General features: G+C 42.8%; 49 protein-coding genes and 1 tRNA gene (1 of these 50 running past the window's edge). 12 read left to right on the top strand and 38 right to left on the bottom strand.

Translation table 11 applies throughout. The features are described 5' to 3' along the window. Positions 1–205: 205 nt before the first annotated feature. From ODU39_RS01080 to dhaS, 4 genes are all read right to left on the bottom strand, one after another. The gene (locus ODU39_RS01080) at positions 206–670 is read right to left on the bottom strand and encodes a hypothetical protein (RefSeq protein ID WP_398579666.1); all 465 of its coding nucleotides are present in this window, start codon (positions 668–670) and stop codon (positions 206–208) included. 90 nt (positions 671–760) lie between these two features. Continuing rightward, the gene (locus ODU39_RS01075) at positions 761–961 is read right to left on the bottom strand and encodes a hypothetical protein (protein ID WP_136670669.1); all 201 of its coding nucleotides are present in this window, start codon (positions 959–961) and stop codon (positions 761–763) included. A 164-nt stretch (positions 962–1,125) separates the two neighbouring features. Continuing rightward, positions 1,126–2,115, bottom strand: a complete 990-nt coding sequence (gene dhaQ / locus ODU39_RS01070; RefSeq protein ID WP_398579665.1) for a DhaKLM operon coactivator DhaQ — start codon at positions 2,113–2,115, stop codon at positions 1,126–1,128. 10 nt (positions 2,116–2,125) lie between these two features. Beyond that, a complete protein-coding gene (gene dhaS, locus ODU39_RS01065) occupies positions 2,126–2,671 on the bottom strand; it encodes a dihydroxyacetone kinase transcriptional activator DhaS (protein ID WP_024378834.1) in 546 nt (181 codons plus the stop codon). Between the two features lie 145 nt (positions 2,672–2,816). On the opposite strand from dhaS, the gene dhaK reads away from it, so the two are divergent. The 4 genes from dhaK to ODU39_RS01045 are packed head-to-tail and all read left to right on the top strand — an operon-like array spanning position 2,817 to position 5,483. Then, entirely contained in the window at positions 2,817–3,806 is a 990-nt protein-coding gene (dhaK, locus tag ODU39_RS01060) for a dihydroxyacetone kinase subunit DhaK (RefSeq protein ID WP_105142570.1), read from the top strand. A gap of 10 nt (positions 3,807–3,816) precedes the next feature. Further along, on the top strand, positions 3,817–4,392 hold the full coding sequence (gene dhaL / locus ODU39_RS01055; RefSeq protein ID WP_105257344.1) for a dihydroxyacetone kinase subunit DhaL: 576 nt from the start codon (positions 3,817–3,819) through the stop codon (positions 4,390–4,392). Next, positions 4,389–4,763 (top strand): dihydroxyacetone kinase phosphoryl donor subunit DhaM, encoded by a 375-nt coding sequence (dhaM, locus tag ODU39_RS01050; RefSeq protein WP_044680584.1) that lies wholly within the window; start codon positions 4,389–4,391, stop codon positions 4,761–4,763. Before dhaL ends, dhaM begins: the two co-directional genes overlap by 4 nt. A 9-nt stretch (positions 4,764–4,772) precedes the next feature. Continuing rightward, positions 4,773–5,483, top strand: coding sequence for an MIP/aquaporin family protein (locus ODU39_RS01045; RefSeq protein ID WP_136647322.1), 711 nt, complete (start codon positions 4,773–4,775; stop codon positions 5,481–5,483). A 223-nt stretch (positions 5,484–5,706) separates the two neighbouring features. On the opposite strand, the gene ODU39_RS01040 is transcribed toward ODU39_RS01045, so the two are convergent. From ODU39_RS01040 to ODU39_RS01015, 6 genes are all read right to left on the bottom strand, one after another. Beyond that, the gene (locus ODU39_RS01040; protein WP_398579664.1) at positions 5,707–7,569 is read right to left on the bottom strand and encodes a proline--tRNA ligase; all 1,863 of its coding nucleotides are present in this window, start codon (positions 7,567–7,569) and stop codon (positions 5,707–5,709) included. A gap of 418 nt (positions 7,570–7,987) precedes the next feature. Next, entirely contained in the window at positions 7,988–9,247 is a 1,260-nt protein-coding gene (gene rseP, locus ODU39_RS01035) for an RIP metalloprotease RseP (RefSeq protein ID WP_398579663.1), read from the bottom strand. Between the two features lie 9 nt (positions 9,248–9,256). After that, entirely contained in the window at positions 9,257–10,063 is an 807-nt protein-coding gene (locus ODU39_RS01030; RefSeq protein WP_398579662.1) for a phosphatidate cytidylyltransferase, read from the bottom strand. Positions 10,064–10,072: 9 nt separating this feature from the next. Next, positions 10,073–10,828 carry an isoprenyl transferase gene (locus ODU39_RS01025; protein ID WP_013730586.1) on the bottom strand — a complete coding sequence of 252 codons (756 nt, stop codon included), beginning with the start codon at positions 10,826–10,828 and terminating at the stop codon, positions 10,073–10,075. A gap of 113 nt (positions 10,829–10,941) precedes the next feature. Then, entirely contained in the window at positions 10,942–11,265 is a 324-nt protein-coding gene (gene yajC, locus ODU39_RS01020; RefSeq protein WP_398579661.1) for a preprotein translocase subunit YajC, read from the bottom strand. 109 nt (positions 11,266–11,374) lie between these two features. Continuing rightward, entirely contained in the window at positions 11,375–12,667 is a 1,293-nt protein-coding gene (locus tag ODU39_RS01015) for an adenylosuccinate synthase (protein ID WP_002940128.1), read from the bottom strand. 363 nt (positions 12,668–13,030) lie between these two features. Between ODU39_RS01015 and gshAB the strand changes: the two genes are divergently transcribed. The 4 genes from gshAB to dusB all read left to right on the top strand — a co-directional run bounded on the left by gshAB (position 13,031) and on the right by dusB (position 21,156). Next, a complete protein-coding gene (gene gshAB, locus ODU39_RS01010) occupies positions 13,031–15,262 on the top strand; it encodes a bifunctional glutamate--cysteine ligase GshA/glutathione synthetase GshB (RefSeq protein WP_398579660.1) in 2,232 nt (743 codons plus the stop codon). A gap of 831 nt (positions 15,263–16,093) precedes the next feature. Then, entirely contained in the window at positions 16,094–19,213 is a 3,120-nt protein-coding gene (locus ODU39_RS01005; protein ID WP_398579659.1) for a DUF6359 domain-containing protein, read from the top strand. 79 nt (positions 19,214–19,292) lie between these two features. Continuing rightward, the gene (gene hslO / locus ODU39_RS01000; protein ID WP_024397774.1) at positions 19,293–20,159 is read left to right on the top strand and encodes an Hsp33 family molecular chaperone HslO; all 867 of its coding nucleotides are present in this window, start codon (positions 19,293–19,295) and stop codon (positions 20,157–20,159) included. Further along, positions 20,152–21,156, top strand: a complete 1,005-nt coding sequence (dusB, locus tag ODU39_RS00995) for a tRNA dihydrouridine synthase DusB (RefSeq protein WP_172048447.1) — start codon at positions 20,152–20,154, stop codon at positions 21,154–21,156. Before hslO ends, dusB begins: the two co-directional genes overlap by 8 nt. A 312-nt stretch (positions 21,157–21,468) precedes the next feature. On the opposite strand, the gene ODU39_RS00990 is transcribed toward dusB, so the two are convergent. The 3 genes from ODU39_RS00990 to ODU39_RS00980 form a co-directional block, all read right to left on the bottom strand. Further along, a complete protein-coding gene (locus ODU39_RS00990; protein ID WP_398579658.1) occupies positions 21,469–21,957 on the bottom strand; it encodes an adenylyltransferase/cytidyltransferase family protein in 489 nt (162 codons plus the stop codon). 425 nt (positions 21,958–22,382) lie between these two features. After that, positions 22,383–24,836, bottom strand: a complete 2,454-nt coding sequence (locus ODU39_RS00985) for an ATP-dependent Clp protease ATP-binding subunit (RefSeq protein ID WP_398579657.1) — start codon at positions 24,834–24,836, stop codon at positions 22,383–22,385. Between the two features lie 3 nt (positions 24,837–24,839). Continuing rightward, on the bottom strand, positions 24,840–25,298 hold the full coding sequence (locus ODU39_RS00980; RefSeq protein ID WP_002937810.1) for a CtsR family transcriptional regulator: 459 nt from the start codon (positions 25,296–25,298) through the stop codon (positions 24,840–24,842). A 268-nt stretch (positions 25,299–25,566) separates the two neighbouring features. On the opposite strand from ODU39_RS00980, the gene ODU39_RS00975 reads away from it, so the two are divergent. Further along, entirely contained in the window at positions 25,567–25,905 is a 339-nt protein-coding gene (locus ODU39_RS00975; RefSeq protein WP_398579656.1) for a thioredoxin domain-containing protein, read from the top strand. 247 nt (positions 25,906–26,152) lie between these two features. Here ODU39_RS00975 and ODU39_RS00970 read toward each other — a convergent pair whose 3' ends face one another. The 7 genes from ODU39_RS00970 to rpsB all read right to left on the bottom strand — a co-directional run bounded on the left by ODU39_RS00970 (position 26,153) and on the right by rpsB (position 32,858). Continuing rightward, positions 26,153–26,773 carry a Spy0128 family protein gene (locus ODU39_RS00970; protein WP_398579655.1) on the bottom strand — a complete coding sequence of 207 codons (621 nt, stop codon included), beginning with the start codon at positions 26,771–26,773 and terminating at the stop codon, positions 26,153–26,155. Positions 26,774–26,809: 36 nt separating this feature from the next. Beyond that, positions 26,810–27,517, bottom strand: a complete 708-nt coding sequence (gene srtB, locus ODU39_RS00965) for a class B sortase (RefSeq protein WP_029752678.1) — start codon at positions 27,515–27,517, stop codon at positions 26,810–26,812. A 16-nt stretch (positions 27,518–27,533) separates the two neighbouring features. Then, entirely contained in the window at positions 27,534–28,562 is a 1,029-nt protein-coding gene (locus tag ODU39_RS00960) for a QVPTGV class sortase B protein-sorting domain-containing protein (RefSeq protein ID WP_398579654.1), read from the bottom strand. Between the two features lie 20 nt (positions 28,563–28,582). Beyond that, the gene (lepB, locus tag ODU39_RS00955; RefSeq protein WP_079268952.1) at positions 28,583–29,125 is read right to left on the bottom strand and encodes a signal peptidase I; all 543 of its coding nucleotides are present in this window, start codon (positions 29,123–29,125) and stop codon (positions 28,583–28,585) included. A gap of 6 nt (positions 29,126–29,131) precedes the next feature. After that, positions 29,132–30,664 carry a Cys-Gln thioester bond-forming surface protein gene (locus ODU39_RS00950; RefSeq protein ID WP_398579653.1) on the bottom strand — a complete coding sequence of 511 codons (1,533 nt, stop codon included), beginning with the start codon at positions 30,662–30,664 and terminating at the stop codon, positions 29,132–29,134. A gap of 109 nt (positions 30,665–30,773) precedes the next feature. Then, positions 30,774–31,814: a translation elongation factor Ts gene (tsf, locus tag ODU39_RS00945; RefSeq protein ID WP_043025357.1), complete on the bottom strand. Its 1,041-nt coding sequence runs from the start codon at positions 31,812–31,814 to the stop codon at positions 30,774–30,776. A gap of 267 nt (positions 31,815–32,081) precedes the next feature. After that, positions 32,082–32,858 carry a 30S ribosomal protein S2 gene (gene rpsB, locus ODU39_RS00940; RefSeq protein WP_174853583.1) on the bottom strand — a complete coding sequence of 259 codons (777 nt, stop codon included), beginning with the start codon at positions 32,856–32,858 and terminating at the stop codon, positions 32,082–32,084. Between the two features lie 291 nt (positions 32,859–33,149). Between rpsB and ODU39_RS00935 the strand changes: the two genes are divergently transcribed. After that, positions 33,150–33,220: transfer RNA gene (locus tag ODU39_RS00935), tRNA-Cys, on the top strand. Between the two features lie 42 nt (positions 33,221–33,262). Here ODU39_RS00935 and ODU39_RS00930 read toward each other — a convergent pair. The 5 genes from ODU39_RS00930 to pbp2a all read right to left on the bottom strand — a co-directional run bounded on the left by ODU39_RS00930 (position 33,263) and on the right by pbp2a (position 41,709). Next, complete coding sequence (locus ODU39_RS00930; protein WP_398579652.1) at positions 33,263–38,332, bottom strand: S8 family serine peptidase; 5,070 nt, start codon at positions 38,330–38,332, stop codon at positions 33,263–33,265. A gap of 142 nt (positions 38,333–38,474) precedes the next feature. Next, positions 38,475–39,014 carry a transcription termination/antitermination protein NusG gene (gene nusG / locus ODU39_RS00925; protein ID WP_002940254.1) on the bottom strand — a complete coding sequence of 180 codons (540 nt, stop codon included), beginning with the start codon at positions 39,012–39,014 and terminating at the stop codon, positions 38,475–38,477. 109 nt (positions 39,015–39,123) lie between these two features. Next, positions 39,124–39,300 carry a preprotein translocase subunit SecE gene (gene secE / locus ODU39_RS00920; RefSeq protein ID WP_002940255.1) on the bottom strand — a complete coding sequence of 59 codons (177 nt, stop codon included), beginning with the start codon at positions 39,298–39,300 and terminating at the stop codon, positions 39,124–39,126. 9 nt (positions 39,301–39,309) lie between these two features. Further along, complete coding sequence (gene rpmG / locus ODU39_RS00915) at positions 39,310–39,462, bottom strand: 50S ribosomal protein L33 (RefSeq protein WP_002940258.1); 153 nt, start codon at positions 39,460–39,462, stop codon at positions 39,310–39,312. Between the two features lie 33 nt (positions 39,463–39,495). Beyond that, positions 39,496–41,709, bottom strand: a complete 2,214-nt coding sequence (pbp2a, locus tag ODU39_RS00910) for a penicillin-binding protein PBP2A (protein WP_398579651.1) — start codon at positions 41,707–41,709, stop codon at positions 39,496–39,498. A gap of 152 nt (positions 41,710–41,861) precedes the next feature. Between pbp2a and ODU39_RS00905 the strand changes: the two genes are divergently transcribed. Both ODU39_RS00905 and ODU39_RS00900 read left to right on the top strand, forming a co-directional pair. Beyond that, positions 41,862–42,830, top strand: a complete 969-nt coding sequence (locus tag ODU39_RS00905; protein ID WP_398579650.1) for an NAD(P)/FAD-dependent oxidoreductase — start codon at positions 41,862–41,864, stop codon at positions 42,828–42,830. Between the two features lies 1 nt (position 42,831). Continuing rightward, positions 42,832–43,701 (top strand): RluA family pseudouridine synthase, encoded by an 870-nt coding sequence (locus ODU39_RS00900; RefSeq protein WP_105178683.1) that lies wholly within the window; start codon positions 42,832–42,834, stop codon positions 43,699–43,701. Positions 43,702–44,357: 656 nt separating this feature from the next. Here ODU39_RS00900 and ODU39_RS00895 read toward each other — a convergent pair. The 13 genes from ODU39_RS00895 to essB form a co-directional block, all read right to left on the bottom strand. Continuing rightward, positions 44,358–45,002, bottom strand: a complete 645-nt coding sequence (locus tag ODU39_RS00895) for an Imm59 family immunity protein (RefSeq protein ID WP_398579649.1) — start codon at positions 45,000–45,002, stop codon at positions 44,358–44,360. Positions 45,003–45,103: 101 nt separating this feature from the next. Next, positions 45,104–45,475, bottom strand: coding sequence for a glycohydrolase toxin TNT-related protein (locus tag ODU39_RS00890; RefSeq protein WP_398579648.1), 372 nt, complete (start codon positions 45,473–45,475; stop codon positions 45,104–45,106). 134 nt (positions 45,476–45,609) lie between these two features. Next, positions 45,610–45,909 (bottom strand): ABC transporter, encoded by a 300-nt coding sequence (locus ODU39_RS00885; RefSeq protein ID WP_105249243.1) that lies wholly within the window; start codon positions 45,907–45,909, stop codon positions 45,610–45,612. Positions 45,910–45,947: 38 nt separating this feature from the next. After that, positions 45,948–46,769, bottom strand: a complete 822-nt coding sequence (locus tag ODU39_RS00880) for a hypothetical protein (RefSeq protein ID WP_398579647.1) — start codon at positions 46,767–46,769, stop codon at positions 45,948–45,950. 225 nt (positions 46,770–46,994) lie between these two features. Next, the gene (locus ODU39_RS00875; RefSeq protein WP_398579646.1) at positions 46,995–47,663 is read right to left on the bottom strand and encodes a DUF6572 domain-containing protein; all 669 of its coding nucleotides are present in this window, start codon (positions 47,661–47,663) and stop codon (positions 46,995–46,997) included. A gap of 3 nt (positions 47,664–47,666) precedes the next feature. Beyond that, positions 47,667–49,733 (bottom strand): hypothetical protein, encoded by a 2,067-nt coding sequence (locus ODU39_RS00870; RefSeq protein ID WP_398579645.1) that lies wholly within the window; start codon positions 49,731–49,733, stop codon positions 47,667–47,669. After that, positions 49,730–50,164 carry a hypothetical protein gene (locus ODU39_RS00865; protein ID WP_105256971.1) on the bottom strand — a complete coding sequence of 145 codons (435 nt, stop codon included), beginning with the start codon at positions 50,162–50,164 and terminating at the stop codon, positions 49,730–49,732. Before ODU39_RS00865 ends, ODU39_RS00870 begins: the two co-directional genes overlap by 4 nt. A 2-nt stretch (positions 50,165–50,166) precedes the next feature. Further along, positions 50,167–50,823 carry a hypothetical protein gene (locus tag ODU39_RS00860; protein WP_024407299.1) on the bottom strand — a complete coding sequence of 219 codons (657 nt, stop codon included), beginning with the start codon at positions 50,821–50,823 and terminating at the stop codon, positions 50,167–50,169. Then, on the bottom strand, positions 50,820–51,152 hold the full coding sequence (locus ODU39_RS00855; RefSeq protein WP_022540706.1) for a hypothetical protein: 333 nt from the start codon (positions 51,150–51,152) through the stop codon (positions 50,820–50,822). Before ODU39_RS00855 ends, ODU39_RS00860 begins: the two co-directional genes overlap by 4 nt. 8 nt (positions 51,153–51,160) lie before the next feature. Then, complete coding sequence (locus tag ODU39_RS00850) at positions 51,161–51,466, bottom strand: hypothetical protein (protein ID WP_398579644.1); 306 nt, start codon at positions 51,464–51,466, stop codon at positions 51,161–51,163. 73 nt (positions 51,467–51,539) lie between these two features. Then, positions 51,540–51,995 (bottom strand): hypothetical protein, encoded by a 456-nt coding sequence (locus ODU39_RS00845; protein WP_105178680.1) that lies wholly within the window; start codon positions 51,993–51,995, stop codon positions 51,540–51,542. A gap of 9 nt (positions 51,996–52,004) precedes the next feature. After that, complete coding sequence (gene essC, locus ODU39_RS00840) at positions 52,005–56,426, bottom strand: type VII secretion protein EssC (RefSeq protein ID WP_398579643.1); 4,422 nt, start codon at positions 56,424–56,426, stop codon at positions 52,005–52,007. 3 nt (positions 56,427–56,429) lie between these two features. Then, a protein-coding gene (essB, locus tag ODU39_RS00835; protein WP_105142422.1) for a type VII secretion protein EssB crosses the window boundary here: on the bottom strand, positions 56,430–57,671 show its 3' portion. It continues 21 nt past the right edge of the window; 1,242 of the gene's 1,263 nt are visible here — the last part of the coding sequence; its start codon lies off the right edge, out of view — the gene reads right to left on this strand; it ends in the stop codon at positions 56,430–56,432.

The following is a 57,671-nucleotide window of genomic DNA, read 5'->3' as shown; positions in this document are numbered from 1 at the left end:
GCCTTTCTGTTAGTTTTTGATGAATTGCCCATAGGCATCCCCTCACTTTCAGAAAATCGAAAGCCACCGTCTTCACTTTTCTACTAAATAATTATACCATAAACTTGATAAAAATATGAACACAGAACAAAATCCTCAGAGTGCTTTCCGAGGATTTTGTTTATTTATATTGTGAATTTTTCAATACCTAGTTATTCCAGCGTACTTACTGAACATAAATACGACAAGATTGACCTGATAAACTAACCGTAAGTGGTTTACTTGTGTTCACATTTTTGAATTGTGCCAAGTCTGAAGTAGTAAGCCATTTAAGATCATTTAGTTCAAACCAAGTATAATTTGACTGACTTTCTTGGTTCGTATTAAATTGTGACGGATTTCGGTAGCTAGAGTTTGGCATTCTGTTCTGAAACTCATCAAAATCAACTATAACCGCCTCAAATCCTCTTGAAAAATCGCCTGGTGTCAAGATGATTTTTCCTGGCTGTTTTCCACTACCAATCTTCGTAACATTTTGAGTCTCTACTGTAAAAAAAACTCTACCGCCGTTATTTATTGCGTGATTATAGTGTGCATCTAAAACATCTTTAGCAGACATACCGTTCAATCTGTCTCCCAATTTATAGGCTATAATATCTATAGTTTGGTTAGTTACTACGTGATTACTCATCCCTACTCTCCTTTCCGTCTCACTCCTACTGCCAATCCGAGCATGCCCAGTCCTGCTCCGTTGTCGCCACTGCCGTATCAATGGCTTGCGCTACTTGACTGGCTTCATCAACCACTGCCTGAGCATCTGCACATCCCGAGCAGTGACCGGTTGGCTACTGGTTGTCGAACTGACAGCTTCCGCCTCTGCTGGACTAGCGGCTGTGACGATTTCGTCTGCTTGGACTTCGCTTCCAAAAACAGACAAACCTGTCGCAAGGACGAGTCCGGTCAATTGTTTTTTCTTTGTCATCTTATCATCCTTCTGAATCGTTTTATGACAAAGTTTTTGTTTATCAGTGCCATTCTCCTCCCTGACCATTTTTGTTAAGGTATTTTGTCTAAAAAATAGAAAGAGTGCACGAAAAACCTCTATGGGAAAAAACCTAGAGGTGGATGTTCTATGAAAAGAGGAACCTACCAAGCCGCAGCTTCTGTCGGTGCTTCTAAAAAGTCCAGCCATTTTTGATCCTTGACACGACAGAGGGTGACAGAAATTCCTCCCATATCTAGACTAGTCATAAACTTACCTTTTTTTATATAGGAAAGCTTCAGACCTTCTAGTTCTAGAAATTGGCAAATGTCGTTCAAAAAGATTCCTTGCTCAACCTCGGACATAGATCCAAGATTATTGACCAAAAGAATATAGTCTTCCCCCTCTTTCCAGCGAAATTTTAATTTTAATTTGTTCACAATTTCATTGGCTAACTGCTCGGAGGATTCAAAACGAACGGTCCGATAGCCTTCTTCTCCATGGATACCGATGCCGTAAGATATTTGTCCCTCCTCCAAATCAAACAAAGGCAGGGCAGCATTGGGCAAATAGGCCGACTTGGTTGCAAAACCGATGGTCGCAATTTCTGTTGCTATGGACAACCCCAATTGTTCCAAGGCATTCAAATCATACCCAGAAAGAGCTGCTGCCCCTAGGATTTTATGCAGTAGAATTGTCCCAGCTAGCCCCCTATGTCGCATACGGAAGTTGTTTTTCGTGTCAACAGAAATATCGTCATGGGATACGATGTACTTGACTGCAATTCCCTCCTGCCGAGCCAATTCGATGGCTTTTCTAAAAGAGACAAGGTCTGCCTCAAAGTTTTTTACAATCAGAAAAACTCCCTTGCCCTTATCTACTGCACGAATGGCTGCCAAGACTTCTTCAGCAGTTGGTGGAGTAAAAATCTCTCCATAGACTGCTGCAGTCAGCATTCCTTTACCGACGAAGCCAACATGGGCTGGCTCATGACCAGAACCACCGCCAGAAACAATTGGAATCAGTTCTCCATTTTGTCTTCTTTGCAGAACAATCGGAAGTCCCTTCACTTTCTTCACTTTAGGGTTGGTTCGACAGAAACCATCCAAATAATCTTCAATAATTGTTGCCTGTCTATTTCTAATAAACACCATATATTAACTCCTACAAAATCAAAAACGACTCGCGAACAAGAGCCACCATTTGCTTCCAATAACTGTGAATTTGACAAGGCGACTGCGTCAGTCCTTCCTTTATCAGTCCAATCCAAGCATTAGCATGATAGAGAATCAAAAAATGCTTATCCTGTTGGGAAATCATTTTACCCTCCTGAAGCTGGTATTCGTTGATAATTTTCTCCATCAAAACCATAAAGTAGCCTTCTAAATAGCTGACAAAATCATTTTGCCCCTTAATCTCAAAGAGTTGCCTATAGAAAGATTGGTTACTCTCGATGTAGTACAAAAGCTCATCCAGAAGCTTGATTCCACTAATATAGGTCAGATTGTCAGTTACCTGCTCCTGCAATTCTGTTTCAAATATCCAGTCCAGCAACTCATACTTGTCTAAAAAATGGTTGTAAAAGGTTTGACGACGAATCCCTGCTTCCTGCATGATGTCGACAACTGAGATTTTATCAAAGGATTTTTGGGATAGCTGTTTTTTAAAAGCCTTTGCAATCCTTTTCTTTGTAATCAACGAGGTTGGCATATGTCACTTCCTTTCGCTTCCTCTTTATTATACCCTATCATGCTTTTCTTTGGAACAAAAGGGACACATTGGATAATCTGTCCCTTCCTTTTTTCTTTCGGACAATGTAAAATGAAAGCGCAAACAAAAACAAAGGAGTTTTCTCATGAAAAAAATTATCAATCAACCCGAACATGTCGTTGATGAAATGTTAAAAGGACTTGTCTTTATGCACCAAGATCTTGTCGATCGAATCGATGGATTTGATGTGATTATCCGCAAGGCCGAAAAATCTGGTAAAGTCGGCATCATCTCAGGAGGTGGCTCTGGTCATGAACCTTCTCATGCAGGCTTTGTCGGCAAGGGCATGTTGTCTGCCGCTGTATGTGGCGCAGTATTTACCTCACCAACACCAGACCAAATCTTGGAAGCCATCAAGGCTGCTGACGAGGGTGCAGGCGTCTTTATGGTCATCAAAAACTACTCTGGCGACATCATGAACTTTGAGATGGCGCAAGAATTGGCGGAAATGGAGGGCATCGAAGTAGCCAGTGTCGTTGTGGACGATGATATCGCTGTGGAAAATAGCCTCTATACCCAAGGCCGTCGTGGGGTAGCAGGTACCATCCTTGTCCACAAGATTCTCGGTCACGCTGCAACAACTGGCAAATCCCTAGCAGAAATCAAGGAACTGGCCGACCGTCTCGTCCCACAAATCAAGACTATCGGCTTAGCCCTATCAGGCGCTACTGTACCAGAAGTGGGCAAACCAGGCTTCGTCCTTGAAGAAGATGAATTTGAATATGGTGTCGGTATCCATGGCGAACCTGGCTATAAGAAAGAAAAACTCCAACCATCTGCTAAATTGGCTGAAGAATTGGTTGAGAAATTGGCAGAAGGCTTCGATATTCAAGATGGCGAGCACTATGGTGTCCTTATCAACGGTCTCGGCGCTACCCCCCTGATGGAGCAATATGTCTTTGCCAACGACGTTGCTCAATTGCTGGCTAAAAAAGGCGTGGTCGTTGACTACAAGAAAATCGGTAACTACATGACATCGATTGATATGGCTGGACTGTCATTGACCTTAATCAAACTAGAAGACCCAAGCTGGATTGACGCTTTGCAGGCACCTGTTGAAGTGGTAGCTTGGTAGGAGAAAGACTATGGATGCAAAACAAGCATTACTCTGGATGGAGATATTCAACAAGAAAATTCAAGAAAACAAAGATTATTTGAGTGAGCTTGACTCTCCTATCGGAGATGGAGATCACGGGGGCAACATGGCGCGAGGAATGGCTGCCGTCATGCAGGAGCTATCTGAAAAAGACTATGAGACTGCGGACCAAGTCTTTAAGGTGGTTGCCATGCAACTTCTCAGCAAGGTTGGCGGTGCTTCCGGTCCTCTCTACGGCTCTGCCTTTATGGGGATTACTAAAGCCAGTCAAGCCGGCACTGATTTGGCAGACATGCTTCAAGCAGGTTTGGACATGATCCAAAAACGTGGCAAGGCTGAATTAGGCGAGAAAACCATGGTAGACGTTTGGATTCCCGTCATTGCTGCCCTAAGAGAAAGCCAGCTGACAACGGAAATTATCCATAAAGCCGTTCAAGGGACAAAGGATATTGCTGCGACCAAGGGACGTGCTTCCTATGTTGGGGAAAGGTCTATTGGACACATTGATCCAGGCTCTTTCTCATCTGGACTTCTCTTTGAAGCCATGTTGGAGGCAGGACTATGACAAAGGTTGGTATCTTACTCGTATCCCATTCAAAAAATTTGGCCCAAGGAATCATCGACCTAGTATCTGAAGTCGCAAAAGATATTCCCATCACCTACTGTGGCGGACTAGAAGATGGTAGCATCGGTACCAGCTTTGAAATCGTACAAGAGCGAGTTGATGCAAACCCTGCTGATACCCTCCTTGCCTTTTTCGACCTAGGTAGCGCCCGAATGAACATGGAACTTGCTGCCGATTTTACAGACAAACAAATTCTTATCCAGACCGTACCAGTCGTCGAAGGTTGCTACACTGCCGCAGCTCTCTTACAGGCTGGAGCTGACTTGGAGACTATTCTTGAACAATTAAAAGAACTGACAATCAATAAATAGGAGGTCATTATGAATCTGATTGGAGAATTACTTGGAACTTTCATACTAGTATTACTTGGAAACGGTGTGGTTGCATCCTGCATCCTCTCTAAAACCAAGGCTGAAAATAGCGGCTGGCTGACCATCGTACTAGGATGGGGCATCGCTGTAACAATTGCCGTCTACTTATCAGGAATTTTTGGACCTGCCCACCTGAATCCAGCTGTCACTATCGCAATGGCATCTATCGGCTCCCTACCGTGGGCTCAAGTCCCAGGCTTCCTACTTGCCCAATTTGCTGGAGCAATGTTGGCATCCATCGTCCTCTATCTCCATTTCTATCCACATTGGCAGGAAACAAAAGATAGCGGAACAATCCTTGCTACCTTCTCTACTGGACCAGCTCTTCGTCACACAGCTTCAAACTTGCTCGGCGAGGCTCTTGGCACAGCTGTCTTAGTCATGGGAATCCTTGCAATTGGCCCTAACAATGTCAGCGCTGGCCTCGGCCCAATCATCGTGGGACTTATCGTATTTGCAATCGGCTTCTCACTAGGATCTACAACAGGCTACGCAGTCAATCCTGCTCGTGACCTTGCTCCTCGTATCATGCATGCCATCCTTCCAATTCCTAACAAGGGAGATTCTGACTGGTCTTATAGCTGGATCCCAGTTGCTGGCCCAATTCTTGGAGGAGTCGCAGGAGCTATCCTCTATAACCTCCTACTAAATATGTTATAAAAAAAATAGGCTTTTGGAAAAAGACCCGCGCAACTTATCAGAGTTCGTGTCAACATCTCAGCGCAGCGGTTGTTTGGCAGATTTATTCGTGTTTCACACTCCAAATCTGACCTAATCAACTGTGCGGGGGTGGAAAGACGAACTCTTTTTGACCTAGTCGAGTTCTTTCCCACTCCCATTTTATCAACAAAGACTTGGCTATCATCAACCAAGTCTTTTTCTGTTATTCATTTTCTTTTGTAAGGATTTGAAGGGTTTCAAGGAGTTGGTCCACATGGACTTCCACAGTATCACCTGTGCCCTTGATCTTCACTTCGACGATGCCATCAGCTGCTTTCTTACCAACGGTCACACGGATTGGCAAGCCAATCAAGTCACTGTCAGAGAACTTAACGCCGACACGCTCATTACGGTCGTCTGTCAAGACTTCATAACCTGCACCAACCAAGCTCGCTTCGATAGACTGAGTCAATTCCATTGCCGCTTCATCTTTGACATTGACTGGAATCAAATGCACATCAAACGGTGCCAATTCTTTAGGGAAGTTGATTCCCCAGGCGTAACGGTATTCGCCTTTTGGTGTCTTGTTAACAAAGAGGCGAGCGTGTTGTTCAAGAACGGCTGACAAGAGGCGGCTAACACCGATTCCGTAGCATCCCATGATAATCGGCATAGAACGACCATTCTCATCCAAGATGTTGGCATTCATGCTGTCAGAATAGCGTGTACCGAGTTTGAAGATGTGACCAATCTCGATACCACGGGCAAAGTTGAGAACCCCGTGTCCATCTGGAGAAGGTTCGCCTTCCTTGACTTCACGAATGTCCACATACTCAGTCACTTGGAAATCACGCCCTGCATTGGCACCTGTGTAGTGGAAACCGTCTTCGTTAGCACCGACAACAGCATTTTTCACATCTTGCACCTTGCGGTCTGCAATAATCTTGATGTTTTCTGGCAAGCCGACTGGTCCAAGGGAACCAAAACCTGCACCGAAGATTTTTTCAGCATCCGCTGGGCCTGCTACATCAAAGAAATCTGCTCCGAGGTGGTTTTTCAACTTGACATCGTTCACTTGATCATTGCCAACAAGGAGGGCAACAACTGGCTCGCCATCTGCCATAAAGAGCATGGTTTTGATAGTTTGCTCTTCCGCAACATTCAAGAAGGCAGCAACTTCGTCGATCGTTTTAGCATCTGGCGTCGCTACTTTAACCAAGTCTTCTTCAACTACAACTGCTGTACTTGGTTTATATTCGCTAGTTGCCATTTCAAGGTTGGCAGCGTAGCCTGATTCGCTAGAGTAGGCGATGGTGTCTTCACCAGACACAGACCATGCCAAGAGTTCTGCCTTGATCGCTTCTAGAACATCCTCTGGGATTTCCTCAAAAGAAGCAACCGACTTGTCCAAGACAACCCAACGGTCCAGGTCAGTACGATCTGGAGTTATAGCCATAAACTCCTGACTATCCTTACCACCCATGGCACCACCGTCACCGATGATAGCTTTGAACTCCAAGCCTGCACGAGTGAAAATCGCCTCATAGGCACGCTTATAATCATCGTAGGTCTGGTCCAAGCTCTCGTAGCTAGCATGGAAGCTGTAGCCATCTTTCATGATGAACTCGCGACCACGGAGAAGACCGTTACGCGGGCGTTTTTCATCGCGGTATTTTGGCTGGATTTGGTAGATGTTGAGCGGCAACTGTTTGTAAGACTGGACCGCATCACGCGCCAAAAGAGTCACCGTTTCTTCGTGAGTTGGTCCCAAGATAAAGTCAGAACCTTCGCGGTTTTTGAGCTTGTAAAGGTCATCGCCATATGTTTCATAACGACCTGACTCACGCCAAATGTCCGCTGACAAGAGAGCTGGAGCCAAAAATTCAATAGCATCAATCTTATCAAACTCCTCACGCATGATGTTTTTTGCTTTTTCAATCACACGGTTAGCCAATGGCAAGTAGCTGTAAATACCAGCCGAAATCTGACGGACATAACCCGCACGTAACATCAAAGCGTGGCTAATCACCGACGCATCCGAAGGCATCTCCCGCAAAGTCGGGATAATCATTTTAGACTGTTTCATAATTTAAGATACAAAAGCGTCAAGAAAACCGTATAAAAATAGGCAATCAACGCAGTGCCTATCGGCACAAGGCGATTGGTCTTTTTTACTAGGTTTCTAGCTTTTGTTCAATTCCTTTCGTAGTTTACTTGATTAGGAATCACAGAAGTCATTTATCTGAGCCCTCGCTGACGCTCGAGTTCAAATATGAAAACTCTCTGTTCCTTTCTTTTTCGTAGTTTTCAGAACATCCTGCATTTAGCACGCATTCAGTTCCTTTCGTAGTTTACTTGATTAGAAATCACAGAAGTCACTTATCAAAACCCTCGCTGACGCTCGAGTTCAAATATGAAAACTCTCTGTTCCTTTCTTTTTCGTAGTTTTCAGAACATCCTGCATTTAGCACGCATTCAATTCCTTTCATAAATTTCAAATTATCTTAGAAGAAGACTCTTATAATATCATTCCAAGTGACTACTATCATAAGAACCACCATAACGGCTACACCTGCTAGAGTGATATAAGATTCCGTCTCTGGTTTGAGTGGTTTTCTGCGAATGGCTTCCAGAATATTCATAACAATCTTACCACCATCCAAGGCTGGAATTGGAATCAAATTGAAGATTCCAAGGTTAATGGAGAGCGCAGCCATTAGCCCCAATACAGAAACCAAACCAAATTCAGCCGCTTGAGAACTTACTTTATAAATAGCAACCGGTCCCCCCAACTGCTTAACATCAAAGTTTGCAATTAGATTCTTCAAAGCTGTCACAACCCTAAGAGCTGTCGCTCCCGCTTCTTGGAAACCACCGACAATTTTATCAACGAAACCAGTTTTCAAAATCGGTGAAATACCAATTCGATAGGTCCCATCTACTTGTTCAGCAGTAACGGAGACATGACGGTTTTTCCCATCATGCTCAACAACCAAATCAAAGCTTGGGGCTGTTGTTGCATCTGTCGCTGCTTTGCTAATAATCGTTGCAACTTCTGTGTAGCTGTCTGTCGTGTTCCCATTGACCGAAAGAATCTTGTCCCCTGTAACAACACCTGCAGCCTGCAAAGCACCACCTTCAGTAATACTTACTGCATTGCTTGATGGGTTGGCAACCCCGCCTTGCATGAAGAACAAAATAATAAATACTAGAATCCCTAAAATAAAGTTATTCATGGGACCCGCAAAGTTGGTCATCAACCGTCCCCAGACTGTCGCATTTTGATACTGAACATCAAGTGGAGCAATCCGAACTTCTGTCCCATCTTCCTCTACAATCGTGGCATCGTGATCAACCTTATAGGTCTTGCTTTCTTCCAAGACCAAGCCTGTGATTTCCAATTTTTCTTCAAAGTCAAAACTGGTTACATTCATTGGCAAACTGAGACTATCCAGTTGCTTACCAGACAAATTAATCCGCGTCACAACACCAGCTTCATTCAGACTGAGGCTGGCAGGACTACCTGTCTTAATCTCTGTCTTATCTTCACCCCATCCAGCCATTCGAACATAGCCACCTAGAGGAAGAATACGGATGGTGTAAAGTGTCCCATCCTTACCCGTATGAGCGAAAATTTTGGGACCCATCCCAATCGCAAATTCCCTCACAAGGATACCAGCTTTCTTGGCGAAGTAGAAATGACCAAATTCATGGACAACCACAATCACACCAAATATAAATATAAATGCTAAAATTCCCTTCATAGTACCTCCTTAAAATAATCCAAAGAAGTGCATGATTGGAAAGACAAAAATCATACCGTCAAAACGATCCAGGATACCACCGTGTCCTGGAATAATTTTTCCAGAATCCTTCACACCAAAATGGCGTTTAATAGCACTTTCTACTAAGTCTCCGAATTGTGAGAATATCGAGAAAATCACAACCAACAACATCATCATGCCAAATGAATAGCCCGCCAACAAGGACTTATCGACAATCAAGAAAATGATAGCAACTACCACCGCAGAAAGAATACCGCCTACAAAGCCTTCAACCGTTTTATTCGGTGAAACCTTCGGCAATAATTTTCTCCGACCAATCTGACGACCGATTAAGTAAGCACCAATGTCTGTGGCCCAGACTAAACAGAGGGCAAAGAAGACTTTATTGAGCCCATCCATACGAGCCAGTATCAAACTATGAAAGCCGATACCAACATAGAAACTTGATGCAATTGGAAAGACCACATCGGAATAGTTGTAATGGCCGATATTAAAAACCGTCGAACCAAGCAGTAAAAATACTACAATGGCGTAGGCTGTGTAATTTCCATCCGTCGGTAAAAATGTCAGATAATTCTTGAGTGGAAGAGCCAAGACTAAACTGGCCAACATAGCTAGGACACCCTCGATAGAATTTGGGGCTAGGCGATGCATTTTAATCAATTCAGCCGTAGCAATGATAGCTAACAGGCCTACAAAAAATTGAAATGCCATCCCACCAGCCAACAAAAAGGGAATGAAAATAGCTAGAGCAATGCCGCCAAATATCACTCGTTTCTGTAAATCGTTTGTCATACCTTCTCCTTATACACCGCCAAAACGTCTGTGGCGACGGTTGTATTCTTTAATCGCTAATTTAAGTGCTTCTCCATCAAAATCAGGCCAAGCAATATCTGTAAAGTACAGCTCGCTGTAGGCTGTTTGCCACGGCAGGAAGTTGCTAAGACGAAGTTCACCACTTGTACGGATAACTAGATCAGGATCGCGTAACGTTGGTGATAAGGTTCCTGTATAGAGGTAATCCGCTATTAATTTCTCATCAATATCACCAGGATTGAACTTGGCATCCAAGACATCTTGCGCAATAGCCTTGACTGCGCGAGTCACCTCATCACGACCGCCATAGTTCAGAGCGAAATTGAGAATCAAACCAGTGTTACTCTTTGTCTTTTGTTCAGCTTTATAAAGCGCATTGAGAGTCGGAACAGGAAGTTTGGAATGGTCACCAATCATCTGAATTTTGACATTATTGGCATGGAGTTCAGGAACATACTTATCATAAAACTCCACAGGTAAATTCATGATAAACTTCACTTCTTTTTCCGGTCGAGACCAGTTTTCTGTAGAAAAGGCATAGACAGTTAGCACCTTTACTCCCAGATCAGAAGCCGTCTTGGTAACCTTTTGAAGTGCATCCATACCAGCCTTATGCCCCATAATACGTGGCTGCATCCGCTTTTTCGCCCAACGGCCATTGCCATCCATAATCACAGCGATATGCTTAGGGACTTCAATTGCTGTTTCAATGCTTTCTTTCTTTTTAAAATTAAATTTAAACATGGTATTTTCCTTATTGTATAATCGTTTCATTATACCATATTTTTACCTAGGATAGCAAAAATCAGGCAGGGCTAAAACAAGAGAAAACCAAGGTTTCCCTCGGTTTTTCATCCTTATTCTTCAATTACAGATTCTGGAGTCGCTTCTGTCGTTTCAACTGCCGCTTCTTCAACAACTGCAGATGTAGTACCTGAACTTGCTACACGATTACGAATAGCACCACGTTCAAATGTCAAATAAACACCATCAACATCGAGAACAACCTTTTTATCATCGATTTCATCGACAATACCAAATAGCCCACCAATGGTCACAATTTCATCACCTTTTTTGATTTGATTTAGCGCTTCTTGACGTTGTTTTTGTTGTTTACGTTGCGAATAGAACATAAAACCAATCATGGCAACCATGACAAGCGGCAAAAATAAACCTTCCATTTGTTTACCTCTTTTATTGTTTGATAAGCATGATTATATCAAATTCTGGACAAGAAAGCAAAGTTCGACCAAACAGAAAAAGACCGAACTTTCGTTCAGTCTTCGCACACTATTTTGCGCTCCATACACTCTCAAGGATGTTGGTCTGTTCACGACCAGGACCTACTGAGAAGGTTGAGATACGAACGCCTACCAATTCGCTGATACGACGAACATAGTTGCGAGCCGCTTCTGGCAATTCATCCAGGCTACGCACACCTGTGATGTCTTCAGACCAACCTGGCATTTCTTCATAGATTGGTTTGCAACGTTTGAGTTGCTCCAAACTTGCAGGGTAGTGGTCAATACGCTCACCATCCAAGTCATAAGCCACGCAGATTTTCAACGTTTCAAGACCTGACAAGACGTCAATCGAGTTGAGGGACAAGTTGGTAATACCTGACACACGGCGGCTATGGCGCATCACCACTGAGTCAAACCAACCGACACGGCGTGGACGGCCAGTTGTCGTACCGTATTCCTTACCGATTTCGCGGATACGGTCTCCGATTTCATCGTGCAATTCAGTTGGGAATGGTCCGTCACCAACACGGCTGGTGTATGCCTTACATACACCAACAACCTTGTCAATCTTGCTTGGGCCGACACCGCTACCGATGGTCACACCACCAGCAACTGGGTTTGAAGAAGTAACGAATGGATAGGTACCTTGGTCAATATCCAACATAACCCCTTGCGCACCTTCAAACAAGACACGTTTACCTTGATCGAGAGCATCATTCAAGATAACAGAGGTATCTGTTACATACTTTTTGATTTCTTGACCATAAGCGTAGTATTCTTCAAAGATTTCATCAAACTCAATCGGAGTTGACTCATACATTTTCTCAAACAAACGGTTTTTCTCAGCCAAGTTTGTTTTCAAACGCTCGGCAAAAATCTCCTTGTCCAAGAGGTCTGCAATACGGATACCAACACGGGCTGCCTTGTCCATGTAAGCAGGACCGATACCCTTGTTGGTTGTACCAATCTTGTTCTCACCTTTAGACTCTTCTTGCAACTGGTCCAATTTGATGTGGTAAGGCAAGATGACATGTGCGCGGTCTGAAATCCTCAAATTATCTGTTGTTACACCTGAATCATGGAGATAGTTGATTTCCTTCACCAAAGATTTTGGATTGACAACCACACCATTACCGATTACAGAAATCTTTTCTGGGAAGAAGATTCCTGACGGAATCAAGTGCAATTTATACTTAGTGCCATCGATAACGATAGTGTGTCCAGCGTTATCACCACCTTGATAACGTGCGATTACTTCAGCATTAGCAGACAAGAAGTCTGTAATTTTACCCTTACCTTCGTCGCCCCACTGGGTTCCTACAACAACTACTGATGTCATATTCACTCTTTCTCTGAACTGGCTAACCAGCCCAGCCTTTCTTCTACTTCTGGCAGGAATCTCACCTGCAAGTTTCGTTTTACACACTATTCTATCAAAAAACGAACATTTTTTCAAGAAATTCCAATAATTTCATATATAGCGAATGTTTTTATTTTTTAAAAAGCATATTTCAAAAAAATCCGATTAAACACACGAGATAGACATGTGTAAATATGCTTTTAACAGAGAAATCCGAAGTCTTTGTTTGCTTTCCGTGATTTTCAGTACATTTTTCACGAAAAACGTAGCAGAAATTTGTATTTGCCCTCCAATCTAGATAAAATTGGAATAAGACTTTGACAGAAATATAAAGGACTTAGTATGTTACAAAAATTATTACCAAACAGCCCCATTCTTCAGGCTACTTTTGGAATTGAGCGCGAATCACTTCGCATCAATTCAAACCACAGAGTTGCACAAACTCCCCATCCTCATAAACTGGGTTCTCGTAGCTTCCACCCCTATATCCAGACAGACTACAGCGAGCCACAGTTAGAGTTGATTACACCAATCGCTCAGTCGACTAAGGAAGCTCGTCGCCTACTGGGAGCCATTACAGATGCTGCCGCACGTTCTATGGATAAGCAAGAATACCTCTGGCCCCTATCCATGCCACCTATGATTTCAGAAGAGGAAATCCAAATTGCCCAACTGGAGAGCGACTATGAGTACCAATATCGTGTCGGTTTGGGGGAACGCTATGGCAAGCTCGTCCAGTCTATGTCCGGCATCCATTATAATTTTGAATTAGGAAAAGACCTAACCCAACAACTTTTTGAATTAAGCGAGGAAACAGACTTTATCGCATTCAAAAATACCCTCTACCTCAAATTAGCACAAAACTTCCTCAACTATCGTTGGCTCTTAACCTACCTATATGGGGCAAGTAGCCTAGCCGAAAAAGGATTCCTAACTACGGAAGTCGGTTGCGTCCGTTCCATTCGTAATTCCAAGTACGGCTATGTCAACTCCGATGATGTTCATATTTCCTTTTCTTCTCTCGAACAGTACGTGGATGACATCGAACAAGCTGTCCAGTCTGGTCAACTATCCGCTGAGAAGGAATTTTACTCAGCTGTCCGCCTCCGTGGTGCCAAGACTAGCCGTGACTACCTCAGCAAGGGGATTTCTTATTTAGAATTCCGTTCCTTCGACCTTAACCCCTATGACCCGCTTGCTATTAGTCAGGAAACCCTTGATACAGTCCACCTCTTTATCTTATCTCTTCTTTGGCTAGACCAACTGACAGATGTTGATAACACCCTAGCAAAAGCAGATAAACTTAACAACCTCATCGCCCTTAGCCACCCACACACACCTCTACCTAGCGATGCCGATGCCACGCCAATCTTGACGGCCATGAAAGCCATAGTTGCCCACTTTGGACTGGATGACTACTATGGCCAGCTCATTGCACATGTGGAAGCCGCTCTTCAAGACCCACATCTGACCCTTTCCGGAAAAATAGCAGAGCAGGTTGAAGATGGGTCTCTAGAAAAGTTTGGTCAGCAGCAAGGACAAGTATTCCATGATTATGCTTGGACAGCCCCTTACGCCCTCAAGGGCTATGAAAACATGGAACTCTCCACCCAGATGATTCTCTTCGACGCCATTCAACTGGGCTTGAACGTGGAGATTTTGGATGAAGAAGACCAGTTTCTCAAACTCTGGCATGGCGACCATGTCGAGTACATCAAAAATGGTAACATGACCTCCAAGGACAACTACGTTATTCCTCTCGCCATGGCCAACAAGGTCGTGACTAAGAAAATCTTGGACCAGGCTGGTTTTCCAGTACCTGCGGGAGCTGAATTTGCAAACAAGACAGACGCCCTGCGGTATTACGGACAGGTAGCCAGCTCTGCTATTGTTGTCAAACCAAAATCCACCAACTTCGGCCTAGGCATCTCTATCTTCCAGGAGCCAGCCAGCCTTGCGGACTATGAAAAAGCCCTGGACATCGCCTTTTCAGAAGATAGCCATGTACTAGTAGAGGAATTCGTGGCGGGGACCGAGTACCGTTTCTTCATCTTGGACGGCAAGTGCGAGGCTGTCCTGCTCCGCGTCGCAGCCAATGTCGTGGGGGACGGTAGCTCAACTATCCGTGAATTGGTGGACCAAAAAAACCAAGATCCACTGCGTGGGCGTGACCACCGTTCACCGCTGGAAATCATTAACTTGGGCGACATCGAACTGCTTATGTTGGAGCAACAAGGCTACACGCCCGATACAGTTTTGCCAGAGGGCGTTCAAGCCTTTCTGCGTGGCAATTCCAATATCTCAACGGGTGGCGACTCCATCGATATGACCGACCAGATGGACGAGTCCTACAAGCAACTGGCTGCCGATATGGCGACTGCTATGGGAGCTTGGGCCTGTGGTGTGGACTTGATTATCCCCGACCGCACCAAGCCAGCCAGTAAGGACGAGCCCAACTGCACCTGTATCGAGCTCAACTTCAACCCTGCCATGTACCTGCACACCTACACCTACGCAGGACCTGGGCAGAGCATCACACCGAAGATTTTAAAAAAATTGTTTCCAGAGCTATAGTTTTCCATTTTCCTTACTTTGTTAGTACTTACTTCAAAGATTCGTGGAACTTTTGAAGGCTGGAGATAGGGCAAAGCACGTTCGCCTCAATAGCGGCAGGTTGCTGGGAGTGGGAAAGAACTCGACCAAGATAAAAAGAGTTCGTCAACAATTTTTCGTTTTAAGTTGTTGAGCTGAAACAGTCTATCCCCAGACTGTTTCACTCCCACCCCCGCATAGCTCCAAAGGTTCGGGGAACCTTTGGAGGTTGGAGATGAAGCGAACTTTGTTCGCAACAGTCGTAATGGCCAGATTTGGAGTGCAAAACACGAACAAATCTGTCAATCAACCACTGCGCTGAGATGTTGACACGAACTCTGAGTAGTGGTCCTGGGCTTTTTGCCCAGCCTCAGTTGGAAATAAGACTTGCCTCTCTATAAAGTACGGCAAAGCGAGTTCAAACAAACCAGTGGATTGTTTGAAGCGGGAAATCCAGAAACGGAGTTCCTCTTGCGTCGAAGTAAAAAAAGTCAACTAAAGGACTATATATCTGCTTTGCCCCTTTGTTCCTTCACAAAAACTCCCAACTAATGTTAAACAAAACGAATAAGACACCGAGATAATCATTTATATCTCGGTGCTTTTTTGTGAACCAATTCCCATCACTTAATCATTTTGTTCGTCTTTTGTTTCGTTTTCCAATTTATTTTTACTATTTCATTTGAATTTTTAAAAATATCCGTATTATATCTAAAAAAAGTATTCCAAACGACTCATTTTCTGTTAAACTATATGTATATAACAACTGCAGACGTTTTTATGACGTCCATATATAACAAAAAGGAGTTTTATATGAAGATTAGAAACCGTTCTCTCTTCTATACCGTAGGTTCTGTAGCGGTAACAGCCGGACTCTTGTTTAGTCTTGCTACGTCGCCCATACCATCTGTGCACGCTACTGAAGTGGCGATAGAGAATTATCCGTCACTTGCAATAACTAAGTCGGAAGTCACGATACAAGGCTATCTTATTGCACCACTTAATAGTAGCGGAACTGCTTTTGACGCTACTAACAAAACAAATCTAGCCCTTGGTGCAAGCATGGATACTGCGGCTGCCGACACTATCCCTATTCAACTAAAGGAACCACTTCGCAGCCAATTCAACCTCGTTGATCATCCCGAACTAGTCGGAAAATTGGTTCGCATCACAGGAACTAGCGATACATACATGAAGCGAGCTGGGATCAAACCAGCTACAGCGATTGAAATCGTAGATTCATCTTCTACTAATGTTCAGCCACCAACAAGTGAAAATACAGCTACCAAACCAAGTGACCTTGTTTCTACACCGATTGCTACTGTTCGTTCTGGTGCACAAGGAACAGAGTACACAGTCTCTGGTAAAATTATTAGCCTAGTAAACGGTTGGGGAGGAAATGGTTTTTACCTCCAAGGCTCTGACGGTGCGGGTATCTATATCTACCCTGGGGCTGCCTTGGGCTATCAGCCTGGTGATACCATTCAATTAACAGGAACATTGGGTGAGTATAAAGGCGAACTCCAACTAACCACAGTTAGCAACCACAAGGCTATATCTGAGAATTTCAACACTCCTATTACAGAAACAAACATTGCTCAGTTGACGACGCAAGCACAGGCAACACTAGTTTCTCTAAAAAACTTGACTGTCGGAGATATTCAAAGTGATAGCTATCAAAATTCTACCTTTACCGTAACTGACTCTGAAGGACAAACTGTGGATGTACGTTTAGACAGTCGAACAGGCATCAAAACGGCGGATCTTTTGAACCGTATCAACAAGGGAGATAAGATTAATCTAACCGCTATTTTATCCACCTATAACGGAAAAATACAATTAAAACCATTTGACCTCTCTCATTTTGAAGTCATTGAAAAGGCAACGACGGAAGCAGGACCAGGAAAGACCGAAGCTGTAACAGTCGGTCGCATTCAAGGTGCAAGTCACCAGTCACCTCTGGTGAATCAATCTGTTATGCTTAAAAATGTCGTAGTAACCTACGTTACCTCTGCCAATAACTTCTACGTGCAAGATGTCACCCCAGATGGAGACGTCAAAACATCTGACGGTATTAACATCTTTACTGACAAATTAAAAACAAATGTCAAAGTAGGAGATCTTGTCACTATCGCAGGACGAGTAGAAGAATACCAGGGCAGAGGGTATGCTGAACGTGACAAAACAGACTTAACCATCACACAAATTCGAGCTACTGAAGTAACTGTGGATGGGACTGCACCTGTACCATCTCCTATAGTCCTTGGTCTTGACCGGACCATCCCAGCAGATATTATCGACAACGACGGTTTGGCTCAATTTGATCCAGAACAAGATGCGCTCGATTTCTGGGAATCCGTTGAAGGCATGGTGGTTGCCGTTGATGATGCAAAAATCCTCGGCCCACTAAAAAACAAGGAAATCTATGTCACTCCTGCCACTAGTCAACTTCCTTTAAACAATGTTGGAGGCGTCAACCTTCGCCCTGAAGGGAATAATACCAATATCATTCCCCTACTTTTGAAAAATGGAAAACAGATCGTCAAATCAGGAGACTATTTCACCGGTCGTATTGCTGGACCAGTTACCTACTCTTACACCAATTATAAGGTCTATGTGGATGATAGCACCCTTCCAACCTTGCACGAAGGAACTACAAAACCAGAAACAACAACTATTATCCCAAATGATGACAAGCTGACTATCGCTTCTTATAACATTGAAAACTTCTCTGCTGACAGTAAGTCAACATCAGATGCTAAAGTCCAACGCATTGCCAAATCCTTTGTTTCAGACCTACATTCTCCAGACATTATCGGATTGATTGAAGTGCAGGACAACAACGGTGCTACAAACGACGGCACAACTGATGCTAGTAAGAGCGCTGAGCGCCTGATTGCAGCCATTCAAGCAGCCGGCGGACCAACCTATACCTATGTGGATATTGCTCCCGAAAACAACAAAGACGGCGGACAAGAGGGAGGCAATATTCGCGTCGGCTTCCTCTACAACTCAAAACGTGTCAGCCTATCTGACAAACCAATCGGTACCGCAACACAGGCAGTTGCATGGGAAAACGGCGAACTCAATCTCAGCTTGGGCCGAATCGACCCAATCAACCCTGCTTGGGCTGCTGTCCGCAAAACACTTGCAGCTGAATTCGTCTTCAAAGGCGAGAAAGTCGTTGTCCTTGCCAACCATCTCAACTCAAAACGCGGTGACAATGGTCTCTACGGAAAAATCCAACCTGTCAGCTTCAAGTCCGAAGAAAAACGCCACATACTAGCACAAATTATCGCTGACTTTACAAAAGCAGGTTTAACTCAAAATCCAAATGCTAATATCGTTATGCTAGGCGACTTCAATGACTACGAATTTACTAAAACCATCGAAATTTTAGAAACAGGAGGAATGGCTAACCTCGTTAGTCGTCACGATGCATCCGATCGCTTCTCTTACTTCTATAACGGAAACAATCAGTCTCTTGACAATATGCTAGTATCAACTAACTTATTGGAGCGCTATGCCTTTGATATGGTCCATGTCAATTCAGCCTTTATGGAAGAACATGGCAGAGCTTCTGACCACGATCCGCTATTGGTACAACTGGATGTGACAAAGGCGCAAGAACCAACTCAACCAGAACCAAGCGACAAGCAGACAGATGACTCAGGAACAGTCAACAATAGTGATGACAATGGTACGCCCAACAATAACAAGCCAACAAATCCTTCAACCTCTGTTCAAACAACTGTAAACGCTGATGACCGTTCTGGCGCTACAGACAAGGGACAAACAACCGTGACCCCTACTGCCAAAAACAGTCAAAAGAAAATCCTTCCAAAGACAGGAGGAGAAACAAGCTTTGTACTTATCACAATCGGTCTCGTAATCTTGAGTGCCTGCCTTGTCAAAAAACAAAAAGAATCCTAATCATTTTTCGAGCTTGAAAGCATGACTTTCAGGCTCATTTTTCTACTGCTCCACCTCCACTTGTGCTATAATTAAAGTTATGGATAAAATTATTAAAACACTATCAAAAAGCGGGCATTTCCGTGCCTTTGTGCTAGATAGCACAGAAACCGTAAAAACAGCCCAAGAAAAACACGATACTATGGCGTCATCCACCGTTGCTCTGGGCCGCACTCTCATTGCCAATCAGATCTTGGCTGCCAATGAAAAAGGCGATACAAAAATTACCCTGAAAATCTTGGCTAGCGGTGCTGTTGGGGCTATCATCTCCGTTGCCAATACCAAAGGTCAGGTCAAGGGCTACATTCAAAATCCAGACTTGGACTACAAACGGACAGCGACTGGCGAAGTCATCGTTGGGCCTCTTGTGGGCAATGGTCAATTCCTGGTTATCACAGACTACGGAACAGGTCACCCCTACAATTCCATGACACCCTTGATTTCTGGTGAGATCGGTGAAGATTTTGCCTACTTCCTGACAGACAGCCAGCAGACACCTTCAGCAGTGGGATTGAACGTGTTATTAGACGAAGAAGACAAGGTCAAGGTAGCTGGCGGATTCTTGTTGCAAGTTTTACCAGGTGCAACCGAGGCTGAAATTGCCCGTTTCGAGAAACGTATCCAAGAAATGCCTGCCATTTCAAGCTTGCTGGCTTCTGAAAACCATATAGAAGCTCTGCTATCCGCCATTTATGGCGACGACGACTTCAAACGCCTCTCCGAAGAAGAAATCGGCTTTGTCTGCGACTGCTCTAAAGACCGCTTCCTCGATGCTCTAGCCAGCCTGCCAAAAACGGATCTGCAAGAGATGAAAGACGAGGACAAGGGCGTGGACATCACCTGTCAATTCTGCCAGACCCATTACCACTTTGACGAAAACGATTTGGAGGAACTCATCAATGGCTAATCTCAATACCCCTTTCATGATTGGTGATGTGGAAATCCCCAATCGCTGCGTGCTGGCCCCAATGGCTGGCGTGACCAACTCGGCCTTCCGCACCATTGCCAAGGAAATGGGCGCAGGCCTGGTCGTTATGGAAATGATTTCTGAAAAAGGCCTTCTCTACAACAACGAGAAGACCCTCCATATGCTCCATATCGACGACAACGAATACCCTATGTCTATCCAGCTTTTCGGCGGCGATGCCGAAGGACTAAAACGGGCTGCCGACTTTATCCAAACCAACACCAAGGCTAATATCGTAGATATTAACATGGGCTGCCCTGTCAACAAGGTCGTTAAAAACGAAGCTGGTGCCAAGTGGCTCAAGGACCCCGACAAGATTTACCACATCATCAAGGAAGTGACCTCAGTCCTCGATATTCCCTTGACTGTTAAAATGCGGACGGGTTGGAACAATACCGACCTAGCGGTCGAAAATGCCCTGGCCGCAGAAAGTGCCGGTGTGTCTGCCCTAGCCATGCACGGACGGACCCGCGAGCAGATGTACACAGGAACCGTTGACCTGGAAACCCTCACCAAGGTAGCCAGCAGCCTGACCAAGATTCCTTTCATCGCAAACGGCGACATCCGCACTGTCCAAGATGCCCGCCAGCGAATTGAGGAAGTCGGAGCTGATGCCGTCATGGTCGGACGGACTGCTATGGGAAATCCATACATCTTCAACCAAATCAACCACTATCTTGAAACAGGAGAAGTCCTGCCCGACCTCTCCTTCGATGACAAACTCAATGTCGCCTTCGACCACCTGACCCGATTGACCAATCTCAAAGGCGAATCCATTGCCGTACGTGAATTCCGTGGTCTTGCCCCTCACTACCTCCGTGGTTCAGCAGGTGCTGCCAAAATCCGTGGTGCCGTTGCCCGAGCAGAGACTATCGAGCAGGTCCAAGAACTCTTTGACCAAGCTAGAGAGGCCTATCAAGAACGGATTACTAAGTAATACTCTTCGAAAATCAAACTCAGCCGTTGTTGACTTGATTTTGATGAGTAAAAGGCTCCAGTGGAGCCTTTCAGCCTGTTACCTTGAAATAAAATAGTAACAGGGTTCTATCTGCGTCAGAGTGAAACGAACTTCGTTCGCCTATTTCCAACCTCCAAAGGTTCCCCGAACCTTTGGAGCAAGCCTAATTTTGATTTTCATTGAGTATAAGAAAATCTGAATAGAGTGGCATTCACTAACATTAAACCGATAAAAAAACGCATAAATCCAGGGTTATAACCTGATTTTATGCGTTTTTTCTGTATGATTACATTATTCCTGCTCAGCAAAAAAGTCAACAAAGGCAGGGGTAATATAGTCTCGATACTTCTCTGGATGTTCACGAATGAGGGTCGCTGAAATGCCAAATTTTCTAGGACTATAATGAGCTTGATAGCCTCGACTTTGCAGTTCCTGAGCGTATTCTTCCTCAGACACATAGAAGACTGGTACTTGATGTTCAGACAAATCCAATAAACCAAGCAAGCGTTCTAACCAAAGGTCCCAACCATCTGGATAGGGAGGCAAGTCCGTTTCATCCAAGGCACAAACTCTGACCAAATCATCACCCTCAAACTGCCCTTGAGCAAATTGAAATCGTTTGGTCAAATCTAAACCAATCAAATCCCCACGGTCCTTGTCATATCCTGACACCACAATACAAACCTGACCACAGGCCAACTTTGCTCGCTCGATCAAATCCAAATGTCCCTTGTGCATGGGAGCAAAGGTTCCGAAAACAACAGCTATGGTTTGATTCATAGATTTCCTTTCTACTTGCTAAAGAGGCGAGCAAGAAGCCCAGCACCTCTTCTCAGAGTTCGTGTCAACATCTTAGCGCAGTGGTTGATTGGGTTTAACAGTCCAGTGGACTGTTAAAGGTTGGAGATAAGATTTGCAAAGCAAATCTCATCAATTCGTGTTTTACACTCCAAATCTGACCACTACGACTGATGCGAACAGAGTTCGCTTCATTTCCAACCTCACAAGGTTCACTGAACCTTGTGAGCTGTGCGGGGGTGGGAGTAAATTAGTCCAGTGGACTATTTTAGCCCGAACCTACTGTTTGGAGGTGAGGGGAACTCTTTTTTAGACTAGTCGAGTTCTTTCTCACTCCCTATTTTATCCTTTTTTCAAAACGGAAGAACAATTCTGCATCTGGAAAGGATAGCAACAACAAGCACTCCTTATCCCTTTACCACACCAAACTTGAGTTCTTCGCCCTTGACCCCAACCTTCAAGGTCGAACCAGTAGCCAAGTCACCACGGAGTAACATTTCTGCCAACGGATCTTCCAATTTGGTTTGTAAGAGTCTACGAAGAGGACGAGCTCCCATTTCTGGGTCATAACCTTGTTTAGCCAATAACTTGAGGGCTGACGGTTGCAGTTTAAGGTTAATTCCTTTCTCAGCTGTTACAGCCAACAAAGGTTTAATCATGACCTTGACAACATCCTGCATATGAGTTTCCGTTAGGCTATGGAAGACAACTTTCTCGTCAATACGGTTGATAAATTCTGGACGATAGGCTTTTTTCAATTCCTCAAAAATGCGTTTCTCCACTTCCTTGTGGTCCTTAGATAAATCAAGGGCACCAAAACCAACTGTCTTATCATCACGAAGGGCTGTTGCTCCAAGGTTTGACGTCATGATAATAATGGTATTTGAGAAATCAACCCTACGTCCCTTACTGTCTGTCAGAACACCATCATCCAAGACCTGCAAAAGAACATTGAAAATATCTGGATGAGCCTTTTCAACCTCATCAAAAAGAAGAACAGAATAAGGTTTGTTACGAACTTTTTCTGTCAATTCGCCACCTTCCTCATAGCCCACGTAGCCCGGAGGCGCTCCATTGAGACGACTGGCTGCGAATTTCTCCATGTATTCAGACATATCAAAACGGATAAGAGCAGATTCGTCATCAAAGAGAACCTCTGCCAAGGCTTTAGCAAGCTCAGTCTTACCGACACCAGTTGGCCCCAAGAACATAAAGGAACCAATCGGTCTGCGACCTGTACGAATCCCTGACTGATTACGGCGAATAGCTCTGCTAACTGCAGAAATAGCTTCTTCTTGACCGATGACACGTTTATGCAGTTCTGCTTCCAAATTCAGATATTTCTTGGTATCTGACTGACTGAGCTTGGCTACAGGAATACCTGACAAGCGGCTAAGTGTTTCTAAAACATCTTCTTCTGTTACTTCAAGGTCATAGTTTTGACTAGCCTCGGCATCTTCTTTCGTTTTAATCAAAAGCTTGCTGACAGTCTTATATTTTTTATCCATCAAGGCCTTGTCAATACTCGTCAGTCCTGTTTCCTCAACCTGCCCTTTCACTCGATTTTGTACCGTTGCACTGGCTTCATCCAGCAGATCAATGGCAGAATCTGGCAGGTTTTTACTGGTCAAATACCGCTTAGCGTAGGTCACAGCAGTTTCAACAGCAGTATCTCCAATACGGACCCTGTGGTATTTCTCAAAAGTACCTTTTAAACCAGTCAAAATGGCAATGCTATCTTCCACTGTCGGCTCTTCAATGGTCACTTTGGCAAAACGACGAACCAGGGCTGCGTCTTTCTCAATATGCTTTTGATACTCTGTCTGAGTTGTCGCTCCGACCGTACGGAGGGTGCCACGAGCAAGAGCTGGTTTGAGGATATTGGCTGCATCCAAGGTCGAATCAATCCCTGACCCTGAACCCATAATGGTATGCAACTCATCGATGAAGAGGATGACCTGACCATCTTCCTCGATGTCGTTGATGATATTATTCATCCGCTCTTCGAAATCACCACGGAAACGAGTTCCAGCGATAACGTTCATTAAGTCAAGTTCCAAAACCCGCATCTTAGCCAAGCTGACAGGGACATCACCTGCAGCAACACGTTGAGCAAGACCCAAAGCAAGTGCAGTTTTTCCGACACCAGCATCACCAACTAGAACTGGGTTGTTCTTGGTTTTACGTGATAGAATTTGGATCATCCGTGCAATCTCAGCGTCTCGACCGATGACAGGTTCAATCTTCCCTTCACGCGCCAAAGCTGTCAAATCACGAGTGTAGTCTTCTAATCCACCACTTTGAGGTGCTGGGGGCATTCCCATCATCTGTCCCATATTAGTAGGTTTGGCTTTACCACCCTTCATCACACTGCGGATAGCTTTAAGGTCCTCTTTGGTAAATCCCGCACGTGCCTCCAAGTTTTTACGCAAGTCCAAAAAACGAAACTTATCATCTGAGTCTTCAAAATAAAAACCTACCTTGTCCAAAATCTGACTAGCCGTTGACCGCTTGTCCAACAACATAGCCATAAACAAATGCTCTGTTCCCAGCTCCTTAGCCTTGACGACTTCTGCAATTTTCTTGGCAAAACTAGCCGTTTCATCCAAACGTTTAGAAGATGGTAAAATACGAAAACTATCCAACTCTTCACGATAGACCTTGTCGGTCACAACAAAAGTTGCATGTTCATAGTCAGAAATTGAAATAGGATATTCTGCCAAAACAGCGCCGGCGACTGTATCATGGTTGATAACGAAAGACAAGAGCACATGCCAGGTTTCCAAGTAATCACAGGCATAACGTTGGGCCACTAACTGGGCATCTTCAAAAACCCGTTGTAAACCAGTTGAAATTTTCATGAATTATTCCTCTTTCCTATCTAAACGTCGTAGTATTTGACGCATCATGCGTGCTCGAATAGTACTTGCATCTTTTCCTAATATTTCATCAGATCCTGTGGACAAAAAGAGATTGCCTTCTCGTTCTGTCATCAATCCTTCATCAAAAAGGAGCTGTAAAATATCCGCATAAACCGTCGCAGACAACTGCTCACCCATATTGTTTAACAAATCATGGACCAGTTCGTGCTTATCCGAAAAGGTAATCCGCCCAATTCGGATATAACCACCACCACCACGCTTGCTTTCCACAATATAGCCACGGCTGGCTGTAAAACGGGTTTTAATGACGTAGTTAATCTGACTTGGCACCACTTCAAACCGACTGGCCAATTCACTTCGACGCAACTCAGCTACACTGACTTGGTCCAAGATGGCTTTGATATGCTCTTCTATATAATCCGATGTATTCTTCATCGCCATAGTATCGCCTCTTTCTTTGACTATCTTTGACCATTATACCTTAAAATGACGAATTTTGAAAGCAAAAGCCTAGCAACTAGCGTAGCAGAATTTTGAAATCTGCTCTGCTTTATCCTATAATAAAAGAAAAATAGAAAGGACTAGGGTCTCCGTATTTGGTTGAACTGAATACGGGCTACGGACGAGGCCAAAAAGATAAACGAGAACTAGTCATCGTTCTGTTTCCTATTTTGTCTGTATCCGCTTAAGGCCCTTTATATCTTATACCATGAACTTTCAAGATTACATTCAAGACTTTACAAGTGTGACTGTGGAGCAGGCACAGAACCTTCTAGCTGCAAAAGAGGGGGCTGTTCTCTTCATCGGACGAGCAACCTGTCCTTACTGCAACCGCTTTGCGCCAAAACTCCATAAGGTCGCCCAAGACAAGCAAGTGACCGTCCACTTCCTCGACTCTAGCCAAATCAGTCCAGAACTCCAGGCCCTTCGCGACCACTACCAAGTCCCAACTGTTCCAGGTCTTTTGGTCGCTAAACCTACTGGCATCCAAGTCCGCTGCGACTCCAGCATGACGGAAGAAGAAATTGTGGCTTTTATTGAGGACTAATACATAACAGACAAAAAAGCACCGACCACAAGACAGGTGCTTTTTAAGGAGATTATGAAAAATATTTAGGATTGATACTAGTATAACCTAACCAAATATATCCGACATCCGCCCTAAGACCGATTTTACAAAAAAGAAAAAGCCATTAGAAGTACAATTCTAACGACTTTATTTTGGTTTGAAGCATTGGCCAAAAAGCCAAAACTTTTACCATCTTTATTACAACTTGATTACATCACAATATAACTTAAAATGCTCTCTTATATACTATTAAACCAATAGATAAAGCAATAAGCATTACACCCAATAAGAAAATCTCTTTAGTAGTTTTTTCTCCTGTTTGAGGCAGAACTTTTGTGTTGTTAGCAACTTTTTTGTTGTCAGCAACTTTATTTTCTTCAGAGGTATAAATAGTTTTAAAGAGAAGTTCAGTTTTCTTATCTTGATTCATTTCTGAAGCAACTATTGATGTACGTAATTGAGCTGTCACTTCATCCACTGAAACAAGAACAGTAACTCGATATTTTGTCTGGTCAAAAATATAACCTTCTAAACCATTATCTTCCTGAGAAAGTATATATGTGTACTTACCAGGTGTTGTATAGGTTAAATTTGAAAAACGTCCCTCTTCTTCTCCGTCAACTGTTACTTTTGTCCCTTCTTTAGGTAGGGGAAAGCTAGGATCTTCTGGAGTCAAAATAAAAGTAAACTTTCCATTAGGGAGGGGTTTTCCATTCTGAGTCACTAACTGGTTTTTGAAAACAATTTCAGTAACAACGGATTGTTCAGCAGAAACTGCATTGACCACATGATTTGTTCCTAAAACCACCCCTAAAAAAACAAGTAACAGAGTGAATATTTTCTTCATATATAGCTCCATTATTCTATACTAATATCAAATGCTTTAAATTATCCCTAAAACCAATATTCTACCATCTGTTTCTGTATCTTCACAAGTCGACAACGCAACTAATCTATTTTGTTTCGTCATCTTTAAATCTCGATATTGAACTGATTTCGTTTTTATATGAGCTAGTAAATTCTCAAACCTCTGTTCATCAATTCCAGTCGGATTAAACATCATTTCATCAAAAGCATCTGTCTTCACACATGCAAAAAATGATATTGTTTTAGAAGAACCATCTGGGAGAAAAAGTGTCGCAGTTTTATGATCTTTAAAATAATCTGCGTTACAAAACTTTGGCAATTCCCCAAACATGACATCTCCTGCCATATGGTGGGCATAGATAATGGAATAAACATCATTAAAGCTAGATTGATTACGATGATCAAGGAAAACACTGCCAGAGAGGGAATATTCTCCCTCTACTGACTTATTAATATAGTCTAAGTTTGTTTTTCCTTGAACAAGAGGATAATCAATATTTGTTCCCTTTACTTCTAACCATCCTATTACTTCAGAATTTAAGTGTAGAAGCTTTTCAAAATCAATTTCATTCTCTTTATAACTTTGGTAATTAGCTGCGCTTGCATTATGATATAGAAAATAATTACTATACAAACCTAACAAAGCGAGTCCCAAAATTAGAAAACAGAACAGTAACAAACATCTATCAATTATCCAGTTTAACCACTTAATTAAGGCATACATATAACATTAGCATTGATTAAGCTTTTTTATTTTTAACAAAGTATAGAACTCCACCGATACCAACTAGTGTCATAACAGCATATGGAGCAATTGCCATCGCAACACCTGTCGGCGTATTAATGTTTTTATTATTTGTTACAACGATTGCATCTGAGGTAGCATCTGAAGTTTGTTCAGCAAATGCATATGCTTCCTGTTTGTCAACACCATCGTTCGTATCTTTATCAATTGTCGCTGTCTTCTGATAATCTTCTGAGCCAATTTCTTCTACTTTGTAGGTAACTCCAATTGGTAACTTAGCAATATCTAGTCTTTCACCGTCTTTTAGTTTAAAGGTGTTTTCCCCAATTGAGAACTGCTTACTATCAACAAGGTCGCCTTTCTTGTTGATTTTAGCTTCAATTGATCCTGATTTATAAAGTTCGTTAGCTGTTAAAGTAAGTTTAAATTCAAATTCCTTATTCTTATCACCAGCATTACCAGTCACTTTTTTTGTCACAGTTAACGCTGTTGTTTTCAAGGCGTTATCAAACTTAATTGGTTCCTTAGCTTCACTGCCTTCTTGACGTGAAATAATATACTTAGGTTTAATTGTATCGCCTTCACTCAATACATAAACATCAACTACATATTTCTTGTTAGAATAAGTTACACCTGGAGTATTTCCAGAAGTTTCTGTCACTAAATAACGATACACCCCTGGTTTTGGATAATTCACGCCAGAAAAATCAAAATCTGTAGTTTTATCTTTAGTTTCCATAGTATCAGTATTAGAGTATGAAATAGTTTTCTGAGTTACCATATCATTTACAATACCTGAATACACCGTTAAGCCATCTTTTGTTTCAGTTGAATCAGCTACATTCTGTGGAGTGATAGAAAAAGTAAAATCTGTAGCTGGTGACAAAACACCCTCTGTCAAACCAAATGACTTAGTTACCTGTAATGACGAACCATTCACTACTGGAGTCTCCTCCGCCTTAACTGTTCCTGTAGCAAGCATCATCAATGCCAAACCTGATACTAAAAAACTATACTTCTTCATTTTATATTCTCCTTCTATTTTTAAATATCTCTCACTCTGATGAGTGTAGTCACAACTCCTTTTATTTTATTTATAGGAATTGCTCCAATAAATCGACTATCCGTTTGTTCTTTTCTAAAATCATACAGAACAAAGTAGCTTCCCGCAGGAATTTCATAGGGATAGCTAACACCACTTGAATGGGCTGAAGTTTGATAGGGAAGCTCTTCTTCGCGAACATGACCATTCACCATCAATTCTCCCTTATCTGTAATATCAACAATATCACCTGACTGCGCAACTACACGTCCTACACGTTCGTAATCTTCTTCTTGATAAACAACAACATCATTAATTTTTATATTGTCATAAATTCTTGAATATATCGCCAGATCACCAACTTTTAAATTTGGAAACATGTGAATATTTTTTACAAAAATCACTCCTACGACAAAGTTTAGAAAAATGTATCCTATCCCTGCTATTACAGCACACTTAGTAATAAATTTTTTCAATCCTTGTCTACCTTCTCGCGACTGATTTTTATCATCTTTTTGAATAGGATTATTCCTTCTTTTACCCATACGTTTTTATTTTCTTTTAAAGCTGACAAATATGGTCGATACAATAGCTACCATAGCCAGACCAAACATCATTTGATATATATTGGTATTATCAGAAATTCCTGTCGGTACAACAATTTCTTTATTATTTTCAAACACCACAGCAACATCTGTGGAAACAGCGCTCCTTGTAATCTCTTTTGTTCCAACAAGTTGTTCTGACTCTGAATCAACACTAATCGTTGTTTTATAATCATCAGATACAAGTTCTCTTATAGTATATGTGTAATTTGTTGGAATATTTAAAATTTCAGCAGTCTCATTATCTCTCAACGGGAAGGAGATTCTACCATTTTTCAATGTTAGTTCAGCATTTTCTTCACTTCCTGTAATTTTGACTTTATATTCTCCTGCTAATGGTTGACCGGCTGCATCTTTCAGCTCTACTTCAAAATAGAAGTCTTTTGACTTATCCGAAGCTGTCCCTGTAACCTTTTTAGAAATTTGCAACTTGTGCGTCGTAGGTACAACAACTCCTTTTTTGTCTTCCATTCGAATCACATCAACCAATGCATCTGGATGATACTGCGTACCGATGAGTGACTGATAGCCGTTATTACTTGGAACAAAAAAATCTAAATCCGGCAACCCATCTGCACTCTCATTATTTTTAGCATACTCAATCAACGCTTTTGTTACTTTTAGAGTTGCATCATTCATATCACCAAATCCATGAGTATCTTCGCTCTTCCATTTATCTACATCTGCACTGTCTGTAAAATGGTAGATTGCTAACTGTGTTGCTGCACGGAATTGTGTTGCTGTCAGGTCTTGAGGAAGATTATCGTTTGTCCCTTTGTAGCCTTTGTGAATAACTTTTTTTATCCATGTCAAAAATACATTAGGATCAGTAGTTCGTGGAGAAACTGCATATTTTAATAAATCATTCCCTTTAATATGCGTGAACTTAACTTCACTAAGTGTTGCTACATCAGGTTCGATAGTATCCCCATTATCATAAGAATCCGGAGGTGAATGCAAATCTGCATTAAAACAGTAAACAACCTGAGGAGTTCCATCCGCGTTTTTGGCATAATAAAATTTTGCATAATTTTTTGTATCTAAATTTTCTTCAAAATAATAGTCATTGTACGCAATAGCCGAAAAAGGAGTCCCATTCTCTTTATAAGGGTTATCAACAAATTGACCATTTTTCTGAACTTGAACCTTGCCGTTCTGTACTTTAAAAGTTATAGGTTCTGCTATTCCATAACCTTGAGGCGGACTCACTTCAGTCAGTACATAAGTACCGTCCGGTAACTTTACTTGCTCTCCTGTGGCATTACTTACAAAGGTTCTTTCTTCGAAGCCACCGCCTGCTGTTTGAGTTAATTTTAAAGTTGCCCCCTCTAACAGTTTAGAGTAGTCGCCTTCCGCATACTTTCGGATAATAACCTGAGTTCCTACTTCTTCTGCTATCACCTTATTTTGTTTCCAACCAAATACAGAACAAAACAAAATGAACACAAAGAGTAGACTAAATTTATGAATATTTTTCATATATCCTCCGTGTTTTTTTATAACGCTAATGCTTCCTTCCTCTAGCACTATTTATTTGGAGCTATAGGAAGGAAGTACTAGTTTAAAATCTTATTCAAACAATTGGAGGTTATTTACCAAGAGCTGCTGCCATTGTAGCTGCAACTTCTGCTTCAAAGTCGTTTGAAGCTTTCTCAATACCTTCACCCACTTCGAAACGAGCAAATTCTACAACTGAAGCGTTCACTGAGTTCAAGTAAGCTTCAACTGTTTTGCTGTCGTCCATGATGTAAACTTGTGCAAGAAGTGTGTAAGCTTGGTCAACTTGAGTATTGTCAAGCATGAAGCGGTCCATTTTACCTGGGATGATTTTGTCCCAGATTTTTTCTGGTTTGCCTTCTGCTGCCAATTCTGCTTTGATAGCTTCTTCAGCTGCTGCAATCACTTCGTCAGTCAATTGAGCTTTTGAACCGTATTTCAACAATGGCAATGCTGGTTTGTCAACCATTGCACGGCTTTCGTTGTCTTGTTCGATCTTGTGGTTGATTTGTGCCAACTCATCTTTAACGAATTGCTCATCCAATTCAGTGTAAGAAAGAACAGTTGGTTTCATCGCAGCGATGTGCATTGAGATTTGTTTTGCAAGAGTTTCATCGCCACCTTCAACAACTGAGATAACACCGATACGGCCGCCGTTGTGTTGGTATGCACCAAATGCTTGAGCATCTGTTTTTTCAACCAAAGCAAAGCGACGGAATGAGATTTTCTCACCGATTGTTGCAGTTGCGTTTACGTATGCTTCTTCAAGGGTTTCACCTGAAGGCATAGCCAATTTAAGAGCTGCTTCGTTGTCAGCTGGTTTACCTTCTGCAATTACTTTAGCAGTAGTGTTTACCAATTCAACGAATTGAGCATTTTTCGCAACGAAGTCTGTTTCAGCGTTAACTTCAACAACTGCGGCTACGTTACCATCAACGTAAACACCAGTCAAACCTTCAGCTGCTACACGGTCAGCTTTCTTAGCTGCCTTAGCCATACCTTTTTCACGAAGCAATTCAATCGCTTTTTCGATATCACCTTCAGTTTCAACCAATGCCTTTTTAGCGTCCATAACGCCTGCACCTGATTTTTCACGCAATTCTTTAACGAGAGCTGCTGTAATTTCTGCCATGTCTATTCTCCTTGTTTGTATTTATAAAATAGAGGAGCGGGCTCAGCCCTGCCCCTCTAGGATTGTTTTTGTGTTTGATAAATAATGTAGAATGTACTCGGACTAAAAAGCTAGAATTTAGATAAATCTAACGCTTTTCTAAACGCCTTCGTTACTTATTCAATTGTACTCAGGCTAAAATCTTAGTGAAAAAGATAAACTTCCTTGTATGCAAGCATACTGCGTCAGTTTCCTATTTTCATACAGATTTCTAAACGCCTTCGTTACTTATTTTCCTTCTACAACTTCAACCAATTCTTCGATTGATTCTGTAGATGCTGCCTCAGCTGCCAATTCAGCTTCAACTGCTGCTACACTGTCTTCACCTTGGTTACCTTCGATGATAGCGTCAGCCATTTTAGCTGTGATCAATTTAACAGCGCGGATAGCGTCATCGTTAGCTGGGATGATAACATCAATATCATCTGGATCTGTGTTTGTGTCAACCATCGCTACAACTGGGATACCCAATTTCTTAGCTTCTTTAACAGCGATTTGCTCTTTATGTGGGTCAACAACAAACATTACGTCTGGAATGCGTGGCATGTCAGCGATACCGCCCAAGAATTTTTCAAGACGAGCACGTTGTTTGTTCAACAATGCTACTTCTTTCTTAGGAAGCACTTCAAAAGTTCCATCTTCTTCCATGCGGTTGATTTCTTTCAAACGAGCGATACGTTTTTGGATTGTACCCCAGTTTGTAAGAGTTCCACCTAACCAACGGTGGTTGATGAAGTATTGACCAGCGCGGATAGCTTCGTCTTTAACAGCTTCAGCAGCTTGTTTTTTAGTACCTACGAACAAGATAACTGCGTCGTTTGCTGCAGCGTCACGGATGAATTCGTAAGCTTGGTCAGCCAATTTTACAGTTTGTTGCAAGTCGATAACGTGGATACCGTTACGCTCTGTGAAGATGTATTTAGCCATCTTAGGATTCCAGCGACGAGTTTGGTGACCGAAGTGTACACCAGCCTCAAGAAGTTGTTTCATTGAAATTACTGCCATGAGTATTTCTCCTTTTTGTTTTTTCTCCTCTCCCGAACTTCGACTTGCAGCCCAACCTTTCGGCAACAAGACCACAATTGGTCCGAGATGAGTATTTGTTGCACAGCAACTTTATCAGTATATCAGATTACCTGCCTATTTTCAAGTAAAACAACCGAGAAATTCATAAAAATCTGCTATCCCAAAATTCTCAAAGTAAGTTCTAGTCTACCGTAAAATCTGGAAATTGGGCTGATTCGAAAATTTCCACTTGACCATTTCCATGATTTAAGATACAATATTCTTTGTTATGGCGGTATAGCCAAGTGGTAAGGCACGGCTCTGCAAAAGCTTGATCGTCGGTTCAAATCCGTCTACCGCCTTTTAATATTCGAAAAAACCTAGGAATCTCCCTAGGTTTTTTGCTATTCTTTTCGTTTCAGATTTCCGAGGGCCATAGCTCCACCAAATAGACCTAACAAGGCACTTATAAAGACACTTCCAAGGCTATCCCCAGTTTGAGGCAGTTTCCCACTAGTATCCGCCGCTAGTGCACCTGTCTCTCCTCTTCCGCTTCTTTCAAAGAATTCTCTGTGAGGTACGGACACCTCTATTCTCTCGTCAGAAATTCCTAATGCCTCCTCATGTTTTGTAAGTCTCCCCAAATGCTCCACACCATCTTCTCTTGTATCGCCAGTTAACAGCGCGATTTCAGTGGATTCTGTTTGCGGAGCAAGTGAATCCTCTTCTTTTGGCATTGGTACCTGCACTTCCGATTTCGGAATAGGAATGCTAGGGGTTTGATCCTTGTCTGATTGCTCCACATGAAGGTCTTTTTCAGGAACCTGCTCAGATACCTCCTTGTCATTTAACCGTACCTTATATTTCTTCACAACAGCATTTCCAAAACTGTCACTCAAATCAAGTTTGACTGTATCCCCGTCTTTCAGACTATGTAGCTCATAACGAAAGGCTTTTTCATTATTTCCATACTGCCTCCAGAAGCCTCCTCGAGCTACAAAATCTTCGTTGATCTTCAAGGACCAATAAATTCCATTATCCTTGGCGCTTCCGGTAAGTGTCAAGTGCCCATCAGCATCTGCTAGGAGGACTCCTGCATACTGATTTTCCTCGTCTTCATCTTCTTCACTATCCACTACCTGTCTTTCCAATGGTAGCACCTCATTTTCCAGCTGTAAAACAGGATTTTCTGTATCAACCAACATCTGATATTTCTTCGTGTAAGTCAACTCATCTGCCTCATTGTACACACTTATATCCACAACATTACCCTCTTCAATCAGGGTAACTGGATAGGTCAACTTACCATCCTCAAAATAGCGTTTTTCGCCACCATTGATGCGCACAGAATGAGCTTGATCCGTTTCTTCTTCTATTTCAAATGTAAATAGATAAGTCCCATCTTCTTGCTTTTTGAAGTCGACCAACCCGCTATCTAGCTCACGACCAAGACTTTCTTTATTGAAACGAATCGGGTCAATCAACCAGTTATTGACAGTAATCGGAACTTCTGTTTCCTCCTCCTCATCCAGACTCTCTGGACTTGTATTGATACGAAGGTCCTTTAATTTATTGCCCTTCTCATCTACCGCAGTTAACATGATGGCTCTAGGAAAATCAGATTTAAAGAAGTCTTGCTCAAAACTGCCGTCTTCTTTTACATCTATGATTTTCAGCTCTCCCTTACCAATGTCTAGATTGGAATAGTAAAGTTTGATGTCCTTAGGAAGACTAACATTATCACTCACTTTCCCCTTCAATGTAAAGCGTCCGTTTTTACCAATCTGGATAACCTCTTCATCCTCTTCAATATCAAGCTCAATCGTCGGCTTTTCATTATCTACCAAATAATTCAAGGTTTTAGTGTAAATATGCTTGCCATCCTTATCTTTCAAGATTAATTCAAAACTATGACGTCCATCTGATTGTCCTGGTATCTGGAGGGATAGTTGACCATTCTCCAGAGAGTAATTCACAGCCTGAGCATCCAAGTTAGCCTGCACATCGGAAACTTGCGCTGAGACGTTCGCTTTAATTTCTACAGTTTTCTTACTGCGAGTTGCCATCAAATCTTCCAAATTTTTAAACTGGATTACAGGCGCCACTAAGTCTTTTTCAACAGCAACCACATTACCCGCTATATCCATCACCTCAACACGGAGATGATTTTTAGCATCGAGTGGCAGTTCCACTTCTTTGAGATGGTAATGTAGTTGACCTGCATCATCTACAACCTTTTCAACAAGAAGATTTTCTCCATTTAGATTAGCTCGAACCTCCCAAACTTTATTATTATCCTTGGCTGTAACGACCAGTTCTCTATGGCTGGTTAGACGATTGGTATCAATCGCGACAATTTCTGGCTTTTGATTATCAATTTTGACTGGCAGATAGGTATACTGATAGGCACCATTTTCTTTATTTTTTACCCGCAATCTAAAGAAATATTGTCCTTCCGGTGCTGGTATATTTTCATCCTTGCTTGCATCGTACACTTTCCCATCCCAACGGTGCAATTCTATCGGAGTACGAAGTTTGGAATACTCCGAAAGACTTTCAAAATAATCTACATAGCGAACACGAGACAGCATGGTTCCTGTATCAATCCGCCTCAAAACAGGAGCATCTTCTGTAGCTTCTTTTACAATATCCAAATCATAGTTGGTAATATCCCTCAATAGCGCAAATCGAACAAAGGCATTCCCAATCTGACTATCCGAATGCTGGTTTTGAATTGCGATATTATCTGGATTTAGAGTCGATTGATTATCTTGAATCTTTTCACGCCCAAGTTCAATATAGCGCCCAGACTTATTATGTTTATAACTAGATAAAACCGAGGTCAGTTTCAATTTAGAACTGGTTTCCCAAGCCGGTGCATCAACAATCCTTTCTTTTGACCAGTCACCAACAAAGCCAAAATAAGGAATACTGATGTCCGACTGCCCCTCCGTCAATGATTTGAAGTAAATATACCCTTCTGCAAACTGGTCTTTCGCTTCTCCTGCATCCAATCTCAGACGAATAGTTTTCTTCTCTTTCGGACCCAGTTGAATGGATTGCTCAGAAAGATGAATACTCGAACCCTTGATTTCTGCCGCATGAATCTCTTTAACTACTTTTCCAGAACGTCCTATTCTATCAACAGGAACATCTTGACTAGTCAATACTTTCCCAGCTGAAATAGCAAAGCTTCTTTGTTGGTTTCCCAGATTTTCCAAGGTTACCTCAAATTCTGTCTCACGCCCTATTTCTTTTAATTCCACCCCTCCTTTTAGACGGTGGTGAAGAATCACATCTGTTTCAAAGGCTCTATCAATCTGCAACAGACCAGCACCTTGTTGTCTCGGAGAATTTTCCAAAGCATGCCCAGATGAATCTAGAACATCAACCAAAGGGGTAGCAGTATTCATCAAAATGATTCTCAGCAAATCCATCCTAGTCATGCCTTCTGGTGGTGTCATTTGGCGAATCCGCGGCAATAAAAGTGCACTGGCACCCGCCACAATTGGCGAAGCCATCGAAGTCCCCGACATGGAGCCATAACGATTGTCATTCAAGGTTGCATAAACATCCTCTCCTGGTGCCACAATCTCTGGCTTCAATTCTAAGTTGACCGTAGGCCCCCAACTAGAAAAGCCTGATACCGTCGGTACTTCAATCAACTTCTTCATTCCAATTATAGGCCTGAGGACCAAACCAGTGTTGCCTTGCGATTGGTTGGCAACTTCTAATAATCGCCTTCCATCTTCCCCGCTAAGACTAATTCCCCAGATAGAGGAGTAGGAAAGCAAAGTCTTATCATCTACCAATAACTGATGGGTCCTATAATAATCCTTATTCCATCCCTGATCTGTGTTTATCACAATAATTCCAGCAACATCCTTGAATTTCAAATTACGAACAGCATCTTTCAAGTCAAACTTATCTTTTTTGATAACCGCGACTTTACCAGCCAAATCAAGCCCCTGCACTTCTTCCCAATGACCATTTCCAGCATCTACAAATTCATATTTTCCCTCTGTAAGCGTTGTATAGCCAATAGGATAGTAGCCAAAAGACTGCCCATTCAGCATAAATTCGCGTTGAACAAGATGGGTATTTCTCGCCGATCCAACCGCGATAACTGCAGGAGTCGCTGCTACGCCAACTGTTGTTGCCGTATCCACAGCTCCCAAGGCATTATTTGTATGCAAGTCAAAAGATGTGTCTGAGGAAGAAGCTCCAGCATTACCAATAGCTGCTGTAATGATAATCCCCTTTTCTGCTGCCCTCTTAGCAATCGTGTAGTAAGCATTCCCTGGCAGCCCGCTATCATAATAACCAACGCTCAAGCTGATGACATCTGCCCCGTGTTTGATAGCATCTTCAATGGCAGCATAGGCAGCATCCTCCGTCTCAGCTTTATAATTTTTAGGGTCATTTGAAAAAATCTTGTAGACTAGCAGTTGTGCGTTGGGAGCAATCCCATCAACTCCCTTTTTAGACGCAACTTCTTCGTCTGTTGCATTTCCAGCCAGAGTTCCTGCAATGTGCATGCCATGTGGTTCGTGGGTATTATCGTAAAGATTATCGTTACCAGATACATAATTATAGCCATGGGGAACTTTCAGTGTGTATGTTCCTGTCGTAGATGGAGTAATGTCCTTGATTTTAGGAATGACACCATCATCCAACCTCATGTCTTTGTGCTTAATATCCAAACCGGAGTCAATGACTGCAATCACCATTCCGCGACCATCTGTCTGATATTTAGAACTTGCTTTTAAGGCACCAACCAGCTGTTTAGCAGTATGAAGAGTCGGTCGGATACGGCGACTCTCTTCTAAAGAGGTTAATTCGGTAATTGCCTTCACATCAGACAAACTTTCTTTCCCTACCTCTACAGATGCTCCCGTTAAAACCTCCTTATACTCATGAACAATTTTAACGCCATCAATTTTCTTTAATTTATCCAATACAAGATTTCGGTTCTCTTCGGAAAATTGTAAAATATAGCGCCCTGTTGTCACCTCTTCTGACTCAAGCTGTGATTCTTGCGGGATTGTTTGAGGAGCACTAACTTCTTTTACGCTAATGTCTTCTTTTTCCCTTGACTCTTCTGTTGTCTTACCAGCTGTAGTTTTTATCTCGGTCGCAACTCGATCTGTGAGAAGACCTGATTCTTCACCCGCCTCTGTATCTACAACTTCTTCGACTGCTCCCTCTTCAGCAACTGGTTCATCCACCTGCTCCGTTTTAGCTGGCTCATCTGATAATGGTCCATCTTCTTTTTTCTCTGCCACAGAATCTTGCTTGCTGTCCATATCCGTTGCGACCGCAACCGTAGACTCCAATCCTTCTCCACTAGTATCTGCTTGAACCATCGGAATACCTGTGATAAAAAATCCTATTGATACCGATGCCACACCGACACTTAACTTCTTGATGCTAAAGCGTTGTTTATTCTCAATTTGAGACCACTTCTGTTTCATAAAACCTCCGTTTTTTAATATTGATTAATTTATAAGTTAGGTATACCTAATTCTATAAAATTTTTAAATCTTTGGCAAGTTTTTTTTGAGTTAGCCTCAAAATCAAGAAAAAGCACAGGTTTCCCTGCGCTTTAACAACTTATTACAACTCAGCAATCTGGCTCAAGTTAACCTCTGCAATGGTATCATTACCAAACATAGAGATAACCATTTTGACCTTGTTGTTATCAATTTCTGTAATTTTACCTGTGTAGTCTGTGAAGGCACCGTCGATGATACGAACAGTATCGCCAACTTTGACATCAATATCAAATTCTTGAACGGTTTGTCCCATAGACACCAAGATTTGACGGATTTCTTCTTCCAAAAGTGGAGTTGGTTTTGAACGGTTACCGTGTGAACCCACGAAACCTGTAACGTTTGGCGTGTTACGAACCACAAACCAAGCTTCATCGGTCATAACCATTTCAACCAAAACATAACCAGGGAAACGGTTTTCTTCTACTTCCTTGACCTCACCGTTCTTCTCAACCTGAACAGTCTGAGTTGGAATTTCCACACGGAGGATGTTTTCCAACATGTTATAAGTGTGGGCACGTTGGAGCAAGTTTTCCTTCACTTTATTTTCATATCCTGAGTAGGTCTGCAAAACAAACCAGCCTTTATCAAAACTATCGTACATTGTTACTTCCTTTCTTTGGAAACACGGAATTTTTAGACGCTAAAAAAAGCCCGAAGGCTTTCGCTTTTCCTTATTATATCACTTCCATTTTACAAATGGCAAGTATTTTCTAGAAAAGATTGATCAAGCTCATGATTCCTCGTGACAAAATCAAGTCAAAGAGGTAAACCACCGCTACGAAAAAGGCAGTATATTCCACTACAGACACGAAATCCGTCCAGCTCTGCTTACGAGTTGGCCAAGACGTATCTTTTAAAATGCGGATAATGTCTTTGATAAATTTCATGCGTGACTCCTATCTGGTTTCCTTGTGAACAGTGTATTGTCCACAGTGTTTACAAAATTTATTTACTTCTAACCGTGTTGGCTTGGGATTGCTCGAAAGGCTGATTGAATAGTTTCGAGAACCACAAACAGTACAGGCTAGGCTTGCTTTTTTTAGTGCCATAAAGCCCTCCATCCTTTTCATTCTACCATGTTTTTATGGATTTGACAACTCTCCAAACCAAGACGTAATGTTATCCCACAAGGTTTTTGCTCGTTCTGGCAACTTGGCATCGATTAGATTTTGTTTAGTTTGCTCAATCAAGTTTTTCGCCTGATCTGAAATTTCTTGTACCTGTTCTTGACCAAGGCTTGATTCAGTTTGCGTAGCTTCATCTGGAGCTACTTCTACAATACCATTTTGTGCATAGGCGTTTTCTACTTCGAACTTAGTTCCTGCAGTATATGGCAAGATTGAATTGGCTACAGTCTGGAAGACCGACGGAGCCATCCAGTAGCTACTGCTATCTATATAATGATTTTCATCTGTCTGCTCAAAACCAACCCACTGACTGATGACCAAATCAGGTGTGTAGGCAATATGCCACTGGTCATTGACAAGATTGACATCAAAACTCGTTTCGGTTGTTCCTGTTTTCCCAGCAATATAATAATTGGCCGCATCTGCTGTCACTCCCGTACCATTGGTATAGGTTCCAAGCATCATTGCTGTCATCTTATCTGCGACAGAACGGTCAATCACCTTGGTACTTGTTTCTCGATGCTCTGCTAAAACCTTTCCACTAGCCGTTTCAATACGAGTGATGAGGTGGGCATCCTTCATCACTCCCTTATTCGCAAAAGTAGCGTAGGCCTGGGCCATTTGCAGAGGATTAGTCTCCACTCCAGAACCAATTGAAACACCCAAAACTTTCTCGACATTTTCCATATCAAGCCCAAACTTTTGTCCATACTCGAAGGCTTTGTCAATCCCCAAGGTGTTCACTATATAAGCTACTGGTAAATTGTAAGAGAGAGCCAAAGCTTGATACATTGGAATGGTATCAGAAGTCGAATAATCATAGTTATGCAAGGTGTAATCGCCGTAGGTTTCTGTATGGTTATCCAGAGCCATATCAATCGACCAGCCCGCCGCTACTGCTGGAGCATAGGCAACAAGAGGCTTGATCGTTGAACCAGGACTGCGCTTGGCTTGTGTCGCAAAGTTGAAAGTCCGAAAGACCGCATCCTCTGAACTGTTAACTCGACCAACCAAGGCGCGAACTCCACCAGTCGTAGGATCAAGAGCCACACTGGCAGCCTGAGCATAGGTACCATCAAAACTTGATGTCGGGAACATGGTCTCATCATCAAAAATCACCTGCATACTGGCTTGAGAATTTTGATCCATCTCTGTGTAAATCCTATAGCCGTTATTAATAATGTCTGATTCTTTCAGTCCATATCGCTCAATCGCCTCAGCAATCACAGCATCAAAATAGGATGGATAGGAATAATTGCTTTGTTTCCCTGTATAGGTATCTGAAAGCTGACTGGCTAGGTCTACTTGGAAACCTGCATCTGCAGTCGCCTGATCAATATAACCAGCATTGACCATATTTTGCAGGACTGTATCCCGACGATTAACTGCATTTTCTAGAGAATAATAAGGATTATAAATCTCAGGTCCCTTGAGCATACCTGCAATGACGGCCGCTTGCTCAAGAGTAAGATCGCTGGCTGGAATACCGAAGTACTTTTGGCTTGCATCTTCCACTCCCCAAACACCATTCCCAAAATAGGCGTTATTGAGATACATGGTCAAAATTTCTTGCTTGCTGTACTTTTTATTGATTTCCAGAGCCAAAAAGAATTCTCGAGCCTTTCGACTGATGGTCTGATCCTGAGTTAGAAAGGCATTTTTTGCCAATTGCTGGGTAATAGTTGAACCACCTCCAGACCGACCTAACGTCAAGGCAGCCAAAATTGTACGCTGGTAATTAATGCCTGAATTTTTGTAGAAACTCCGATCTTCTGTAGCGATGACGGCATTCTCTAAATTATCGGAGACAGCATCCAGCTCTACATAGGTCCCCTTCTGACCTGACAATGTCCCAGCTTCCGCACCATCTTTATCGTAAATAATCGTTGTGGCTTTTAGCGCCTGCTGTAAATCACCAACATTAGCTGTCTTTGCAAGGAAAAATAGATAGCCACCTACTGTAAGAACTGTCAGGACCATTAAAATGATTAAAATTTTAGTCAGTTGGTAACGCCGCCAAAATTTACGAATCGGCTCCGGAATACGTGATTTTTTCTTTGGTTTACCAACAGAGCCACGATTTCCCCTGCGGCGACGGCTAGGTCTGTCTTCATGATCAATTTGGAAATCTTCTGGAACTTCAATCGGCTGATGTTGCAAATCGTCCATACTTTACCTCTTTCTAGTGAATTTTGTACCATTATACACCATTTCGTAAAAACTAGCAGAAAAAAGCCTGCGATAACTTGTGACAACAGACAGGGAATTTTTTCAAAAAATATGATAAAATAGGGTCATTCTGAACAAAGAAGAGGATTCCCATGACACAAGTATATGATATTACCATCATCGGTGGCGGACCTGTCGGTCTCTTCGCCGCCTTCTACGCCCACCTCCGTCAAGCCAAGGTCAAAATCATTGACTCCCTTCCCCAACTGGGTGGCCAGCCTGCCATTCTCTATCCTGAGAAGGCTATTTTAGACATTCCCGCCTTTCCAAGCCTGACAGGACAAGAGTTGACCGACAACCTCCTTGCCCAACTGGCACCCTTTGACACTACGATTTGTCTCAATGAAACCCTGACTGCTATTGAGCCAGGAGAGGTCATTTCCCTGACGACTAACAAAGGTAGCCACCAAACCAAGACCTTGATAATCGCCATGGGTGGCGGAGCCTTCAAGCCTCGTCCACTGGAGATTGACGGTGCCGACAGCTTTGACAACGTCCACTACCACGTGTCCAACATCCAGCAGTATGCCGACAAGGACATCGTCGTCTTGGGTGGCGGTGACTCTGCGGTCGATTGGTCCCTGGCCTTTGAAAAAATCGCCAAGACCACTCACATCGTCCACCGTCGTGACAACTTCCGAGCTCTTGAGCACAGCGTGGAAGAGCTCAAGCAGTCCAGCGTCAGCATCCACACACCTTTTGTCCCTAAAGGGCTTTCTGGGGAAAATAGCAGAGCTTCTGAAATTCATTTTGACAAGGTTAAGAGCGAGGAAAAACTCAGCCTGTCTTTCGACCACCTCTTTGTCAACTACGGTTTCAAATCATCTGTCGGCACGCTGAAAGAATGGGGATTGGAACTCAATCGCCACCGCATCGTGGTCAACAGCAAGCAAGAAACCTCTGTTCCTGGTATCTATGCTATCGGTGACTGTTGCTTCTACGAGGGCAAGGTTGACCTGATTGCGACTGGACTGGGCGAAGCCCCAACCGCAGTCAACAATGCCATGAACTACCTCAATCCAAATGAAAAAGTGCAACCCAAGCACTCGACTAGCCTATAAGATGAAAGTTGATATTCGCATTCCCCAAGCCTTTCCGCAGCTGACTGTCAAGGAAGTCTTGGAAGATTATTTTCTCATTCCTAGAAAAATCCGTCACTTCCTCCGCACCAAGAAACACGTCCATGTCAACGGTGAGCTGATTAACTGGCAGAGTCCGATTGCCGCAGGTGACCTGCTCGAATTGACCTTTGACCAGGAAGATTATCCTGAAAAAAGCATTCCTCTAGGACAGGCGGACTTGATTGAGGAACTCTACCAAGATGAGCATTTGATTATCGTCAACAAGCCCGAAGGTATGAAAACCCACGGCAATGAGCCGACGGAAATCGCCCTGCTCAACCATGTATCTGCCTATGTGGGTCAGACCTGCTATGTGGTCCACAGACTCGATATGGAAACCAGCGGAGCCATTCTCTTTGCTAAAAATCCCTTTATCCTGCCCATTCTCAATCGGCTTTTGGAGGACAAGGTCATCTATCGTGACTACCTGGCCCTCTGCCAAGGGGAGCTAAGAAAGACAGACTGGACTATCACTGATAAAATCGGACGGGACCGACACGACCGCAGAAAGCGGGTGGTCGACAACCGCAAGGGACAGGCCGCTTTGACCCAGGTCCATCTCTTGAAGAGCCTTGGCAAAAACAGTCTCGTTTCCTGTCGCCTTCAGACAGGGCGGACCCATCAGATTCGGGTGCATTTGGCTCATCATGGCCATGCTCTGATTGGCGACCCGCTTTACAGTCGAATCGCAGCACCTCGCCTCATGCTCCACGCCCAAAAACTCAGCTTAACACACCCGCTTACCCTTGAAGAAATCAGCGTAGAAGCAAGGTCGGAGAGTTTTGAGAAAGTCTTAAAAAACATGAAATAAATAGCTGTACCCTTAGAGTTCTATATCCCTATTTCACTGGACTAATCCAGTGATACTCATTTAAAATCAAAAATAGCCACCTACCACTCCAAGTGGATATGGAACGTTTCGATTTTGTTATTTTTTTAGAAGAAAACAGCTACTTGAAATCCACAATCCTCAACTCAAACTTATAAATTAAGGTTTCACATGTTATAAGTAGCTTAGACTTGCTATTTTTGATTTTTATTGAGTATAAATAAGTATGAGAAATCGTTTTAGAAAAATCTAAGAAAGCTTTCAGTTTTGTTTAAGTTCAAAGATTTATACTATATTCAAGCTAGAAATAGCGAACAACTTTCTTTTTCATATAATCTCCTAGAGAACAGTCGGATGCGGCCGGCTGTTTTCGTGTTAAGTTTTAAGTAATACTCATTTAAAATCAAAAATAGCCACCTACCACTCCAAGTGGATATGGAGCGTTTCGATTTTGTTATTTTTTTAGAAGAAAACAGCTACTTGAAATCCACAATCCTCAACTCAAACTTATAAATTAAGGTTTCACATGTTATAAGTAGCTTAGACTTGCTATTTTTGATTTTTATTGAGTATGAATTTTTTTATGCTTCCACTAACCAAAAAATCCAGACAAGGTAATCTTGTCTGGAATTAAAACACTACTCTGGCACAACAACCTTCAAACGAATATCTGTTGGCTGTAATACTTTTTGAACCTGCACCAAAAAGGCAAGGCCATTGTCTGATGGGGCATACTGAAAAGTCAGGTTGATAACCTTTTCTGTAAAGTCATCCCCATATCCTTCCACATATTGCTTGCTTTCAATAAAGTGGATGTAGTTGTTCAGCTTTTCTTGGAGTTTGAGGAGGTGGTCTTGTTCGGTGTCAGGAAGCCATTCGTTCCCATCTGCTAGTAATAATTCAAGATGACCATCCACAATACCGAGAGAGTTGATGGTTGCTGTATCCAAGGAAATGGCTTTACTTACACTCCATAATGGAGAATAGTATTCGGGCATATCTCCCTGTTCTACACTGAATTTGTTGGACGACACTGTTAAATCAAGCAGGCGTAAAAACTTATTTTTTGCTTCTTCAAAATCATTAAATTCCGATTTTCCTCTAATAGACGCACGGTCCATCGTCGCATAAACTTGATACACCTGTTGGTCTTCATCAAAATCAATGCGAACTTGCCACTCGTCTAGACTTTTGTCTCCTAAGATAGAATAGCGTAAGGTTTGATAATTACGACGTTCTATTTCTTCTTGTAGCAGTTGTCTTTGTTGCAATAAAACTGACATTAGTTAGTCACCTCCCTTAAAAAACCTAGCTTTTCATAAATAGAAACACTCGTACCCAGCTTAATCTGCTTTCCGCCACCCGCTCCGAATACCTCTGCAATTTATCCGATTTGTGGGTTGTAAATATCCTCCGCGGAAAATTTATACCGTTCCATTTTCCCAAGCAAGTCGGCCTGTTCAGCCGGTGTCAATTTACTGAACGCCTCTTCATAATTTACCTTATTTATATCCATAACAACTTCATATGTATGCTCCTGCTGATAACTTTCTGGATAAGGCAAACCTCTGGATGTATAGGGATAGGATTGCCCGTCAATAACTGGGCTAATAAACGTTCCGCCTGACTCACCATATCGGTCCACCAACATTCCTTTTGTTATATTAGCATCACTTGTAATTGGAACACCTGAAGAATCTACGACAAAGCCATGTGTCCCTTCAGGTGGCCAATTAATGGTTCCGTCTGGTTTCAAAAAATCTAAAGAACGGACAGGAACTTGTTTACCCTCAAATACGTCAGCTGATTGAAGGGAGCAACCACTGTATTGATGCTATAAAATAATAGCTCAATTTGATGCGACATCCAGCCCTAAGTTATTATTTGATACTAATCCAATAGTAGATAGTCCGAAATCACCGTTTTCAAAGTATTAAGTTGTTCATTAATCTGTTTTCTTGACTCAAAATCATTTGTCCAATAATTTATGTCAGAAAGACCTCCTCTTGGCGGAAACAATTGATTATAGATAGTCATTCTTTGTCTTGTAGTCAAGTCAGGAACAGAATTTTCTCTTAATTCCTGCTCTAGGTGTTTTAAATAATCTACTTGGACTTGTAAACCATTTATTTTAAACTTTTCAATTAAATAAATAAGTCCATTAATTGCATCAATTACATCTTCTATCATAAAATTTGTGCCTCTTAATACATTAAACCTTGAGAATACTATGGATTGATACACCATGAATCCAAGACTTCAACCCCCTCAATATTCCATGGCGAATCAATAAAAATTTGAATTTTATCAAGACCTCCTTGATAAATCCCCCCTTGACTAGCTACTGGCCCATCATATATTGTAGTACCCTTAGGTATTTTAATTTTGTATACTTTATCAATAGGTGATTGTCCTGTATACACGCCATCTGGAGTAGTCCAAATATCTTTAACAGCAGTATCAATTCTAACTTGTGCCCTTGAAAATGGTGGTTCAGTTGTAAACCACTGCCCCATAGGATTATCCCCCCTACCAGCTCTATACAACACTATATCATCATCTAACTCTATGGTGTTATAACGTCCACCATAAAAATTACGATTTGGTCTTGAACTAAATTCCGCTAGCGGCCCTGGATTTGTTGTCCCATTAAATTCGTAAGCATATATATCATCATACTTTGATACCATATCCATTACAGTCAATTCATCTGCAACCGATGCAACCTTTAGAGTTTCTATTCCCGTCTTCTGCGACACGACATCAATCCGTGTGCCCTTAGGTATCTCAACACCACCGACAAAGTCGCCCTTGCCTGCTCCGACAATGGTGCCTCCGTACTTGGACAGGTCTTCCAAGAGGTTCTGGCGACTGATTTTCAAACCATTCTGTGCAGTCGTGTATTCCTGAATGCGGATATTACCTGCCTCATCAAACCCAATCGCATCCACTCGGATTTTCTGTTCAACGCCATCAACCGTCATCTTGATCGTGATGTTGTTCTCGACCTTGCTGGCAATTTTACCAAACTCGACCGTTTGTAAGTCCACAAAGTCCTGACCCTGACGAGTGTTGAGTTGAACTTGTGATAATAGCAGAGCTGCTCAACTTGTTTCAAAATGGATGCGAGAGACAACAACTCCAACCTCATTCCCACTCCTAGGCTCCGCTTAAAATCAAGCCTAGCCAAACCGTTTATACACAAATGAAGAATAATCCTACCCTCCCATTATACCAAAAAACCAGACAAGGTGACCCTGTCTGGACTTAAAACTCTACTCTGGCACAACAACTTTCAAACGAATATCTGTCGGTTGTAGTACTTTTTGAACTTGCACAAGGAAAGCAAGACCGTTATCTGATGGAGGATATTGAAAAGTCAGATTGATAACTTTTTCTGTAAAGTCATCCCCGTAGCTGTCCACATACTGCTTACTTTCGATAAAGTGGATGTAGTTGTTCAGCTTTTCTTGGAGTTTGAGTAAGTGGTCTTGTTCAGTATCAGGAAGCCATGCGTTTCCATCTGCCAATAATAGTTCTAGGTGACCGTCCACGATGCCGATAGAGTCGATGGTGGTTGGCTCCAATAATACTTTTGGCTTTGACAACTCATAAGCTTTAGCTAACAATTCTTCAAATTCCTCCTCAGAAAATAGTTTTCTATTCTCTTCGACATTCTTTAAAATATTATGTGGAAATTGCCTCAGAAAATCTCTAGCTACATCCTCATCTGATACTGATGATTTCCAAGATCCCGTATCAGCATAAAAAATTAACTCCTCTCCGCTGTGTTCACCAGATAGATAGCTGTCTACAGCTTCTTTAGAAATTTCTTTAACTACTTCCGGCATGGTAATATTAAATGTTGGATATTTCAATACATATATACCGTTATCTTCATAAATTTTAAGCATATCACCTTGTTTAGTTGTTATTTCCTTCATATCTTAATTACCCCACAATTCCTTTATTATCAAACCATCTTTTGGAACTCTATCAATTACAGCTTCAGGTACCCCTCCTGGATACGTTTTCCCACCAGGACGCCACTGTGGGTTTAATCTCGAGCCATCTTCATTTCCACTTGGAATTCTCAAATTATCGATTTTTTGAGGTTCAATCATGATAGGATGTTCACCTAAACTACCTACATCTAATCCTAAAAGTTTTTCCAGAACACGAGGGTCACCACCAGACTCCTTAACCATCGCCTCGGCTACATCTTTAGGAAAAACAAAAGCTCCATCTGGCCTTCCAAAGAATCCTTCCTTCTGAATCCAATAGTCATCTTTTGCAAAAGCGGCAACTCCTTCATCAAATAAAATGTTATGATTTTTAATGTAGTCAGTTTCTAAATAAGTCGTTACAGGAGGACGCTTTGTGGTTTCAGTAACTTTGATTGAAGTAATCTGGGAATAGGTATCTGCATCTATTTGTGGTTCAGGAAAACTCTGACGTAGCTTTTCCCACTCTGGCGAGAAGCCGTCTCCTCCAATCGTCACATTCCCCGTCTTCTGCGATACGACATCAATCCGTGTGCCCTTGGGTATCTCAACACCGCCGACAAAGTCACCCTTGCCTGCTCCGACAATGGTGCCGCCGTACTTGGACAGGTCTTCCAAGAGGTTCTGGCGACTGATTTTCAAACCATTCTGAGCAGTTGTATATTCTTGGATGCGGATGTTACCCGCCTCGTCAAAGCCAATCGCATCAACTCGTATCTTCTGCTCAACACCATCAACCGTCATCTTGATTGTGATGTTGTTCTCGACCTTGCTGGCGATTTTACCAAACTCAACCGTTTGTAAGTCCACAAAGTCCTGACCCTGACGAGCGTTGAGCTGAATTTGGCTTGGGCTTGAGACTTCAATGTGAGAAAGTTGGCTTTGGAGTCCCTTAACAGAGCCCTCTACAATGCCTTCAAATGCTTTACCTCCGATGTAATTCAAGGTCGCATTCGTACCGTCTCCACTAAGGATACCAGATGCCAATTGTCCAAGTTCCACACCCTCATCCGCATAGCCAGCCAACTTACCAATAGTCTGAACGGTCGTCGGGATTTGTTTACCTGCTCGCAAGGCACCTTGACCTGCCGCAAAGCTACCCAGAGTAGCCAATGTCACAACAGCCTCAGCACCAGCCCAGATACGCTCTTCCGTGCTCAACTGAGTACCAGTAATCAAGGTGTTGCCTGTAATCGCAGAGTGAGCACCATCCGCAAAGAGGTACGCGCCACCTGCAAGTGCAAGTGGAAGACCAGCACCTCCAGTCATAACCGTTCCTGCTGCTAGGGCAACGCCCGCCAAAATTTTGAGACCTGTATCAACCAAGCCTAAGGCTTCCTTATTCTCCTCCTGCCAAGTGCTATTTTTGATTTGATTATAGTCTGACTCCAGAGTCGGATAGAACTCCTGAACCAACTCCGCATCACTCTTGGACTCCAACTCTTTGATTTGTTTATCCGTTAGCTGGTCGGTCTGGCGGAGCTGCTCTCGAAGGTTCTTCACTCGGTCTTGATATAATGACTGGGCTGCTGGAATTGGACTGTTCGTTCCATCAAGGATGTCTGAAAGACTGTAATGCACCTGTTTGGTATGCGTTTGGGTCACATAGCCATAATTACTAGTATAGTTAGTAGTCGTATAAGTTTTCTCATACTTCCCCTTAGACATATAAGGATTCTTACTACCGTTAACTTCATTCAAGCTTTGAAAACTCTTGTCTAAGCCCTTTGTAAACTTACTATCAATATTTTGGACAATATCCTTGTGAATCTTTCCAGCGCTTCTTAACATGCTATCGACACGGTCAACAGCCTGACTAAAAGTAGAACTCGGCTTGCTTGCACCTAAACTAGCCTCACCACGAGAGCGATAGAGATGAGAAAGACCTTCTGACTGCACTGTTGAAGAGACCGAATCAATATCCCGCAACATAGCGACGACTCGACTCTTTTGAGAATCTAGCCAGTGGTTCTGCTCAAAATCTGAGCGATTCGAATAAAAACGTGTCATGATCCACCTCCTGAAGATGGTGTTGACTTCTTCATCTCACTCTGAATATACCTCACTGCCTCTTCTGGATGTTCTCGGATAAACCGCTTATCATCCGAACTGGTTGAAGGGCTGTTTAAAAACTGGTTGGTGATATGCACAGCCAAGGCTCTATCCATGTCCACCATTTGCTGATGAGTCGTTTCTACATGACGATAGAGGACCTCTGAAAGTGTCTTAAGCTCCTGAGCTTTCAACACATAGCGATAGAAACCATCATTTTTCCCAGTTGTATAAATCGTATGGAAGGAACCTTGTCTGGAAAAATTAGGAATTGTTTCAACCACTTGCTGAATTGTTTGCGTAATCTCTGTCGCCAACTCTGTAATGCGCAAAGCATGTAAAATGATTTGTTCCTGAGAGCTGAGCGAAATCTGAATCTGTTCTGACATTCTTACACCTCAACTTTCAAATCCTTGATAAGCCTTGATTGTAGTGTTTCACTATCAATCGAGCGCATGAGTTCTCGTGTTAAATCATACTCATAAACACTCTCTTCAATTTCAAGAAAGAGTGTGTCGCTGTAGATTGTCCCTAGTTGCTCCACCGCCAAACGAAGTCCTTCTGACCGACCATGTTCAACCAGAAGACTAAAATGGGATTTCGGCGTCCAATCATACATCAAATAATCTTTCATCTTATCATCCAAATGATGAAGAATCGGATGAGTTTCCAGCAAGAGCCCTAAAAACCAAACACTGGCAAGACGCTCAATGACAAACAACCCCTCATCAACTTCTTTGATAAGTATAGAATATCGCTTAAACTCATCAACAGCCGGTGCACAGAAATAGGATAAGTCCACTCTGCAGTGATAGGGGGACGAATGGTACTCTTCCAGGTAGTAGCCATACTCCACCCCTCGCTCAGTCAACTGATTATCAACCACCAATTGTAACTCTTTCAAATCCTCAAATCCCTTTTCTAGCGTTTCCTTTAACAAAGACTTGCGGTCTAAGTTTTGCCCATTTGGAAGCGGAAGAAAACTTAAGTCATCCGAATGATCGTTCAAAAGATGGAGGGTGTACAATGCTTCAATTGAAAATATCATGCGCCATCAATCTCCTTCAATACTGTTGCACTAGGGATGGAGTTCAAAAGAGTTTCCAATCCCGAAACTGTTGACTTGAGCTCTTTGATACTGTGCTGATAATCTTTCCTATAGGACTTGAGAAACTCTTTTAAATCAACATAGGCAGCTTTGCTTTTTCCAGACCAGCTACTATCCTGTGCTTCCAGCCCTACAATCTCTGAAGAAATCTGATTCAGGCAATCAATAATCTGATTCAACTGTTGAATAACACCATCAATCTGACCGTCGTCGTACACAATTGTATCATACGTATATTGGCTGTCAATACTATTAATATTTGTATCCATAGCACCTCCTACCAAACCCATTCCCACACGGGTTTCCCATCATTGTACATACTTTTATAGTTTGCGATTGAAGCATTCAAATTTCCTATCTTTGCATTCAATGTCTGATATAAGTCAACAAAAGATGCATTTGAATCCTTCACGAAATTCCGATAGTCCTTCAAAACCTTTATGTCATCCGCTAACTTATCACGAAAGTTTGCCAGATAACAGTACCCATCCTGACTATCAATCCTATCAACGACCTTCTGACAATGCTCAATGTAGGATTGGAGACCAGATAGGCTACGTTGAGTATGAAGATTATGACTCATAATAGTATTCCTTACGCGTTTATACTTTGCAAGCTTTTCACGACTATTGGTAATACAACTAAGCAAATACTCATCACTCATTACTGTTGCCCTCCAATTTTTGCTCGATAATAGACTTCTGTTCCAGACTTGGTAAGGTATCATCGGGAAGGATGGTCTCAACCCGAGTTGCGTAGGCAGAGGCAAAACCGAAAACAACCACAATAATCGCAACCGAATAAACTAGAAAAACCCTTTTTAGAAAGGCACTAGAAACTGAGTAGCCCTCTGTCGAATACTGCTTCAGCTCAGGTTGTTTTTTCTCTAAGATATTTTTTGGTAAAAAATAGGGTCTAAAAGCTGTCATGGCCACAGATAAAAACACTGTAATCCCTATAGAATTGTACATTTGTGTTCTTGCACCAATCGCTGTAATATAAAGCATACTTGAAAACAAGACCAGCCCAAAAACAATAAACAGAATCAAGGATATCTGAGCATCCTTCTTCAGTTGTAAGAACTCTTCTACTGTCATTTTTTCTTTTTGCATCCTACTCTCCTATTCTATTTCTTTGGTAATTTTCAACTTGATTTGTTGGTCTTGATAGTGGAGGTATACCTCATCGATGGCCAACTCTGCCTCCCGTCCAACCTCGCTTCGTGCCACCACCGACTGGTTGCTCATCTTCATCGCGATCAGTACCGTATCCAATTTTTGTTTAATCAAGCGTTGAATACCACTCGAAAGTGACATATAAGTCTTGTTAGCTACAACAATCAAATGCAAACCAACACGCTGTCCCTCTTCATACAGAAGTGCAAAATCATTATCTGACATGCCATCAACTGTCATAAAGGCTGGTAAATCACTGATGATAACAAATTCATTCAATTGTTCTTTTTGTTTACGAGCATGTAAAACTCTCATTTTCAACTCTTCCACTACATTTTCAGTTAGTTCAGAAGAAGAATAATATTGACTCACTTTCCCAGCAAATCGGCCATATTCATCTGTCACATCAAACAGCGTCACAGACTGCCCCTTTCGAACATGCCAAAGCATATTTAAAAGATGGCGAACTGCTACTAATTTATGCTGTTCCTTTTCTGTCAAAATCAATAGATGTTTTAACTTAGAAATCGGCAACGAGATTGTGTGTACCTCTTCAAATTCTAAACCAATCGGAATAAAATCTGAAGCGATTGCCTTCTCTGTCTCCACCATTTGTAAAAATGTCTGTTCATCAAGAACCTCTGGAACAATGACAATGCCTTGAGGTAATGCTCCATCCCAATTCTTAGCCATTTCTTGGGATTCATGACGTAATGCTTCGATCATCTCGAGACCATTCTCACCTTTAGCCGGCATTGCTAACTGAATCAACTCAGGATCATCCACTTGAATAAGCCCTCTACCCGGCACATCTTCAATAACCAAAGCAGTTCTGCCAACGATTGCTCGCGCTTCACTATCATCATTCATTTTCAGGGCTATTCTTCGTTTAAAATTACTATATAAATTGTTTTTGAGCGCCCCTGTTCGACTAGCTGTTAGGATCAAATAGATCCCAAGTCCCATTCCATCTCTTGCAAGAGTTTGAAGCAAGGTATCGATTGCCACTTCGACTTCCGAACCTTTAAGACCATCATAGCTGTCCACCGCAATAACAATATCAGCTAACTTCCTATCTCCTAACTTGCGATACATTTCGATATTATGAACGGAGGAATTTGTGAACAATTTCCTTCTTTCTCGTATTTCATCTTGCAGTCGTTTTATCAACTTCTGTAATTTTTCAGTCTCTTCAACCAAGAAATACTCCGCAACATGTGGATAATCATTTAGAGCCAATAATCCATTGGTCCCAAAATCGAGCAGATAAGCGTGAAGACGATCTGGATTGTTTTGTCGGAACAAATCAACCAATACCGTTTGAACAAAGGTCGATTTCCCCATACCTGGACTAGAGAAGAGGGCCATGTGTCCATCCTTTTCAAAGTCATGTTCCAAGACTTCTTGGCTCTGGCGACTTGGAATATCCACCATCCCCAAGCGTACAACCAGACCACTTGCCTGTCCCCACAAGTCCTTGAAACCTTGTGGTCGTAGATCTTGCAGGAAGATTTCCTTAGAAAGCGGAGGCAACCATGGTTGCGGCAGGGCCTGGATGGACAGGCGCTCTGTCAAGGCTTTCAGCTTACTTACGATGGCTTGAAGCTCACTCGGAACCTCCTTGATGGACTCAGCCTGATCCAGACCTGACAGGTCTTCGTTGAGAATCTCATATTGACCAATGTCATTGATGGCATAGATGGTATGATCCTCAATCCCCTGCTCATCCTTATCTGGCTGGTAATCAGCCCCAGACCAGGCAGACTGAAAGAGTTCATACACTTCATTGTTTCCGACTTGGAGGTAGCCACGACCCACCTGGGTAATCTCAGCCGCATCTGGCGTCTTAAGCATCTCCATGGAGTCACTCCGATCTGCCACCTTGAGCGCCAGCTTGAAGCGAGAGTTGGACCAGATCTGGTCATCCACCACACCAGATGGCTTCTGAGTGGCAAGGATTAGGTGAATACCCAAACTCCGACCGATACGAGCGGTTGAGACCAGCTCCTTCATAAAGTCAGGTTGGTTGGTCTTGAGCTCCGCAAACTCATCGGAGATCAAGAAGAGATGGGGCATCGGCTCACTCACCTCACCCAGCTTGTACTTCTTCTGGTATTGATTGATATGGTTGACATCATGGGTCGCAAAGAGACGTTGACGGCGCTTCAGCTCCGCATTGATGGACACCAAGGCACGCATGGACTGGGCACCATCCAAGTTGGTGATGGTCCCAAGTAAGTGAGGCAGGTCCTTGAAGAGGTTGGCCATGCCCCCACCCTTGTAGTCGATGAGGAGAAAGGCCACATCATGCGGATGGAAATTGACTGCAAGGCTTAAGATATAAGACTGGATGACCTCTGACTTACCAGAACCCGTGGTACCTGCCACCAATCCGTGCGGACCATGGGCTTTTTCATGTAAGTTCAGATAGACAATATCCTCCTTGCCACGAAGACCCAGTGGCACCGCCAAACTCTTATAAGGCGCATGCTTTTCCCAACGACTGACAACACCCAAGTCCTCAAAGGTCTCAGCCCCATACATCTCCATAAAGGTCACCGTTTCAGGGATAGAAGACTTGAGGTTCTGTAGGTGGTTAAGCGGAGCTAAACGGCGCACCAAGGTCTCCTTGTCGTAGCCAACTGGGAAGTGGTCCAAGGCAAAGTCAATCTCACGCAACTGACCTTCCTCCATGACCAGCTGACCAGTGTTTCGATCCTTGATGTTAATGATGGTCTTGATATTCTCAGACAGAGAAGACAGCACATCCTGCACAAAGACCAGGCTACAGCCCAGCTCCGTCGGATCCTCTGTGAAGAACTCCATGATGACATGGTCCAAAATCAACTTCTCATCCGTCACCAAGACCACATAGTGAGGGCTGAAGAGGGTTGACTCACGATTGGACTTGTCTTCCTTTTGAGCCCTGCGCAGTTTCAAAATCTGATTGAGCGAGTTGAGCACCTGATCATGGGTCCTCTGGTTATAGACGAAGCCACGCACATTCATGTCCTGCAAGGTCGCATGAGGCAAGAACCGCATCCAATCCCACTGCTCCTTCTCCTCCTCTGGCATGATGGTAATAAACTGCACATCATGATAGGAATGGAAAAGTGCTATTTGGTTGACCATGAGTTGGAGCTGCTCAATCACCAAGGCCCGCGGACCAATATAGCCGACAGGACCATGGGACAGATTGGCCACAATGGGCATATCTGAAATGGTCTTGTTTTGTTCATAGAGTTGAAAACCCTCCAACTCCAAGGGATCCCGCTTGCCCGACCGTTCCGTCTGAGCATAGGACAGGTCATAAGACACCGGAACCTCACCCAGACCCAAGCGATAGTACAAGAAATCAAAATGAAGAGGCGTCTTCTCATAGATCCGATGGTGGTAGCTATCTGCCAGATCCACCAAGGTCTCAATAGCAGGATAATGGTAGAGCTGACCATCTTTCTGCGACTTGGTCAGACCAGCCAACTCCTTGGCCTTATCAGCCAGATAGTCATGATAGAGCCCCTCTCGGTCTCTCAGCTCTTTCTGGTAATCCTTTCTCCCCTTTATATAGCCAGCAACGGACATCCCCAATGTCACAATCGACATGGCGATGGTCGCAAGCACGTAGAGACCACGAGGTTGGAAAATCATGATAACCAATGTAATCCCCACCATCATAAGAGGAGGCAAGATTAATTTCAACAAACTGTCAGACGGTTTTGAAGGTGCATTCGAAGGCGCATTGATAGCCACCCTGTCTTCTGAACTCCGATAGATAATCCGTGGAGAGCGATGGTAGTCTGGATAATCCTCATAAAAAGCATAGCGCGATGCAGACTTACGAGCCAACTCATCACTAGCCTCTACAGGACCCGCAACCAGGACCTCATCTGCATAAAATTTGAAGAAAGTATCCTCAAAAGCAAGCTCATCTCCAAGAGCCAGCTCCATTTCCCCTTTCTCCATCAAAAGGTTATTGATATAGATGGAGCCCGCCAAACGATAAAGCATCCATGACTGGTCACTGCGTTTGAGCAAGACATGGCAACTTGACCCTGCAAGGACAAAACTATTTCCCGCATGCTGGCCGATCGTTAATTCCTGCTTATCAAGAGGGTCTAGGATCACCTGCTCCGACGGAAGAAGATAGACCACGCCCCCCGCCAAAGACATACCAGATACAAGCTTTCCTTCCACTCCATCATAGTCATAGCAAACTTGTGCTTCATCTAACCAAATCGTCAAAGGAACATCCAGTGAGGAGACAAAAACCTGCGCCTTTTCTGTGCCTTGAAAAAGAATCTTTTTCCCAGCAGACACATCCGCCACATAGCGAAAACCATCTTTATAAAAAACTACTGTCTCTGCCATAGCTTACTCCCCACTCGAGCTCGATGGACTCGTTGATGATGACTCTGTAGAAGAGGTTGAACTAGACGTCGAACTTGTACCTGTTTTCACCTGTGACCCATCTTCATTCAAAATCGTAGTTCGGGTATCCCAATACTTTTGATACTCCGCTTTCAATTCATCCAAGGTTGTTTCCCGCTCTTCCCCCGACAAAGTCGTATTTTCACGAACCTGTTCCATTTGCTGGTAAAGAGCATACAAAATCAAATCCGAATCATCCAAACGCTTGGCCAAATCCAAAGCTTCTTGGCTATTACCACGACCAATTTCAATCCAGTAGTCCAAATATTGCTCATCTGATTTGAGCGTTACATTATTTAAGATAACAGAACGTTGTTCATTACTCAAATCAAACCCTTGGATGTAGGCATAGGCAAGAGTGTACTTTTGAGTGTAGGGAAGATTGGAAACCTCTACCCGCTCCAACTCACTAATCACCCCAGGATAGTCCACCTTGATGAAGGCCGTATCCGCATCCAGCATTTTTTCCTTGAAAGGATTGTGCATGAAAACTAGATAAATCAGCGGCAAGACCAATAATCCTGCCAGGGCAGAAAGCCAGATGGTCGCATAGCGATAGAGACGGTGCTTGGAGCGAGAAACCCTTGTCAAAGTCGCCTTCTCCTCCTCCAACTTATCCTGAAAATAGCCCTGCAAAAGTCCTTCCAAACTATCCATATCCTCTGCCTTGCGAATGGTATCTAAGAACTCCGGTACAGGAACCACATCCAGCGCACCATTGTAAAGGTCCATAAAATCATGCTCTGTAAATAAAGCAAGGATATAAGATTTTAATTGCTTCAACAAATCCGTAGCATCCAAGGTCTGAGGCACCATCTTCTCCGGAATAGCCCGATAGGCTAGTTTGACCCGACCATCCTTAGTAATAAAGACAGATGACGGATGCACGAAAAAGGTGATTGGCAATTTCAAAGCCTGCTTCAATTCTAAAACATTGAGAGAAAGTCGTAGTTTTTCAGAGACCTCTTTCTCCTTCATGTCCTCAAAGGTTTGCCCAAATGCATCCAGATGATAGGTGAAATGAACTGTATCTTCATCCACCGTCATTTCCTGTTGTAAAAATTGAGGGTGGTGCAGATCCAACAAGAGCAGATCAGATAGCTCTTGCGTTGCCACATCAGACCGTTTTACATCAAGGTGCCACTCTTTATCACCCTTTAAAAAGACAAATTCCTGTCCGCCAAA

Source organism: Streptococcus sp. 2021WUSS126 (genome assembly GCF_044427255.1).
In the GTDB taxonomy this organism is placed as follows: Bacteria; Bacillota; Bacilli; order Lactobacillales; family Streptococcaceae; genus Streptococcus; species Streptococcus hashimotonensis.
The sequence above is the reverse complement of the archived record's forward strand: the minus strand, read 5'-3'. Positions and strand labels throughout refer to the sequence as shown.

Bases quoted from the DNA above. Each gene is read 5' to 3' on its own strand.
- ODU39_RS01040 (WP_398579664.1), bottom strand. From the start codon at position 7,569: ATGAAACAGTCTAAAATGATTATCCCGACTTTGCGGGAGATGCCTTCG.
- ODU39_RS01080 (WP_398579666.1), bottom strand. From the start codon at position 670: ATGAGTAATCACGTAGTAACTAACCAAACTATAGATATTATAGCCTAT.
- ODU39_RS00860 (WP_024407299.1), bottom strand. From the start codon at position 50,823: ATGATATTTTCAATTGAAGCATTGTACACCCTCCATCTTTTGAACGAT.
- hslO (WP_024397774.1), top strand. From the start codon at position 19,293: ATGGATAAAATTATTAAAACACTATCAAAAAGCGGGCATTTCCGTGCC.
- ODU39_RS01075 (WP_136670669.1), bottom strand. From the start codon at position 961: ATGACAAAGAAAAAACAATTGACCGGACTCGTCCTTGCGACAGGTTTG.
- yajC (WP_398579661.1), bottom strand. From the start codon at position 11,265: ATGGAAGGTTTATTTTTGCCGCTTGTCATGGTTGCCATGATTGGTTTT.
- dusB (WP_172048447.1), top strand. From the start codon at position 20,152: ATGGCTAATCTCAATACCCCTTTCATGATTGGTGATGTGGAAATCCCC.
- ODU39_RS00900 (WP_105178683.1), top strand. From the start codon at position 42,832: ATGAAAGTTGATATTCGCATTCCCCAAGCCTTTCCGCAGCTGACTGTC.
- srtB (WP_029752678.1), bottom strand. From the start codon at position 27,517: ATGTATGCCTTAATTAAGTGGTTAAACTGGATAATTGATAGATGTTTG.
- ODU39_RS00990 (WP_398579658.1), bottom strand. From the start codon at position 21,957: ATGAATCAAACCATAGCTGTTGTTTTCGGAACCTTTGCTCCCATGCAC.
- ODU39_RS00950 (WP_398579653.1), bottom strand. From the start codon at position 30,664: ATGAAAAATATTCATAAATTTAGTCTACTCTTTGTGTTCATTTTGTTT.
- ODU39_RS00870 (WP_398579645.1), bottom strand. From the start codon at position 49,733: ATGACACGTTTTTATTCGAATCGCTCAGATTTTGAGCAGAACCACTGG.
- ODU39_RS01015 (WP_002940128.1), bottom strand. From the start codon at position 12,667: ATGACATCAGTAGTTGTTGTAGGAACCCAGTGGGGCGACGAAGGTAAG.
- ODU39_RS00975 (WP_398579656.1), top strand. From the start codon at position 25,567: ATGAACTTTCAAGATTACATTCAAGACTTTACAAGTGTGACTGTGGAG.
- ODU39_RS01045 (WP_136647322.1), top strand. From the start codon at position 4,773: ATGAATCTGATTGGAGAATTACTTGGAACTTTCATACTAGTATTACTT.
- ODU39_RS00930 (WP_398579652.1), bottom strand. From the start codon at position 38,332: ATGAAACAGAAGTGGTCTCAAATTGAGAATAAACAACGCTTTAGCATC.
- ODU39_RS00970 (WP_398579655.1), bottom strand. From the start codon at position 26,773: ATGAAGAAAATATTCACTCTGTTACTTGTTTTTTTAGGGGTGGTTTTA.
- tsf (WP_043025357.1), bottom strand. From the start codon at position 31,814: ATGGCAGAAATTACAGCAGCTCTCGTTAAAGAATTGCGTGAAAAATCA.
- rpsB (WP_174853583.1), bottom strand. From the start codon at position 32,858: ATGGCAGTAATTTCAATGAAACAACTTCTTGAGGCTGGTGTACACTTC.
- dhaQ (WP_398579665.1), bottom strand. From the start codon at position 2,115: ATGGTGTTTATTAGAAATAGACAGGCAACAATTATTGAAGATTATTTG.
- ODU39_RS01005 (WP_398579659.1), top strand. From the start codon at position 16,094: ATGAAGATTAGAAACCGTTCTCTCTTCTATACCGTAGGTTCTGTAGCG.
- ODU39_RS00960 (WP_398579654.1), bottom strand. From the start codon at position 28,562: ATGAAGAAGTATAGTTTTTTAGTATCAGGTTTGGCATTGATGATGCTT.
- ODU39_RS00980 (WP_002937810.1), bottom strand. From the start codon at position 25,298: ATGGCGATGAAGAATACATCGGATTATATAGAAGAGCATATCAAAGCC.
- ODU39_RS00895 (WP_398579649.1), bottom strand. From the start codon at position 45,002: ATGTCAGTTTTATTGCAACAAAGACAACTGCTACAAGAAGAAATAGAA.
- dhaL (WP_105257344.1), top strand. From the start codon at position 3,817: ATGGATGCAAAACAAGCATTACTCTGGATGGAGATATTCAACAAGAAA.
- ODU39_RS00905 (WP_398579650.1), top strand. From the start codon at position 41,862: ATGACACAAGTATATGATATTACCATCATCGGTGGCGGACCTGTCGGT.
- ODU39_RS00855 (WP_022540706.1), bottom strand. From the start codon at position 51,152: ATGGATACAAATATTAATAGTATTGACAGCCAATATACGTATGATACA.
- rseP (WP_398579663.1), bottom strand. From the start codon at position 9,247: ATGAAGGGAATTTTAGCATTTATATTTATATTTGGTGTGATTGTGGTT.
- nusG (WP_002940254.1), bottom strand. From the start codon at position 39,014: ATGTACGATAGTTTTGATAAAGGCTGGTTTGTTTTGCAGACCTACTCA.
- rpmG (WP_002940258.1), bottom strand. From the start codon at position 39,462: ATGGCACTAAAAAAAGCAAGCCTAGCCTGTACTGTTTGTGGTTCTCGA.
- pbp2a (WP_398579651.1), bottom strand. From the start codon at position 41,709: ATGGACGATTTGCAACATCAGCCGATTGAAGTTCCAGAAGATTTCCAA.
- secE (WP_002940255.1), bottom strand. From the start codon at position 39,300: ATGAAATTTATCAAAGACATTATCCGCATTTTAAAAGATACGTCTTGG.
- dhaS (WP_024378834.1), bottom strand. From the start codon at position 2,671: ATGCCAACCTCGTTGATTACAAAGAAAAGGATTGCAAAGGCTTTTAAA.
- ODU39_RS01025 (WP_013730586.1), bottom strand. From the start codon at position 10,828: ATGTTTAAATTTAATTTTAAAAAGAAAGAAAGCATTGAAACAGCAATT.
- dhaM (WP_044680584.1), top strand. From the start codon at position 4,389: ATGACAAAGGTTGGTATCTTACTCGTATCCCATTCAAAAAATTTGGCC.
- ODU39_RS00865 (WP_105256971.1), bottom strand. From the start codon at position 50,164: ATGTCAGAACAGATTCAGATTTCGCTCAGCTCTCAGGAACAAATCATT.
- dhaK (WP_105142570.1), top strand. From the start codon at position 2,817: ATGAAAAAAATTATCAATCAACCCGAACATGTCGTTGATGAAATGTTA.
- ODU39_RS00985 (WP_398579657.1), bottom strand. From the start codon at position 24,836: ATGAAAATTTCAACTGGTTTACAACGGGTTTTTGAAGATGCCCAGTTA.
- ODU39_RS01030 (WP_398579662.1), bottom strand. From the start codon at position 10,063: ATGACAAACGATTTACAGAAACGAGTGATATTTGGCGGCATTGCTCTA.
- ODU39_RS00875 (WP_398579646.1), bottom strand. From the start codon at position 47,663: ATGAAGGAAATAACAACTAAACAAGGTGATATGCTTAAAATTTATGAA.
- essC (WP_398579643.1), bottom strand. From the start codon at position 56,426: ATGGCAGAGACAGTAGTTTTTTATAAAGATGGTTTTCGCTATGTGGCG.
- lepB (WP_079268952.1), bottom strand. From the start codon at position 29,125: ATGGGTAAAAGAAGGAATAATCCTATTCAAAAAGATGATAAAAATCAG.
- gshAB (WP_398579660.1), top strand. From the start codon at position 13,031: ATGTTACAAAAATTATTACCAAACAGCCCCATTCTTCAGGCTACTTTT.
- ODU39_RS00850 (WP_398579644.1), bottom strand. From the start codon at position 51,466: ATGAGTCATAATCTTCATACTCAACGTAGCCTATCTGGTCTCCAATCC.
- ODU39_RS00845 (WP_105178680.1), bottom strand. From the start codon at position 51,995: ATGCAAAAAGAAAAAATGACAGTAGAAGAGTTCTTACAACTGAAGAAG.
- ODU39_RS00885 (WP_105249243.1), bottom strand. From the start codon at position 45,909: ATGATAGAAGATGTAATTGATGCAATTAATGGACTTATTTATTTAATT.